This window comes from Arthrobacter melezitosi (genome assembly GCF_054511055.1).
Genome location: NZ_JBTNDJ010000018.1, coordinates 1 through 44,637, shown reverse-complemented (window position 1 = coordinate 44,637; position 44,637 = coordinate 1). Strand labels below are relative to the sequence as shown.

Annotated in this window: 46 protein-coding genes, 1 tRNA gene and 1 pseudogene; 24 read left to right on the top strand and 24 right to left on the bottom strand. The window is 67.1% G+C overall.

Annotated elements, in window-relative coordinates:
- Positions 1–137: 137 nt before the first annotated feature.
- Positions 138–638: an SRPBCC family protein gene (locus ACX80W_RS14830; RefSeq protein WP_459284594.1), complete on the top strand. Its 501-nt coding sequence runs from the start codon at positions 138–140 to the stop codon at positions 636–638.
- A pseudogene (locus ACX80W_RS14825) lies at positions 608–2,031 on the top strand (FAD-binding oxidoreductase). The gene ACX80W_RS14830 and the pseudogene ACX80W_RS14825 overlap by 31 nt, the downstream one beginning before the upstream one ends.
- On the opposite strand, the gene ACX80W_RS14820 reads toward ACX80W_RS14825, so the two are convergent.
- Positions 1,999–3,024 (bottom strand): LacI family DNA-binding transcriptional regulator, encoded by a 1,026-nt coding sequence (locus ACX80W_RS14820; protein WP_459284592.1) that lies wholly within the window; start codon positions 3,022–3,024, stop codon positions 1,999–2,001. The pseudogene ACX80W_RS14825 and the gene ACX80W_RS14820 sit on opposite strands and share 33 nt — an antisense overlap.
- A 40-nt stretch (positions 3,025–3,064) precedes the next feature.
- Positions 3,065–4,807: a glycoside hydrolase family 13 protein gene (locus tag ACX80W_RS14815; protein WP_459284590.1), complete on the bottom strand. Its 1,743-nt coding sequence runs from the start codon at positions 4,805–4,807 to the stop codon at positions 3,065–3,067.
- A 320-nt stretch (positions 4,808–5,127) separates the two neighbouring features.
- Between ACX80W_RS14815 and ACX80W_RS14810 the strand changes: the two genes are divergently transcribed.
- Positions 5,128–5,718, top strand: a complete 591-nt coding sequence (locus tag ACX80W_RS14810; RefSeq protein WP_459284588.1) for a DUF4190 domain-containing protein — start codon at positions 5,128–5,130, stop codon at positions 5,716–5,718.
- Positions 5,719–5,806: 88 nt separating this feature from the next.
- On the opposite strand, the gene ACX80W_RS14805 is transcribed toward ACX80W_RS14810, so the two are convergent.
- The 4 genes from ACX80W_RS14805 to ACX80W_RS14790 form a co-directional block, all read right to left on the bottom strand.
- Complete coding sequence (locus tag ACX80W_RS14805; RefSeq protein ID WP_459284586.1) at positions 5,807–7,168, bottom strand: DUF4032 domain-containing protein; 1,362 nt, start codon at positions 7,166–7,168, stop codon at positions 5,807–5,809.
- A 145-nt stretch (positions 7,169–7,313) separates the two neighbouring features.
- A complete protein-coding gene (locus ACX80W_RS14800; protein ID WP_459284584.1) occupies positions 7,314–8,402 on the bottom strand; it encodes an ABC transporter ATP-binding protein in 1,089 nt (362 codons plus the stop codon).
- 117 nt (positions 8,403–8,519) lie between these two features.
- Complete coding sequence (gene otsB / locus ACX80W_RS14795) at positions 8,520–9,308, bottom strand: trehalose-phosphatase (RefSeq protein WP_459284582.1); 789 nt, start codon at positions 9,306–9,308, stop codon at positions 8,520–8,522.
- On the bottom strand, positions 9,301–10,764 hold the full coding sequence (locus tag ACX80W_RS14790) for an alpha,alpha-trehalose-phosphate synthase (UDP-forming) (protein ID WP_459284580.1): 1,464 nt from the start codon (positions 10,762–10,764) through the stop codon (positions 9,301–9,303). The genes otsB and ACX80W_RS14790 overlap by 8 nt, the downstream gene beginning before the upstream one ends.
- A gap of 121 nt (positions 10,765–10,885) precedes the next feature.
- Between ACX80W_RS14790 and ACX80W_RS14785 the strand changes: the two genes are divergently transcribed.
- Positions 10,886–11,740, top strand: coding sequence for a DsbA family protein (locus ACX80W_RS14785; protein ID WP_459284578.1), 855 nt, complete (start codon positions 10,886–10,888; stop codon positions 11,738–11,740).
- Positions 11,741–11,829: 89 nt separating this feature from the next.
- Positions 11,830–11,906 (top strand) — tRNA-Thr (locus ACX80W_RS14780).
- Positions 11,907–12,012: 106 nt separating this feature from the next.
- On the opposite strand, the gene ACX80W_RS14775 is transcribed toward ACX80W_RS14780, so the two are convergent.
- Positions 12,013–12,309: a hypothetical protein gene (locus ACX80W_RS14775; RefSeq protein WP_459284576.1), complete on the bottom strand. Its 297-nt coding sequence runs from the start codon at positions 12,307–12,309 to the stop codon at positions 12,013–12,015.
- Between the two features lie 337 nt (positions 12,310–12,646).
- Here ACX80W_RS14775 and ACX80W_RS14770 point away from each other — a divergent pair, with 337 nt between their 5' ends.
- Positions 12,647–13,483 carry a hypothetical protein gene (locus ACX80W_RS14770; RefSeq protein ID WP_459284574.1) on the top strand — a complete coding sequence of 279 codons (837 nt, stop codon included), beginning with the start codon at positions 12,647–12,649 and terminating at the stop codon, positions 13,481–13,483.
- Positions 13,484–13,605: 122 nt separating this feature from the next.
- On the opposite strand, the gene ACX80W_RS14765 is transcribed toward ACX80W_RS14770, so the two are convergent.
- Positions 13,606–13,947, bottom strand: coding sequence for a hypothetical protein (locus tag ACX80W_RS14765; RefSeq protein ID WP_459284572.1), 342 nt, complete (start codon positions 13,945–13,947; stop codon positions 13,606–13,608).
- A gap of 104 nt (positions 13,948–14,051) precedes the next feature.
- Here ACX80W_RS14765 and ACX80W_RS14760 point away from each other — a divergent pair, with 104 nt between their 5' ends.
- On the top strand, positions 14,052–14,309 hold the full coding sequence (locus ACX80W_RS14760) for a hypothetical protein (RefSeq protein WP_459284570.1): 258 nt from the start codon (positions 14,052–14,054) through the stop codon (positions 14,307–14,309).
- Positions 14,306–14,761, top strand: coding sequence for a hypothetical protein (locus ACX80W_RS14755; RefSeq protein ID WP_459284568.1), 456 nt, complete (start codon positions 14,306–14,308; stop codon positions 14,759–14,761). Before ACX80W_RS14760 ends, ACX80W_RS14755 begins: the two co-directional genes overlap by 4 nt.
- A gap of 58 nt (positions 14,762–14,819) precedes the next feature.
- Here ACX80W_RS14755 and ACX80W_RS14750 read toward each other — a convergent pair whose 3' ends face one another.
- Positions 14,820–15,311, bottom strand: coding sequence for a hypothetical protein (locus tag ACX80W_RS14750; RefSeq protein WP_459284566.1), 492 nt, complete (start codon positions 15,309–15,311; stop codon positions 14,820–14,822).
- Between the two features lie 305 nt (positions 15,312–15,616).
- On the opposite strand from ACX80W_RS14750, the gene ACX80W_RS14745 reads away from it, so the two are divergent.
- On the top strand, positions 15,617–15,769 hold the full coding sequence (locus tag ACX80W_RS14745; RefSeq protein WP_459284564.1) for a hypothetical protein: 153 nt from the start codon (positions 15,617–15,619) through the stop codon (positions 15,767–15,769).
- Positions 15,770–16,368: 599 nt separating this feature from the next.
- On the opposite strand, the gene ACX80W_RS14740 is transcribed toward ACX80W_RS14745, so the two are convergent.
- Positions 16,369–16,971 (bottom strand): hypothetical protein, encoded by a 603-nt coding sequence (locus ACX80W_RS14740; RefSeq protein WP_459284562.1) that lies wholly within the window; start codon positions 16,969–16,971, stop codon positions 16,369–16,371.
- Positions 16,972–17,096: 125 nt separating this feature from the next.
- Here ACX80W_RS14740 and ACX80W_RS14735 point away from each other — a divergent pair, with 125 nt between their 5' ends.
- Positions 17,097–17,573 carry a hypothetical protein gene (locus tag ACX80W_RS14735; RefSeq protein ID WP_459284560.1) on the top strand — a complete coding sequence of 159 codons (477 nt, stop codon included), beginning with the start codon at positions 17,097–17,099 and terminating at the stop codon, positions 17,571–17,573.
- Positions 17,574–17,603: 30 nt separating this feature from the next.
- On the opposite strand, the gene ACX80W_RS14730 is transcribed toward ACX80W_RS14735, so the two are convergent.
- Both ACX80W_RS14730 and ACX80W_RS14725 read right to left on the bottom strand, forming a co-directional pair.
- Positions 17,604–18,521 carry a hypothetical protein gene (locus tag ACX80W_RS14730; protein ID WP_459284558.1) on the bottom strand — a complete coding sequence of 306 codons (918 nt, stop codon included), beginning with the start codon at positions 18,519–18,521 and terminating at the stop codon, positions 17,604–17,606.
- A gap of 136 nt (positions 18,522–18,657) precedes the next feature.
- A complete protein-coding gene (locus ACX80W_RS14725) occupies positions 18,658–18,906 on the bottom strand; it encodes a hypothetical protein (protein WP_459284556.1) in 249 nt (82 codons plus the stop codon).
- A 418-nt stretch (positions 18,907–19,324) separates the two neighbouring features.
- Between ACX80W_RS14725 and qcrB the strand changes: the two genes are divergently transcribed.
- The 3 genes from qcrB to ACX80W_RS14710 all read left to right on the top strand — a co-directional run bounded on the left by qcrB (position 19,325) and on the right by ACX80W_RS14710 (position 23,073).
- Positions 19,325–20,998: a cytochrome bc1 complex cytochrome b subunit gene (gene qcrB / locus ACX80W_RS14720; RefSeq protein WP_459284554.1), complete on the top strand. Its 1,674-nt coding sequence runs from the start codon at positions 19,325–19,327 to the stop codon at positions 20,996–20,998.
- Between the two features lie 117 nt (positions 20,999–21,115).
- Positions 21,116–21,661 (top strand): hypothetical protein, encoded by a 546-nt coding sequence (locus ACX80W_RS14715; RefSeq protein ID WP_459284552.1) that lies wholly within the window; start codon positions 21,116–21,118, stop codon positions 21,659–21,661.
- A 719-nt stretch (positions 21,662–22,380) separates the two neighbouring features.
- Positions 22,381–23,073, top strand: coding sequence for a hypothetical protein (locus ACX80W_RS14710; RefSeq protein WP_459284550.1), 693 nt, complete (start codon positions 22,381–22,383; stop codon positions 23,071–23,073).
- On the opposite strand, the gene ACX80W_RS14705 is transcribed toward ACX80W_RS14710, so the two are convergent.
- From ACX80W_RS14705 to ACX80W_RS14695, 3 genes are all read right to left on the bottom strand, one after another.
- Positions 23,057–23,257 (bottom strand): hypothetical protein, encoded by a 201-nt coding sequence (locus ACX80W_RS14705; RefSeq protein ID WP_459284548.1) that lies wholly within the window; start codon positions 23,255–23,257, stop codon positions 23,057–23,059. The genes ACX80W_RS14710 and ACX80W_RS14705 overlap by 17 nt on opposite strands.
- 191 nt (positions 23,258–23,448) lie before the next feature.
- On the bottom strand, positions 23,449–24,105 hold the full coding sequence (locus ACX80W_RS14700) for an alpha/beta fold hydrolase (RefSeq protein WP_459284546.1): 657 nt from the start codon (positions 24,103–24,105) through the stop codon (positions 23,449–23,451).
- A gap of 42 nt (positions 24,106–24,147) precedes the next feature.
- Positions 24,148–25,131, bottom strand: coding sequence for a phosphotransferase (locus ACX80W_RS14695; protein ID WP_459284544.1), 984 nt, complete (start codon positions 25,129–25,131; stop codon positions 24,148–24,150).
- Positions 25,132–25,478: 347 nt separating this feature from the next.
- Between ACX80W_RS14695 and ACX80W_RS14690 the strand changes: the two genes are divergently transcribed.
- Entirely contained in the window at positions 25,479–26,186 is a 708-nt protein-coding gene (locus ACX80W_RS14690; RefSeq protein ID WP_459284542.1) for a CPBP family intramembrane glutamic endopeptidase, read from the top strand.
- Here the strand turns inward: ACX80W_RS14690 and ACX80W_RS14685 are convergent.
- Both ACX80W_RS14685 and ACX80W_RS14680 read right to left on the bottom strand, forming a co-directional pair.
- Positions 26,183–26,527: a S1 domain-containing protein gene (locus ACX80W_RS14685; protein WP_459284540.1), complete on the bottom strand. Its 345-nt coding sequence runs from the start codon at positions 26,525–26,527 to the stop codon at positions 26,183–26,185. The two genes, ACX80W_RS14690 and ACX80W_RS14685, sit on opposite strands and share 4 nt — an antisense overlap.
- Positions 26,528–26,710: 183 nt before the next feature.
- Positions 26,711–27,091, bottom strand: coding sequence for a hypothetical protein (locus tag ACX80W_RS14680; RefSeq protein WP_459284538.1), 381 nt, complete (start codon positions 27,089–27,091; stop codon positions 26,711–26,713).
- Positions 27,092–27,468: 377 nt separating this feature from the next.
- Between ACX80W_RS14680 and ACX80W_RS14675 the strand changes: the two genes are divergently transcribed.
- Positions 27,469–27,843, top strand: a complete 375-nt coding sequence (locus ACX80W_RS14675) for a tRNA-dihydrouridine synthase (RefSeq protein WP_120169846.1) — start codon at positions 27,469–27,471, stop codon at positions 27,841–27,843.
- Between the two features lies 1 nt (position 27,844).
- Complete coding sequence (locus tag ACX80W_RS14670) at positions 27,845–29,017, top strand: glutathionylspermidine synthase family protein (protein WP_459284596.1); 1,173 nt, start codon at positions 27,845–27,847, stop codon at positions 29,015–29,017.
- A 44-nt stretch (positions 29,018–29,061) separates the two neighbouring features.
- On the opposite strand, the gene ACX80W_RS14665 is transcribed toward ACX80W_RS14670, so the two are convergent.
- The 5 genes from ACX80W_RS14665 to ACX80W_RS14645 all read right to left on the bottom strand — a co-directional run bounded on the left by ACX80W_RS14665 (position 29,062) and on the right by ACX80W_RS14645 (position 32,286).
- The gene (locus tag ACX80W_RS14665) at positions 29,062–29,802 is read right to left on the bottom strand and encodes a M50 family metallopeptidase (RefSeq protein ID WP_459284535.1); all 741 of its coding nucleotides are present in this window, start codon (positions 29,800–29,802) and stop codon (positions 29,062–29,064) included.
- A 32-nt stretch (positions 29,803–29,834) separates the two neighbouring features.
- Positions 29,835–30,797, bottom strand: coding sequence for a hypothetical protein (locus ACX80W_RS14660; RefSeq protein ID WP_459284533.1), 963 nt, complete (start codon positions 30,795–30,797; stop codon positions 29,835–29,837).
- A 31-nt stretch (positions 30,798–30,828) separates the two neighbouring features.
- Positions 30,829–31,455: a MerR family transcriptional regulator gene (locus tag ACX80W_RS14655; RefSeq protein WP_459284531.1), complete on the bottom strand. Its 627-nt coding sequence runs from the start codon at positions 31,453–31,455 to the stop codon at positions 30,829–30,831.
- A 73-nt stretch (positions 31,456–31,528) separates the two neighbouring features.
- On the bottom strand, positions 31,529–31,903 hold the full coding sequence (locus ACX80W_RS14650) for a hypothetical protein (protein ID WP_459284530.1): 375 nt from the start codon (positions 31,901–31,903) through the stop codon (positions 31,529–31,531).
- Positions 31,903–32,286, bottom strand: coding sequence for a DUF1801 domain-containing protein (locus ACX80W_RS14645; protein WP_459284527.1), 384 nt, complete (start codon positions 32,284–32,286; stop codon positions 31,903–31,905). Before ACX80W_RS14645 ends, ACX80W_RS14650 begins: the two co-directional genes overlap by 1 nt.
- 215 nt (positions 32,287–32,501) lie before the next feature.
- Between ACX80W_RS14645 and ACX80W_RS14640 the strand changes: the two genes are divergently transcribed.
- On the top strand, positions 32,502–33,176 hold the full coding sequence (locus ACX80W_RS14640; RefSeq protein WP_459284526.1) for a hypothetical protein: 675 nt from the start codon (positions 32,502–32,504) through the stop codon (positions 33,174–33,176).
- An 83-nt stretch (positions 33,177–33,259) separates the two neighbouring features.
- On the opposite strand, the gene ACX80W_RS14635 is transcribed toward ACX80W_RS14640, so the two are convergent.
- Positions 33,260–33,967, bottom strand: a complete 708-nt coding sequence (locus tag ACX80W_RS14635) for an SOS response-associated peptidase (protein WP_459284524.1) — start codon at positions 33,965–33,967, stop codon at positions 33,260–33,262.
- Between the two features lie 157 nt (positions 33,968–34,124).
- On the opposite strand from ACX80W_RS14635, the gene ACX80W_RS14630 reads away from it, so the two are divergent.
- The 3 genes from ACX80W_RS14630 to ACX80W_RS14620 all read left to right on the top strand — a co-directional run bounded on the left by ACX80W_RS14630 (position 34,125) and on the right by ACX80W_RS14620 (position 38,516).
- On the top strand, positions 34,125–35,120 hold the full coding sequence (locus tag ACX80W_RS14630; protein WP_459284522.1) for a GmrSD restriction endonuclease domain-containing protein: 996 nt from the start codon (positions 34,125–34,127) through the stop codon (positions 35,118–35,120).
- Positions 35,121–35,499: 379 nt separating this feature from the next.
- The gene (locus tag ACX80W_RS14625) at positions 35,500–35,892 is read left to right on the top strand and encodes a hypothetical protein (protein WP_459284520.1); all 393 of its coding nucleotides are present in this window, start codon (positions 35,500–35,502) and stop codon (positions 35,890–35,892) included.
- Between the two features lie 74 nt (positions 35,893–35,966).
- Entirely contained in the window at positions 35,967–38,516 is a 2,550-nt protein-coding gene (locus tag ACX80W_RS14620; protein WP_459284518.1) for an AMP-binding protein, read from the top strand.
- 30 nt (positions 38,517–38,546) lie between these two features.
- Here ACX80W_RS14620 and ACX80W_RS14615 read toward each other — a convergent pair whose 3' ends face one another.
- Positions 38,547–39,377: a DUF1684 domain-containing protein gene (locus tag ACX80W_RS14615; RefSeq protein ID WP_459284517.1), complete on the bottom strand. Its 831-nt coding sequence runs from the start codon at positions 39,375–39,377 to the stop codon at positions 38,547–38,549.
- A 146-nt stretch (positions 39,378–39,523) separates the two neighbouring features.
- On the opposite strand from ACX80W_RS14615, the gene ACX80W_RS14610 reads away from it, so the two are divergent.
- The 4 genes from ACX80W_RS14610 to ACX80W_RS14595 all read left to right on the top strand — a co-directional run bounded on the left by ACX80W_RS14610 (position 39,524) and on the right by ACX80W_RS14595 (position 44,521).
- On the top strand, positions 39,524–39,988 hold the full coding sequence (locus ACX80W_RS14610) for a nuclear transport factor 2 family protein (protein WP_459284515.1): 465 nt from the start codon (positions 39,524–39,526) through the stop codon (positions 39,986–39,988).
- A gap of 258 nt (positions 39,989–40,246) precedes the next feature.
- Positions 40,247–42,568: a coiled-coil domain-containing protein gene (locus ACX80W_RS14605; protein ID WP_459284513.1), complete on the top strand. Its 2,322-nt coding sequence runs from the start codon at positions 40,247–40,249 to the stop codon at positions 42,566–42,568.
- A 216-nt stretch (positions 42,569–42,784) separates the two neighbouring features.
- A complete protein-coding gene (locus ACX80W_RS14600; RefSeq protein WP_459284511.1) occupies positions 42,785–43,933 on the top strand; it encodes a zinc-dependent alcohol dehydrogenase in 1,149 nt (382 codons plus the stop codon).
- Between the two features lie 12 nt (positions 43,934–43,945).
- Positions 43,946–44,521 (top strand): hypothetical protein, encoded by a 576-nt coding sequence (locus ACX80W_RS14595; protein WP_459284509.1) that lies wholly within the window; start codon positions 43,946–43,948, stop codon positions 44,519–44,521.
- The last annotated feature ends 116 nt before the right edge of the window (positions 44,522–44,637 follow it).

The following is a 44,637-nucleotide window of genomic DNA, read 5'->3' as shown; positions in this document are numbered from 1 at the left end:
GAGAGAGTGTGGGAGAGTAGGACACCGCCGGACCACCCGTACCAGTCGCAGGCCCCACCACCGGTGGGGCCTGCACTGCGTTAACCACCCCAACACGCCCAGCCAAACGCTGCCACCTGCACCGGTAGAGTCGGAGTATGAGCGGACTTTTCTCCCATGCGGCGCCGGAGCCGGCCGCCGGCGGCACTGCTGCAGACGTCTCGGCGTCCGTACGCGTAGCCGCCGATGTCGTCGACGCGTTCTCGGGCTTCACCGAGCACCTCCACCTGTGGTGGCCGGCTGCGGAGCTCAGTGTCTGGGGTGCGGGATCCTTTTTCGACCTCGAGGACGGCGTCTTCGTTGAAACCTCCACCGAGGACGAGGAGGCGGTCTGGGCCGAGGTCCTCGAGCGTGAGGATCAGCGCGAGGGATACCGTGCCTTGAGCCTCCTGTGGAGGCACCGCCCGGGTACCGCTCCGGCGACCTCGGTATCGCTCTCCTTCACCGCGTCCGGTGGAGAGGGCCAGGGCACCCGGGTCGAGGTCGTGCACGGCGGCTGGACCCGGCAGGCAGACCCGGACGGCCTTCGTGAACGCTATGCCTCCTTCTGGCCCCTGGCCCTGGCCAGATACGCACGCTTCATGGGCGGAGCGTTGTGACGCTGCTGGAGGAGCTCGACGCCATCCTTCCCGGCAGGGTGTCCTCCGCGCAGGCCGACCTCGTGGCCCATTCCCGGGACTACGGGCCGGTCGCCGAGCCGGTGCTGCCCCGTGCGGTGGTGTGGGCGGAGAGCGTGGACGAGGTCCAGGTGCTTATGCGTTGGGCCAACGCGCAGCACGTACCCGTCGTGCCCCGCGGGGCCGGCACCGGAATCTCGGGTGGGGCGCACGCGACCGCCGGCTGCATTATCCTCAGCCTTGAGCACATGAACCGAATCCTCGAACTCCGCGTGGAGGATGAGGTGGCCGTCGTGGAACCCGGAGTCATCAATGCCGACCTGAATGCGGCGGCCGCCGCGTATGGCCTGATGTACGCTCCCGACCCTGCCAGCTACCGCAGCTCGACAATCGGCGGCAACGTCGCGACGAATGCAGGGGGACTCCGCTGCGCGAAATACGGAGTGACGCGGGATTCGGTGCTCGCCCTCGACGTCGTACTGGCCGATGGAACCCTCGTCTCAACCGGTCACAGCACCTTCAAAGGCGTGGCCGGCTACGACCTCACCGGTTTGATGGTGGGATCGGAGGGGACGCTCGGGATCGTAGTTGGAATTACGGTGCGGCTGCGCTACCTCCCGGTCAGCGTCTCGACGATCGCCGCGTTCTTCCCGGACGTCCGGGCGGCCGCAGCGGGTGTCCTTGCCGTCGGCCGGGCCAGGGTTCAGCCGGCCATCCTTGAACTGCTCGACGGGCGCACCATGGCGGCGTTGGACGGCGCGCGCGGATCATCCCTGCGCACGCGCGGCGGCGCGCTGCTCCTGCTGCAGACCGACGGTTTCGGTGCCCTGGAAGAGGCCGCCGTGGTGCGGCGGGTACTGGCGGAACTCGGTGGAACCGTCAGCGCGGAGGATCCGGCGGAAGCCGAGCGCCTGATCGAACTCCGGCGCCACAGCCGCGGGGATGACGTCTACTCCGGGTACAGGGTGGGGGAGGACGTGGCCGTGCCGCGGTCCCGGCTCATCTCCTACGTCGATGCCCTGGAACGGATGGCGGTGCGCCACGCGGTCGGACTTAAAGTTGTCGCCCACGCGGGGGACGGCAACCTCCATCCAACGTTCTGGGTGCCGGAAACGACGGCCCCGCGGGAAAGGCGCGGCTGGAGGAGGCACTCGACGAGTCGGTGCGGGCCGCCCTTGACCTGGGCGGGACGATCACCGGCGAGCACGGTGTGGGCCAGTACAAGCTCCGCTGGCTGCCTTGGGAGCAGGCGGAGGAAGTTCTCGAGCTGCAGCGCCGCATCAAGGCGGTCTTCGATCCTGCGGGGATCCTCAACCCCGGCAAGGCCATCCCGCTCCCGCTGTCAGGGCCGGGCAGCCGGCGCCGAGGTACTTGAGCGCACCACGAGTTCCGTCCGGGCCTCTTCGTGGGTCCGCCCCGCGTCGTCCTGATCCGGATCGGCGAGGATCCCCAGCAGCCGCTTGACGGCGTACTCGCCCTGCTGGCTGGGGAACTGGGCGACGGTCGTCAGGCCGAAGGTTTCGCCGAGGTCGTGTCCGTCGATTCCAATCACCGAGAGATCCTCCGGCACCCGGATGCCAAGGTCCCGGGCGGCAAGGATGGTTCCGATCGCCATCTCGTCGGATGCGCAGAACACCGCGGTGGGCCGCTCCCGGGGGTGCCCCAGCATCCGCTTGGCCTCGATGTAGCCACCGGGGATCGTGAAGTCCGCGTCTGCCCGCCAGGAGGGGAACACCTCCTGGCCTTCGGCCGCCATGGCCGCCTCGAAGCCCTGGCGGCGGGTGCCGGAGATCCGAAAGTCATTCTCGAACGCTTCGGTACCGCCCATATACGCTATCCTGCGGTGCCCCAGGCTGAGGAGGTGCTCGGTGGCGAGGGTAGCGATGGCACGGTCGTTCACGCTGATCGTGTGGGCGCCCGGCAGCGCACCGCCGATCCCCACCACGGGCTTGCCGACAGCGAGCAGCTGCCCCAGCTCGGACCGGCTGAGCTCAAGGGAGACGGAGAGGACGCCGTCACACCGCTGGCGCAGCAGGAAGTCCGACAACACCCGGTCCCGGTGTCCGGCCCCCTCGCTGAGGTTGTACAGGGTGAGGTCGTACCCGGCCTCAAGCAGCGCGGCAGCGGCGCTGTCGACGACCTGGGAGAAGTACCAGCGGTTGACCGAGGGCACCACCACTCCGACATTGCGGTTCCTGCCCGAGGCCAGGGACGACGCCGAATAGGAGGGCACGAACCCAAGTTCCCGGGCCGCCTGGAGGACGGCCCGGCGTGACTTTTCGGACACCCGGCCGTTGCCGCTGAGGGTCCGCGAGACCGTGGCCGTCGATACTCCGGCGCGCTTGGCGACGTCCTTGATGCCGGCCACGGTACTCTCCTCCCCGGGTCGGACCGGAAGTCCGGCCCTTCTAGTTAAGCTTCAGCCACACGCAGTGGTTCGGCGCGAGCAGCCCGTTGGCTCCTGCCTCCGGGTGGCTGGCGGCAAGGATCGTGCCGGCGGGCAGCGGTGTGTCGAATTGTCCCATGTTGATCAACACGAGGACCTCGCCGTTGCGGAACGCCACGGTCTCGGTGTTTTCGTACTCGACGCTCCACTCCAGCGATCCGGCACCGAGGCCAAGCTTCCGCCGCAGGCGCAGCGCGGTGCGGTACAGGTTCAGCGTGGAGCCGGGATCGGACTCCTGGCGGTCAACGGCAAGGGCGCTCCAGCCATCGGGCTGCGGCAGCCAGGGCGTGGCCCCCGCGCCGAAGCCGAAGGCCGGCTCCTCCGCGCGCCACGGAAGCGGTACCCGGCAACCGTCACGTCCCAGCCTCTCCCCGCCGGTGCGTGCGAAGGTTGGATCCTGACGGACTTCGGCCGGCATCGTGGTGTGGTCGGGCAGGCCGAGCTCTTCACCCTGGTAGAGGTAAATTCCTCCGGGGAGGGCGAACATGGCAAGGGACGCCGCGCGGGCGCGGTCGAGTCCGGTCACGGCGTCGGGCTGGGGATCAAGACGGCCGATGCCGTCGCCCGGACGCGGGAAGTCCTCGCTGAGCCCGAAGCGCGTTGCATGGCGGACGACGTCGTGGTTGCTCAGCACCCAGGTGGTGGGCGCATCGACGCCGTCGAACGCCTGGAGGGAGCTCGAAATGACGTTGCGCAGCCCATGGGCGTTCCACGGGTGGTGCAGGTAGGCGAAGTTGAAGGCCTGGTGCATCTCGTCCGGGCGGACCCAGTCGGTCAGCCGCGGCAGCGGGTCGATGGTGGCCTCGGCGCAGAGCACCCGGTCGCCGTCGTACTCGTCGAGGATCTTGCGCCAGCTGCGGTAGATCTCATGGACTTCCGCCTGCCCGAACATGGGGGCGGCGTGGCCCGGGAAGCCGTCGCTTGAACTTCCATCGGCCCGCCCGCCCCAGTCCGGGAGCCCCTCGGCCTTGACCAGGGCGTGGGCCACATCGACCCTGAACCCGCCGACGCCGCGGTCGAGCCAGAACCGCAGGATCCGCTCGAACTCGTCCCGCACCGCCTGGTTGTCCCAGTTGAAGTCCGGCTGGGAGGAATCGAAGAGGTGAAGGTACCACTGCCCGCCCGAGCCGTCGCTGTTGACGGTGCGGGTCCAGGCCGGGCCGCCGAAGTGCGACTGCCAGTTGTTGGGCGGAAGTTCCCCGTTCTCGCCTCGACCGTCACGGAAGATGAACATCGCTCGCTCGGGCGATCCCGGTGCGGCGGCGAGTGCCTGCTGGAAAAGTACATGGTCGCTTGACGCGTGGTTCGGGACCAGGTCGACGATGACCTTGATCCCAAGCTCGGTGGCGCGCGCCGTCAGCGCATCGAAGTCGGCCAGCGTTCCGAACAGCGGGTCAACGTCGCAGTAGTCGGCGACGTCGTAGCCCCCGTCGCGCTGCGGCGAGGTGTAGAAGGGGGAGAGCCAGACGGCGTCGACGTTGAGCCGGACGAGGTGTTCAAGCTCCTGCCGCACACCGGCGAGGTCGCCCATGCCATCGCCGTTCCCATCACGGAATGACCGCGGGTACACCTGGTAGATCACCGACGAGCGCCACCAGGAGTCGTCAGGATGCCGCTCGTGGATGGGATCGTAAAAGGTGACCGCTCCATCAGGAGCTTCGAAACTCGCCGTGTCGACGGCCGCTGGGGAAGACATGGAGAACATCGTAGACCCGTTGCGGCTGAAACTGAAAACGTTTTCATAGGCCGGGCTGCCCGTGTCTGCTCGGTTATCCTTGGGTAACGAGGGCCCGCTAGGTGATATACCCGGCGGTTTTGTAAACGCTTACACGACCGGGTTCCGTCGATCTCTCGCGCAGCGAAATCTGCCCGGGCGCCAAGCCTCCGACAGGCCCGCCGCTACGGCGCGCGCGGGCGCGTCCGGCGCTCCGGAAACCCCCGCCCCACGGTGATATTCTCGGGCCAAGGGCCCGCGGGGCCACCGCAGGACCTGGTTCCTGCACCAACAAGTTTGCAGGGGCACAAGTGTCAGAGAACCCAGCAGGACCGCAGGGCGGATCCGGCTCGAACGATCCGTACGGCAAGGCTTCCGGGGAAGGTTCCGGAGCGTCAGGATCGTCAACCCCGGGCTCGACGCCGTACGGGCAGCCATCGCATGGCCAGTCGCCCACACCATACGGTCAGCCGGCCTACGGCCAGTCTTCGGGTCAACCGGCCTACGGACAGTCCTCGGGCCAGCCGGCCTACGGACAGGCGCCGTACGGCCAGTCCTACCCCGGGGGTGGCTACTACCCGGGCCAGCAGGGACCGCGCGAGAACCCGGGACGCACCCTGGGCATCGTGGGACTCATCCTGGCGCTCATCCCGTTCCTGAACCCGGTCGGGCTGATCCTGAGCATCGTGGCGCTGGTGAAGTCGAAGAAGGCGGGGATGAGCAACGGCATCGCGCTGGCCGGCATCATCGTCGGAGCCCTGGCCACCATCCTCCTTGTGCTCCTGATCATCGGAATCATCGCCGCGATCCCGTCGGCCATTCAGATCGCCGAATTCTGCCAGCAGGCCGGCCCGGGCCCCCAGGTCTATGAAGGCCAGGAAATCGAATGCCCGGCCATGTGAGGTCCTGAGGCTTAACCAGAACTGTGCCCGGCCCGTGAGGGCCGGGCACAGTCAGTTCAGCGGTCAGTCGGTTCAGCGGTCAGTCGGTTCAGCGGTCCGGGAAGCTGTTGTCGCCGTCGAGCCCGATGGTCCTGGAGTCGGCGGTCAGCATGATCTCGGCCTCGTCGCGGCGGTGCCGCAGTTCCGAGTCGAGGTAGGACTGGACGGCTTCGGCCATGGGCACGTTGCGGTCCTGCCGCTCGGACATGTACCACCGGTGCTCAAGCACCTCGTGCACCACCTCGGCGGGCTCGAGCTTGCCGCCGAGCTCGCGGGGCACCGAACGCACAATCGGTTCGAACACCTCGCTGACCCACAGGTGGGCGCTGATCTCCTCGTCGACATCGAGGTTGTTGTTGTCCGCCCGGTAGGCGTCCATGTCGTTGAGCAGCCGGCGGGCCTGGTTCTCCTGGGCGTCGATTCCGGTGAGGCGGAGCAACCGGCGGCTGTGATGGCCCGCGTCGACCACTTTCGGTTGGAGCTGGATCCGCGAACCGTCGGCAACCGTGCTGATGACATATTCCTCAACGTCGAAGCCGAGCTGGTTCAGCCGCCGGATACGGGCGTTGACCCGCCAGCGTTCCCCGAGTTCGAACGACTCCCGGGCGGTGAGCTCGGTCCACAGCCTGCGGTAGCTGTCCATGATGAGTTCGCTGGTGGCAAGCGGGTCGACCTTGTCCTCGATCAGTCCGCCCTCGGCGAGGTCCATCAGCTCGCCGGCGATGTTCACGCGGGCGATCTCCAGGTCGTACTCGCGCTGCCCGCTGGAGAGCTCGGGGTAGAGCTCGCCGGTCTCGGCGTCGACCAGGTAGGCGGCGAAGGCGCCGGCGTCGCGCCGGAACAGGGTGTTCGACAGGGACACGTCGCCCCAATAGAAACCGATGAGGTGTAGGCGCACCAGGAGCAGTGCCTGGGCGTCGATCAGGCGCGTGAGGGTATCCCGGCGCAGGGTCTGGGAGAACAGGGCGCGGTACGGCATGGAGAACTTGAGGTGCCGGGTGACCAGCACCGGGTCGAGCTCCGTGCCGTCGGGGGCCCTCCGCCCGGTGATGACGGCGACCGGCTCCACGCAGGGCACATCGAGTCGCTGCAGCTTGCGCAGCATGTGGTATTCGTGGCGGGCGACGTGCTCGCTGGTTTCCTTGATCGCGATGACTGAGCCGCCGAGGTGGGCGAACCTCACGATGTGGCGGGAGATGCCGCGCGGCAGGGCCGCGAGGCTCTGCGTCGGCCACTCCTCGAGGGCGATGTGCCATGGCAGATCGAGCAGCTCGGGGTCGGCGGAGGCTGCCGTGATGTTCAATGAGCCCAGCGTCGACGCCGGCGGCGTTGACCGGAGGCGCGGCAGCTTGCCCGTCTGCGCGTAATCGGTCGGTTCGTCATGCCAGTTGGCGTTGGAGGTTTCGGTCATGATGTTGCCTTCTGTTGGACCGCCGTGGTGCCGGTCACTGGGTTTGCTCCAAGCAGGCTGGCCGCCCACTTAAACCGCAATGCGGTGGTCCCCCGTCCGCGAAGACGCAGTATGGGAACCACCGCATTGCTAAGGAGTGCTGGTGCTAGACCGTCTCGGCCAGGCGGGCGCCGGAGGCGGTGTCGAACAGGTGCACGTGGCCCTGCTCGGGGCGGACGTACACGGTGTCACCCTTCATCGGAGGGCGGCGGCCGTCGACCCGGGCCACCATGTCGTGGTTCTGCCCGTTGAGTGTGGTGTGGCCGTAGATGTAGGCGTCGGCGCCGAGTTCTTCGACGACGTCGACCTCGACCTGCAGGCCCTCACCGGGGCTGGCGAGGACGAGGTCCTCGGGACGGACACCCAGGGTCACGGTGTTACCCGCAGCCGCATCGAGGATGTCGCTGCGGACCGGGTAGACGGTGCCGCCGAACAGCACGCCGCCGTCGGCGACGGGCAGCTCGAGGAGGTTCATGGCAGGGGAGCCGATGAACCCGGCAACGAAGACGTTCTTCGGGCGCTCGTACAGGTTGCGCGGAGTGTCAACCTGCTGGAGGATGCCGTCCTTGAGAACCGCAACGCGGTCGCCCATGGTCATTGCCTCAACCTGGTCGTGCGTCACGTAGACCGTGGTGACCCCGAGGCGGCGCGTCAGCGACGCGATCTGGGTGCGGGTCTGGACGCGCAGCTTGGCGTCGAGGTTCGACAGCGGCTCATCCATGAGGAAGACCTGGGGGTTACGCACGATGGCGCGGCCCATGGCGACGCGCTGGCGCTGACCGCCGGAGAGTGCCTTCGGCTTGCGGTCCAGGTAATCCTCGAGGTCGAGCAGCTTGGCGGCCTCACGGACACGCTCGGCGCGCTCTTCCTTGGAGACGCCGGCGATCTTCAGGGCGAAGCCCATGTTGTCGGCGACCGACATGTGCGGGTACAGGGCGTAGTTCTGGAAGACCATCGCGATGTCGCGGTCTTTCGGCGGAACGTCGGTCACGTCGCGGTCACCGATGAGGATGCGTCCGGAGTTGACGTCTTCGAGTCCTGCGAGCATGCGCAGGGAGGTGGACTTGCCGCAGCCGGACGGGCCCACGAGGACGAGGAATTCGCCGTCGGCGATCTCGATGTTCAGGCGGTCTACAGCGGGCTTTTCGGTCCCTGGGTACACCCGGGTGGCCTGGTCGAACGTTACCGTTGCCATTTTCTTAGTTCCTTTTCACGGGCAGGTACGTGCCCGACGATCCGTAGTGAATGGAGAGTATTCAGTTGTGCCGGGTAGGGCCGGCTCAGTGGCCGGTCGATACCCTCTTGGAGTATGTCATGAATGCCCTGAGGAAGCACATTCGCGCCGCAGGGCCAGGAGGTCCTCGAGGGCGCCGGCGAGGTCCTCGGGGGAGTCAAGGCGGAAGCGGGCGGCGGTGGCTCCCTCGCCGATCTTGATGCCCACGTCGCCGGGCTGCAGGACACCGAAGGCATGCTCGTCGGTGACGTCGTCGCCGGCGAAGAACACCGCGGTGGCCCCGCTGAGGTCCCGAAGCAGCCGCAGTCCCTGGCCCTTGTCGGCGTGGACCACCGAAATTTCAAGGACGCGTTTCCCGTCGGTGACCTTCAGGCCGTCCAGCCCGTCGAGGCCTTCCCTGGCGGCGGCCACCGCGTCGGCGGCGACGTCGTCCGTGGCGGAGCGTGTGTGGAGCACGACGCCGGCGGGCTTGGATTCGAGCCGCGTGCCGGGATGCACGGCGACAACGCTTTCGACGATGTCGGCGGCCGCGTCGAGCAGCGCGGCCTGCCCGGGGCTGAGGGCAAGGGCTGGGGCATCGGGGCCCGTCCACGTTTCGGCGCCGTGGCTGCCGATCAGGAGGGTGTTCGGCTCCGGCGAGGCCACCTCGCGCAGGCTCGCGAGTGCCCGCCCGGAGATCAGCGCCGTCGTCGTCGCCGGCAGCGAGGCCAGGGCCCTGACGGCCGCGGCGGAGCGCGGGAGCGGGCGGGCGTCCTCGGCCCGCTCAACGATCGGCGAGAGGACGCCGTCGAAATCGAGCGCGACCAGCAGCGCCGGCGCTGCGGCGAGCTCCTCGAGTGCCGCGCGGAGTCCGGTGCCCTCAGACATCGCCGTTGCCTGCCGAGCCGTTGCGCAGGGCGGTCAGGAAGGTCTGCGACCAGCGTTCGACGTCGTTCTGCAGCACCTGGCGGCGCATGATGCGCATCCGGCGGATGCCCTCCGCCGGAGGCATGTTCAGGGCGGTCACCACCGCCGCCTTCAGCCCGTCGATGTCGTGGGGGTTGACCAGGACGGCCTGCCGGAGGGTGTCGGCCGCCCCGGCGAACTCGCTGAGCACCAGGGCCCCGCGGTTCTCGGTGCGGGCCGCCACGTACTCCTTGGCGACGAGGTTCATGCCGTCGCGTAGCGCGGTAACGAGCATGACGTCCGCCGCGAGGTACAGCGCGACCATCTCCTCCACCGGGTAGCTGTGGTGGAGGTATCGGATTGCCGTGTTCTTCATGGTGTCGTAGGTGCCGTTGATGCGGCCCACGGCGCCCTCGATCTCTTCGCGCAGGAGGCGGTACTGCTCGACGCGCTCCCGGCTGGGGCTCGCCACCTGGATCAGCGCGGCGTCCTCGACGGTGATGTGCCCGTCCTCAAGGAGTTCCCCGTAGGCCTTGAGCCGGTGCCCGATGCCCTTGGTGTAGTCAAGCCGGTCCACCCCGAGCAGGACGTGCTTGGGGTTGCCGAGCTCCCGCCGGATCTCCCGGGAGCGCTCGATGATGTCCGGGCGCTTGGCCAGTTCGGTGATCGCGTGGACGTCGATCGAGATGGGGAACGCTTCGGCGCGGGAGACATAGGCCGGCGAATCGCCGTCGGCGGGAACGTGCACCTGCTGCTGGCGGATGGTGTGGCCCAGGAAGCGGCGGACACAGCGAAGGAAATTGCTTGCGTCGCTCGGGCGCTGGAAGCCGATGAGGTCGGCCCCGAGCAGCCCTTCGATGACCTGCCGGCGCCAGGGCAGCTGGGCGAAGATCTCCAGCGGCGGGAACGGGATGTGGTTGAAGAAGCCGATGACGAGGTCGGGCCGGGCCTTGCGCAGCAGCTTCGGCACCAGCTGCAGCTGATAGTCCTGCACCCACACCGTGGCGCCGTGCGCCGCCGAGGCGGCCGTGGCCTGCGCGAAGCGCTCGTTGACCCGGCGGTAGGCGTCCCACCAGGTGCGGTGGAATTCCGGGGGCGCGATGACGTCGTGGTAGAGCGGCCAGAGGGTCGCGTTGGAAAAGCCCTCGTAGTAGAGCTCCACTTCGTCCTCGCTCAGCGGCACCGGAACAAGGCGCATGTTCCCCTCGTCGAAGGGTTCAAGGGTTTCATCGGGGGCGCCGTGCCAGCCGACCCAGGCGCCGTCGGTCTTGGCCATGACCGGGGCGAGGGCGGTCACGAGGCCGCCGGGGGAGCGGCGCCACGAACTGTTGCCCTCGTCGTCCGTGACGCGGTCGACGGCGAGCCGGTTCGAGACAACGATGAAGTCGAAGTCGCCGTAGTCAGTGTCGGATTCCGGTGATGTTGAGGCTTCGCTCATTGGTAACTCCCGCATTAGTAGGCCTACTGATGAACTCTATCGGTTAGCGGCATGCGCTCATCTCGATAAACTGGGTGGAACCGGGCAGCGGCCCGGTGACGCAGGCGAGGCAGAAGGATCGATGGCAGCGAGCAATTCCCGTAGGCCCAGCAAGGCCGAACGCACGGCGGAGGCCCGAGAGCGGGCACGGTTGCAGCGCGAGGCACAGGAACGCGCGGCCCGGCGCAACTCGCTGCTGATCCGGTGGGGCGTGGTGGCCGCCGCCGTCGTCGTGACCGTCGTCATCGCGCTGATCGTCGCGGGCAATATCCGCGGGCGGGTGCCCGATGCCGGGCCGGCACCGCAGCACGGCAATGCGCAGGGCGGTTTTACGCTGGTCTCCACTTCCAGGCTGGCCGAGACCGATGTCGAGACGGTCGACGTCGCGTCGCTGCCGGAGGGGGACGCGCCCGGCGGTGACCTGCCTCCGGGGGTGGAGCCCGCGGCCGGCGGGGCCCCGATCCCGGTGGTGGCCTACGTCGATGTGAACTGCGTCCACTGCTCGAATTTCGAGAACGAGTACGCCGATGACCTCCGCCGCTGGCTGGATGCCGGGGACATCACCCTCGAATACCGCAATGTTGCCTACCTCGACCGCAACTCGCGCGACGACTACTCCTCGCGGGGCGCCAACGCGCTCGCCTGCGTCGCGGATACGGCGCCGGACAGCTATTTCGACTTTGCCACGGCATTGTTCGCCAACTTCGAGAGCGGCGAGCTCGACGACGGCGGACTCGCCGACATGGCCGCCGAAGTCGGGGCCGGCGACATTTCCACCTGCCTCGACGAGGGCACGTTCCGGCCCTGGGCGAAGTACACGACGGAGGCGGCGCAGGCCGCCGGCATCGAGGGCACGCCAACGGTTTATGTCGACGGCGAGGAAGTGCCGGACGCCGTGGCGAACTTCGCGGAGGCCGTTGAGGAGAAGCTCGGCTGAGTTTCCCCGAACCGGAGGGCTGGGCTAACCTTAGGAGGCGCCCGTTGTGTCCTTTGGACGGCGGCGGCGCACGCTGGCGGGGCCAGCACGCCTCCTTAGCTCAGTTGGCCAGAGCACCTGTCTTGTAAACAGGGGGTCGCCGGTTCGAATCCGGCAGGGGGCTCCAGGAACCCTTCCTTACTAGGCCAGGCATTGGTTCGAGGGTAGGAAACTCCGGCTGTGACGCTGTCTTTGCCGTCTTGGTCCGGCGTTCTGTCGGGCATAGACATCGGCTAGTAAGCGACCGGAGCGGCAGCCTCGCTGTTGTATTTGGTGCCGTCGGCGGAAATTGTCGTTCGAGGTGGAGCGGGTCCAGCGACAGCCAGTACGGCGCGGGTGTAGTCGTCGTTGAAGCTGATCCGCGTGATGTCCTTGAACTTGAGCTTGTCCGTAAAGCCCTCCCACCGGCATTTCGGGTCGATGGTCAGCAACCGCAGGCTTTTCTTCCGCCACTGGGTTACCGCTCCGATTAGGATTTGGCGCGGGTAAAGCGCCTCACGCGCGATGACCCCAATCGTGAAGCTGTCCATTGCGGCTGTGAGGATGGGGCGGATGCTGGACAGGTCAAGGCCTACGGGCGCAGTGGGCGGCCACGGGTTGTTCTCGCGGAGGAATCGGGCGAACCTCAGGCCATTCTCGGGCATCCCGTGCAGGTGTTGCGCGGATGCCCAGGCAATGGTGGTGGGCTGTAACCGAACCGGGAGTTTTTTCGAGGTTGCCGTACCTCCGGCAACGCCTTGGACGCGCAACCCCGCCGAATCCTTACAGCTGGCGGATCCGCGTCGATAGTTCACAGGAGGAACCACCACCGAACTTTCGCCCAATGGTTATCGAGCACCAAGGGCCTGGCTAAGGACACCCACCATCATGAGCGACAGCCCGCTAACCACTCCGAGCAGGAAAAAGAAGCTGCTCATCCCACTTCTCGGCGCAGTTGCGGCATGCGTTCTGACCGCCGGCACCATCGTCGGCGTCAGTGTCAGCCACGCCACGACTGAACGCGTCTGCGCGGAAGCCACGACGTCCGCTGAAGAGGCAGCTGCTGCTGTAAAGGGCTCCGTCGACAAGGCTGCCAAGGCCCGGGCGCTGGCCGACGGCGCCAAGGCGTACGACAAGCACGAAGGCGCTGCCGTCCTGCTGGAGGACCTGAAAAGCCAAAGCGCCAGCCTCACTCAAATCGAACTGTCCGGCGACTGCGACAGCCGCGACGCGGCCAATACGCTCCAGGGTAGAAGCGAAGCCGCCACCGCCCAGGTCGCCGTTCTTGACGACGCCTCCACGAAGCTGAGCACTGATGTCGAAGCCTTCCAGGCTGAGGCAAAGCGCGTCACCGGCGAGAAGGCCAAGGCCGCTGCCGCAAAGGAGGCGGCCGAGAAGGCTGCGGCGGCGAAGAAGGAAGCCGCATCCCAGCCTCAGGGCGACACCGGAGGTGGCGCTGGTCCTGTTCCGGCCCCGCCGGCACCGGGCGGCGCTCCGGAGCCTGCGCCGTACCTCCCTGCTCCGGCTCCGTATGTTCCTGCGCCTGCGCCGTTCGTGCCCGCTCCGGCTCCTTATGTGCCTGCGCCTGCACCGTATGTGCCCGCGCCCGCGCCTGCCCCTGCGCCCGCTCCCGGTGGCGGCTGGACACCTCCGCCGCCCGGCGCCGGTGGTGGTGGAGGGTGCACGGAAACAGGAGCGGGTGTCTTCTGTGGCGGCAATTACTAGCAACACCCAGTAGTGAACCCGAGAAACATCGGCGCCACGACCCAACAGGCACGCCTGGATCGACTTCTACAGCGTGGGGCTGACCCGTCGGGGCACGGCCCTTGGCATCCCCGAGTGGTCGTTCAGCGCGGGCCCTCCGGCACCCAGCGGTGCGTTCCGGCCGGGAACTCGAAGAGCGCAACCTTGAAGCCGGGCACCGCAGGCGGCAGCGCGGGTCCGTCCACGTAGGGATTCAAATCCACCGACCGGCATCTGATGCCCAACTGCCGGAGGGCGGCGGCGAGGCCGTCCGGGGGAAGCAGTTGCGGGTAGCGGCTCATCGTTTCGTCGAGCATGTCGTCGACTGCAGAGGGGGCAAGGGCGTCCAGGGCGGCGACGCTGTCCTCACGGATGGCCGCGTACACGGCGAGCCGGACGCCGCCGGCGGTGCCAAAATCCTCCGGGGCAGGTTCATCGGCGGTCACGGCTCTCCTTCGGGTCGGATTCGACCGATCCTACCAACGGCGGGCATGCCGGACGCTGGGCTGGTACACCGGTGGGCGACAATGAGAGAGGTAGGCTCGGGCCCATGTTGATCCGTGAAGACCCCGGCAGCGCCGCCGGCCTCCTGCGCACCGTCCCCGGGCTGGCCTTGCACCGCCTCGCGGAACGCTTTATGCCCTTGCTGCGCGCGGCCGCGGCCGCCGTCGGCGCGTCGCTGCTTCCGTTGGTCCTGCTCATCGGATCCCCACCGACCTGGCGCGGCACCTGGCCCATCCTTGCGGTGGCCGCCGCCTCCACGGCCCTCGCCGTCTGGATCACCCGGCCCCTGCGAATCGTCCGGTGAGCATCATGCCGACCCAAGAAAATCTAGCTGGCACACCTGAAGGCACGGCATTCCGGGTCCTGATGAAAGGCGTCGGAGCCGGAAGTGCCCTGGGTATGACCTATGGCAGCGTCGTCAACCTCACGTCCGGTTCGATGCCGCTGGTAGTTCATGGTGCCATTTCCGGGATGGTCTCGGGATTCATGATGAGTCTTATGTGTATGATCGCCGCCATGGTGATGCACGCCCTGACCGCACGCTTCGCCCCGGTCATCCGGGCCGCCGCGGCCGCAACCGGAGCCGTCCTCCTCGCCTATGCCCCGTTCCGTGATGGAGAACCATCCGTTCAGTTCCTCTGGCCCGCACTGGTCCTCTGCACTATCGCGGCCGTCCTGGCCGTCTGGTTCACCCGGCCCTTGCGACGAAGCCCACCGGCCGTGCTCCCTGGCACGCAGCGGACCACTTCGCATTAGTCGATATGGAGCGGCCCAGGCTGTCCAAAGTCAGCCTGAGTCGCTCCGTTTGGGGTTGCTAGCTCAGTGCGGCGCAGACATCCACCGCCTGTCCCGAAGTGCTGATCAACGTGAACACCCCGGCGGCGTCAACTGTGTAGACGACAGTCCCGATGTACTGAGTGGTAGTCGGGCCTGCGGGCACGTCGGAGGGAAAGAAAATCAGTCCATTATGGCCGCTTACCCTGACAGTGGAGGTGCCGTCCGGGTTGTAGGTCGTCTTCGAAACCGAACCGCTCGTATCGAAGGAGATGGACTTGCCGGTGTCCAAATTTGTGTACGTCAAGAAAACGCCCTTGCCGGCTTGGATGGTCCGGACCTTATCTCCATCCTTGTCGTAGAAGTCCTTAACGTGCAGGTTGCCCCCAGTGCCATCAATCTGCAGAGCGAAAGGACAGCCCTGGCCCTCTGGCAGCTTGATTGAATAGTCGGCCTGGGCTGGCTGAGCCGTTGTAAACAGTGTGGCCACAAACATCGCGGCAGACACAAGGGGCAGGGCTTTGCTTCTCATGATTAGCTCTTTTCAAGATGGGTGCTGACTGAGAGGTGACTTCCAAAAGGAAGTGCACCTGCGCTGACGCGAAGGCTGCGCAGGTGCGGACCAGGAGCGCGGCCTCCCCGGGGAGAAGCAGGGTCGTGGTCAGCAAATACAAGGACCGTGAGTGACCTTCACTGGTTTCACTGCTTGATATGACCAGAATATGGAAATGGGACAGGCGTTTCTGTAAGCAGTTTTACGTATTGCCCTAGGAGTGCAGCGGAAGGAGCAGGGCGCCGGGTAGCAGGAATGCCACTGCCTGCCGCAGCGGAGGGACCTTGCCAGCTGGGCTGAATCGGCAGGCCCCGATCGGCGTATGCGTCGACCGCGATGAGTTCCTCTCGATCTTCCACCGGATCGATGACGACCCGGAAGCTGCAGCCGCGGCGTTCGAGGCACTGTGGCACGACGTCGTGCTCGAAGTTCGGTGAGGGGAACCGCCGTGGCCGTCGCTAGGTGGCTGGACCGCTCGACGGCGGCCCGGCGGTTTCGGCCCGCACCAAGGTGAAGCTCAGGCTGGGATTGCTGACGGATGGACGACAAAAGGGGGTTGATCGGCTCCTTCAAAAGGAGTACTCGCCCGGACCAGAGCAGTTGACGACCCCCGATCGTCTTCGGGACACGGGCAGAGCGGCATATGACAGTCTCAAGGAATGGTATGGCGACGATTGGCCAACAATTCGAGGGGAGATTGCCGAGACCACTTTTAGCTCACACAACGGGGATACCGATCGAAGCAATCCCGGCCATTATGACGCTGAATTGATTGACACAGTTGAAGCAATTGTAGGCGGCAGGCTTAGGGATAATTCTGCCCGGGCGGCCGCGCGAATTGGATTCTGGTCCCACCTGGATGAGGACGTGGCTGGGGGCGGGTGACAGCACAGGCGCCGCAATCCCCTGCAGGGCAACCCGGCCGTCGGGCCATCACCGCAGCGCACCAGGCATCCCCTCACTGGACCGTGGTAATCCCGTCCATTAGCCGGTCATGCCCATTGCGGCCCGACGAAATAAGGAGAACGTACAAGGATTACGCTTTGGAATGCTGCGGCTTCGACTCCCAGAAACGTTGGCTGCGTTGCGCGGCCTCGCGGATCTCCCCGGCGTCCAGGACCATCGTCGACTCCGGAATCCCCAGCAGGGCGCCCTCCACAGCCAGCAGCAATTCCCCGGCCACCGGCAGCGGGTAGAGCCAAAGCTCCACCGACCCGGTGATGGCATCCGCAGACGCGCCCGACTCCGCCTGCCTCATCAGAACAGGTCCCTTGACCGGCTCCATGCCGGCCCAGGGAACCTTCTCGGTGGAGGCCTTATGTCCGTCCGGCAGGCCTACACCGAACCGTAGGATCTCTCCGCTGCGCCGGTCCTGGCTCATCCACCGATCCAGCAGGGCGTTCCATTCGTCGCCGGTTCTAAAGCCGCGCCGGAGCATCCAACGGACCCGGATCGAGCACCCGGAGGAGTAGGCCTCCACATGTGAGACCCCCACCGCGGCAGCATCGCCGCGCCACAGGAACCGGCCCACCGGAAGGATCGTGGGCAGCTCATCGGAGGGAGCCCGGACCCAGCCGAGGTCCGGCTCCGGGAGCGACGGCGGAGGAGGCGGCGCCGGGATGTCGTCGAAGAAGCTCATCGCCCCAGTGTCCCAGCGGTGTCAATAGGGCAGTAGGGGCCGCGCCGAAAACGGGATGTCCAACCCAGCGACAGGAGGACTTCTCCGTGCAAGGATGGCGGCAGTCAATATGGGGGTATATGGCAATGAACGTACGAAGGTCCAAGACCGCCGCGTCCGCGCTGCTCGCCGGGGGAATCCTGCTCACCGGGTGTACGTCGAATATCGCGGCAGCGGACACCGGTGACCTGCCCAGCTTCGCTTCCGTGGAGGAGGCGCGGACCGCCGTCGATGAAGTGCTCGACTGCGAGGACAATCTCACGGCGGATCCGGTGCAGAACCGGATCGTGGACTCCACGGTCGAATCCGTGCTGTGCACCGAGCATGTCCAGCTCGAGCTCTACGCCAATGACGAGGACCGTAAGACCACCGTCGAAGCGTTCTCCCATTCGGGCAGTAACGGGTATGAGCGGATGCCGATCATCATGGTCGATGGCAGCAACTGGGCCGTGTACGACTTTTCCGAAGCCCGTGGCTTGCCTTCCCGGGTCAAAGACATGGAACGACTGGCGCAGGAACTGAACGCCGGCTTCACCCGGGTTGAAGGCGTCAAGGCCCAGTAACCAAGGCCAAGTAGGGCCGAAGATGGAGGCCTAGCTGCACCTTGGTGCGATTTTGCAGGCGGCGGCGCCGAAGTGCAGGAATTTCAGCATGTCCAGCCCGGTATCCGCCTCCGACGACAGCTTGCTGACGCGCGCATCCCAGCTGGGTTTCGCTTGGACCTGCCGATATCCGGCAGCATCTGCCTCCGAGTCCGCCTGCTTCATCGCCGACAGGCAGATGCCTGCTTTCGCCGTCTTCAATCCGGCCTGGAGGTGATCGATGAGGTCGCTTGTCTCATCCATTTCCGACTTTTTCGCGGCGGCCTGCGCGGCGGTGAACATGCACTCCGTTATCGCTTTCGAATGCCCGGTCTTCTTCTCGATGGTCATGGCCAGGTACTCCTCACCGCGGCCTTGCACGTATCCAAGGCCCAACTCCTGAGTGGCCCAGACTGAAGTCATCATTTCGCTGGGATACCAGCTGATGGTGGTGACGTCCTCGATGATCACCGAGTCCCCGGGGACCATGTAGTAAAGGTTCGACCGGGGAACCCCCGAGAGGCGGAAGAACCTTGAGTGTTGTCCGTATTCCTTGAATTCCATGGTGGGGACGGTCATGTCGAAAACCCATACGCCATCGCTGTCGTTGACCAGGAAGGAGGACGTTCCATTCGAGCAGACGAGGATCTCCGAGTACAGCGTGGCCGCCTCCCCCGTGAGGCCGTTGTACCCGACGTTCTCGTATCCAGCATCCTCGTCGGGGCACGCACCAAGGGGATCGGCCTCAATTTGTGCGATCAGCTCGTCAGTTGAGTCGGGCGCCGGCGGAGCTGTAGGGCTCTGAGGCAGGTTGTTGCCACTCCCTGCACCTCCACCGGCCTCGCTGCCTTCGGAGCCACAACCCGATAGGGTGACCGCCAGTAGAAGCGCCACCAGGAAAGCAATCAGTCGAAGGATTCTGGGTTTCACGGATTTCCCCGTCCACCTTGCCGATGATGCGGCAGATCCTACTCCTTTCCGGGACCGGCTGAAAGTTCTTTCAACGGTGCATCCAAGCCTGACTTCCGGTGGCGGTTCCCGCCGGCTGCCGGGTGCGAAGGGTTATTCAAACGTGCTTAACGGCAGTGGGAGTCTCCGCCGCGGGGGTCTTCCGGATGAGCATTTTCAACCGGGCCAGATCGGCCCTGCTGAAGCCGCGCGAGCGCATATCTTCAAGGATCGTGTCCGGGCCGATCAAACCGCTCTGCCGTAGGGAACCAAGTATTTCGAGGACCCGGGCTGCGGCGCCGTTATCACGCCAGCCGCGCTCGCCGAGGTTGGCAATCTGATCGAGTTCGCGCTGCGGTGAAGCCATTCTTCAAATGTAGCGGGCCCGAGGCGGCCGGCCGGCAGCGGCATCCGGCTCGGCCGCACCGGTTTCGGTGGACCTATTCGTTTGTGGCTGATCCTGGCCGCGGCGACAGCCGCGCGCCGAGCCCTCCCGGCCGTCGGTAGGAACGCCTGGCGTTTGACCGTGCTGGGTGACGGGGAGCCTCGCACGGACCGATGCGCAGCCCCTGGGGTTGCCGCCTCGTGGCGTTTCGAAACTATCCGTGCCATTTCGTCTTATTCCTTCATCCGGTGGCCAGCCGCGGCGGCAAAGTGGAACCAGCGCTGAGATACCAGCACGGAGGCACGGCCACCATGACGATGAACAAAAAGGACCCTACCGCGACCCCGCACCAGCCGGTGCAGGGGCCTGCCCTCGCACTAAGCACGGAGCACGGAAAGCGATGAAACACCCAACTTCCTTCCCGAACGCCCTCACCAGCCGGCTTGGTGCGTTCGCACAATCCCAAACGCACTACCGGACACTGGTGAAGCGGGCCTCGACCGCGGTGGTGCCGAGGCACTGGTCATTCATGTTCGCCGAGGTCGCCGCCTACTCCTTCGTCGTGCTGGCGGTCACCGGGGCGTTCCTAACCTTCTTTTACAACCCCTCGGCGGAAAGCGTCCGATACTCCGGTCCCTACGCGCCTCTGGCCGGGGTGGAAATATCCAAAGCCCTCGAATCCACCCTCAGGCTGTCCTTCGAGGTCCGCGGCGGACTCCTCATCCGCCAGATGCATCACTGGTCCGCGTTGCTGTTCATGGCCGCATTGACCCTGCATATCCTGCGCATCTTCTTCACCGGCGCATTCCGCACGCCGCGGGAAACAGCGTGGGTGGTCCTGATCGGGATCTTCTTGGCCGGTTTGGGCACCGGCCTTACCGGATACATACTGCCCGACGATCTGCTTTCCGGTTCCAGCCTGCTCATCCTCGATGGGACCCTCAAAGCCGTTCCCGTCATTGGTTCCTCGCTGTCCTACCTGGTTTTTGGGGGACCGTATCCAGGAGACGTGATCCTTGCCCGGCTGAACACCCTCCACGTGGTCATCCTGCCGCTGCTCGTGATCGGCCTCGCAGTCCTGCGGGCCGTCCTGGGACTGATCCACAAGCCCATGCAGTTCCCGGCACCGGGGCGCAGCAACGACAACATCGTCGGTGAGCCCCTGCCCACCCGCGCCGTCAAGAGCGCAGGGCTCCTGTTCGCCATCGCCGGTTTCACAGCGCTGATCGGAGCGACAGTTACGATCAACCCCATCTGGAACTACGGCCCGGCCGATCCCGGCAATGCCGGCGCGGGCTCCCAGCCCGACTGGTACCTGGGATTCGTCGACGGGGCGCTGCGCCTTGTCCCACCGGGATGGGACCTCGAAATCTTCGGCGGTACCCTGGTCCTCCCGGTGCTAATCCCCATGGCCGGGATTGGTGGATTCTTCGCAGCCGTCGTCACCTATCCGTTCCTCGAGCGCTGGATTCGATCCGACACCAGTGAGCGGCACCTGCTTGAGCGCCCGCGCAACAATCCGACCCGCACCGGGATCGGTGTAGCGGGCATGACATTCGGCGGAGTGCTGTGGGCGGCCGGCAGCGCCGACGTCACCGCACTTTACCTGTCCCTGTCCTTCGAGGACATCATCTACGCCTACCGGGTCCTGGTCCTGGCCGGCCCGTTCATCGCGTTCAGCCTCACCCGGCGGATATGCCTTGCCCTGCAGCGCAAAGACCGGGAGCTCCTGCTCCACGGACGGGAAACAGGCCGGATCGTCCGCCTGCCGCACGGCGAGTACATCGAGGTCCACCAACCCCTTAACCGCTACGAGCAGTGGGCCCTCGCCGACTTCGAGCCGTCATCGCCTGTGACCGACGACGCCGCGGCAGGGAAGGGGGCACGGTTAGTGCTTTCAAAGGTGCGGCACAGGATTTCGGACTGGTTTTTTGAGAACCGTCTTGAACCCAGCCCACCCCAGGGCCTCGACCATCCAGCCGCCGGGCAGCCGCGGATCCAGCCCCCAACCGGGCCGAAAGGCATTACCGCGCACAACCTGTCCGAGCCCTGGGAGCCACCCCGTGCCGCCTGACGCCGTCCGATCCACCCAGGAGCCACACCAGCCGAGCCGACGGAGCGGCTGGGCGGAAAAGCCGCCCCATCTCCCGAGGAAGTACGGCCCTGACCGGACACCGAAAGGACCAGCACCATGGAAGCCTTCGCTAACGTGCGTGTGAAGCAACCCCGGGAGGGCCGGAGATTCAAGCACAGGCTTCCCGCCCTCAGCCTTGCCGCTGCCGCCGCACAAGCATTCCTCACCGCGTGCGCCTGCTACCTGGTGATCCGCGCTGTGCCGGAGGCCGGATGGAATCCGGAACACGCCATCCTCTCGCTGACCACGTTCGGATGGCTGATCAGCGCTGTCCTCAACACGGCAGTTGCATACCAGCTGTCACGGCCACACCGGCTCATGACCGCCCTGACACTTCGCTCCAGCGGGCCGCTCACCGCACTGCATGTGGCCGGCATCCTCTTGGCAGCCGGCGCAGCAACGGGCGCAGACTGGGTCTCATTGGGAGCGACGATTCTGGGCTTCCTCCATGCGACGGAGGCGATCAGCATCCTGCGGCAGAACCGGCTTGGTACCCGCCTCTGGCCCTCCTGGGCTATAAGACTCCTCCATCTTGGTCCGGTGGCCGCGGCAACCATGGCGGCCATCACCACTGCAACCACGCTCCAGCGGCTCGTGACCTGATTGGACGTTCACGGCGTAGGCCGGGCTCCGGTGACCCTGTTCGAATCTCCGCGACTCCTCCTCGTGCGGTTGGCCAGATGCGGGTGTCAAAGGGGAAGTCGGCGCCTACCGACGACAGGAGCCTGTCGATCGGCGCCGAAGAATCATGGGTCCCCGGGAGTTCCACCCCGAGCCCGCCGGCCGCCGGCCAGGAGGTTCCGGGAGTGACCCTGAGGCAGGCCGGCTGGGCACTGCTCTTCTGATCCCTCTCGCTGCTGCAGCGTCCTCGGCCCTGCACTTCCTTTAGAGAGCCGCGGAGGTTGCGAGCATGCCCCGAACGAGGATGGCGGCCGTGAGCCGAACGTGCGCGATGACTTCCTCGGCCTGATCGCCGGCGGAGCCGCAGCGGCCACGGCCAGTGGCAAAGAGCGACCTCGCGGCGGATCAGCACGAGGTCTACGCCGAGGGGTCACCGGGTCGCAGCTGCTGGAAAGTTTCCCGAACCTATCCGATCCGACTGATGGAGAAAGCGTTGCGGGACCGTGATGCAAATGGGCCGTGCGGCGCAATCCGCGCCTGTAGAGTCCGTCTCATTATCCGGCTTGTGGGCAGCCGGATGCGGTGAAGCATCACCGTGCGAAGTCCCAGCTGTCCCGATCCCCGCTTCGATGAGCCCGGCCTTCCGCACAGGCGTGCATGGCTGTTTCAACGGTGCCACCCTTCCAGATGAGAGAACGACCATGTCCAAGCCGTCCATCCTCGCCCTTTCCCTCGCCGCCGTGCTGCTCGCGGGCTGCTCCACTCCGGCCGCTTCCGGCTCGGCTGATCGCCCCTCCCAGCGCCCGTCGGCCAGCCCGTCTGATTCCCCCTCGGCCACCCAGAAGCCCACCGTGGCGCCCAAGCCAACATCGAAGCCAACCCCGGCTGCAGCGCCCACACCCGAGGTGGCACCGCCCGCCCCCGCCCCGGTGGCTCCGCAGCCTGCCCCCTTCATCCCCGAGTCGCCGCAGCCCGTTGTTCCGGTGGTGCCCGCAGACCCGGCCGTCACCGCGCCCCCGGTCAATGTTCCACCGGCCCTGACGCACACCTCCTGGGTCTACCCGGACGTGGTGCCTGCACCTTGGCCGAACTTCCCGAGCGCCGAGCGCGTCGCGGGAACCTCCTGGTACATCGCCGGCGCCGGGTACCCGCCAGGAGCGGAGATCCGGATCCTGTTCGGCGAATGGGGCAGCGACGAAGATCTACTCCACGCCCCGGTCGTCAAGGCGGACGCGAACGGCCACTATCGGCTGCAGGTCCACCTTTCAGCAGACTTTGCCCCGGGCACCTACGGCTTCATGGTCTGGTACAAACCCTTCGCCGAGGAGGGCAAGCGGTACGCCATGGTCGAGGTGCTCCCCGCCGGCACCCCAATCCCTACTCCTCCGCGCTGACGCCGTAGCTGACAACCCTCCTCCTCCGGGCACCGGAGGAGGAGGTGTCTGCGGCCTCCTCGACGTGGACGGAGAACAGCCGAAGCTGGCCCTCCAGGGATGAGGGGTCGGCCGGATCGGAGAGTACGCCGCCGTCTCCACGGGAGACGGCGGCGTGTACCTCCGCATGGGTCCGGACGAGCACGAACCTCCTCCCGTCCGAGGTCACCGGGGCGGGGTATGAATCGGCCCCTCCGTCTGTCTCGGGCGAGCCGACTCCAATCAGGACATCCCGCAGCTGGACGCTACAGGGAGGGTGGAACCACGGACTGGGTCAGCACCCAAGCCCGCAGGAACGAGTCCACCGAGTCAGGCTCCCAGGCGACGGCATGACGATCAGCCAGCCAACCGCCCAGCGAAGTGGACCAATGCCTCGGCAACTGCACCCGGATGGCTCAGGGCGGCATAGTGTCCGCCGTCGATCTCAACCGGCTCGATCCCCAGCCGCTCCCGCACCTGGCGCCTCATGAAGGAGGCCGGGAAGAGGTTGTCCTCCCGGCACAGGATGGCCAGCGTGGGCACTGCGGGGTGCCGGTCCGCCGGCCACGGCCCGGACATCCAGCCGCCCTGCTGATCCCGTTCCCGGGCCCGTGCTTCGCGGGCGAGAGCATCGGGAACACCATTGAAATAAAGAACCTCAGGGTCGTCACTGACGCTCTCAAGGTGGTGACCCGTCGTCGTCCACCAGCCGGCGAAGCTCTCCCCGGGCAACGGAATCATGCCGGCGAGATAGACGAGGCCTTCGGCGTTGAGATGTTCACAGGCCAAGGGCGCGATAAAGCCGCCGAGGGAATGCCCGACGACGATGACGTGCCGTGCGGCCGGAACAGCGGCGCCGATGGCGGCGAGATACTGTTCGAGCCCCGCGTTGGCGTCCTCGATCGGCAGGTCGACGGCGACGGCGTCGTGGCCCGCACCCTCGACGAGTGGAGCGACCAGATGCCAGTCCCACGCCGTGGAGCCGCCGCCGTGGAGGAGTACAAAAGTCGCCATCGGTTTCCCCGTTCCGCCAATAGGTAGGTTCAGCGTGGACGATCACGTAATCGCGGACGCGGCCAGTTCCGCGATGAGGAACCGCGCCATATCGGCCCGTGCGGCAATGACCCGGTGCAGGTGCTCGGAGTCCGGCCCGTCAAGCTCAGGGGGGAACAGTGCCGAAAGCCCGCTGACGATCGCGGTGGTGATGGCGAATCCCCTCCGCACCAGTTCCCGCGGAAGGGGCGACCCTTCGTCCTGCAGCCCCCACAGATAGGCATCGAGACAACGCGGTGCGAGCTCGGGCAAGGCTGATCCGGGAAGCAGCCCCTCATTGACGAGTCCGGTCAGCAGCTGGCCGAGGTCGAAGCCCACTGCGGCAGTGCCGAAACTGCCCCAATCGATGGCCACGACGCCGTCGCGGCACTGCAGGAGGTTCTGGGGGCAGGCATCGCCGTGTGCGCGGGTACGGGGGAGATCGGACAGTTCCGCCAGGAGCGCGGGAAGCTGCCCGGTCAACGCGATCAGGTCCTCCTCGAGGCGGTCATCCACGCTGCCTTCGAAAGCGGGATGGGAACGCAACGTCCCTGAGCGAAGCCGCGGAATGAACATGTGTTCGCCGGGTCCGAAGACGTAGTCCGCGAGGTCCCGCGGGTTTCCGCGGGGTGCCTCCGGTGTGCCGGCGAGACGGCCGAGCAGGTATGCCATCCGGGCGAAACGGTCGGGATCCCACTCCGCGTGCGGGTCCTGCCGAACGTCCTCCATCCAGATCGCCGTACTTTCCCCGTCAAGCTCCTCGATGTGGTGCACCTCGGGCAACCGCAGCCCCTCGGGCAGGTACTGCCCGAGGTCGCCGGCATAGACTTCGGCCTCGGTGCGCCAGGGATAGTGTTCGACGACGAACCCCCGCAGCTCTTCCGGGACCTGCTCGATCCCGGCCCAGCGCAGCGGAGTATGGATCACCTTGAGGACTGCTGAGAAGGCGTGCCGGTCCTCTCCGTCGCCCGCCGTGCCCTGCAACCGCCAGAGCCCCGCCGTGGTCATATTCGACAGCGGAACGCCGACGGGGACCAACACATGGTCGCTGACAGGAAGCGGGCGGCCCGCGCCAACTGCCGACCCAGCCACCTTCGCCAAAGTTTCAGGGGACGGCTGCACGTTCTGCACAGGGACATTGTCCCGCCGGGCCCGACGGCGGACAAGGCCGTTGATCGCACTGCGGCTCACGCACCGAGCGGAACCGTGGCCGAAACCTGGGGTAATCGGGAGTATCCTCAGGCGCATGCTGATCAGCGCAGCCGAGGCCCCTGAGGCATGAGGGTGTGGTGCGGAAAATGATGGACCGCAATGGAGGTCAACCTCCGGATGCCGGCGGCGGTCCGCCGGTTGGAATGCAGGAGGCTCCGGCAGTAACCCTGAGGCAGGCCGGCTGGGCACTGCTGTTCGTGGTGATCTATGGCGCTGCCTTCTTCGGCGCGGTGCTGGCGGCCGGGCTGCTCGGCCTTTTCGATTCCATCGCAGCGGTTGTGGTGATAAGCCTCTGCGGCGTAACCGCCGTCATCATCCTTGCCTTGTACCTCCATCTTTTCCGGAGGAACCGCCTGAGTCTCGGTGATCTGGGATTTCGGCGGCCGACGCGCCGAATGTTCCACCTGCTCTGGCAGATCCCCGCCTCGATGCTGGCCGCTGGGGTGCTGCAGGGACTCTTCCTTGCTGCGTTGGCGCCGTTCGGCGTCGATACGTCGTCGGCCGAGTCGTCCCAGGACCCCCTGTCCGACGTCATCACCGGGGTGCCGGCCCCGGTGTTTGTCCTCGCCTTCATCGTCATCGCCGTCCTCACTCCGCTGTGGGAGGAGGTGCTGTTCCGGGGCGCCTTCCTCAGCGGATTCCTAAGGCGCTTCCAACCTTTCACGGCTATCGTGCTGTCGGCGGCTCTCTTTGCCGCCGTCCACCTCGTGCTGCTGACCTTTGTCTATCTCTTCGCGCTCGGCGTGGCGCTGGCCCTCCTTCAACGGTTCCACCGGAACCTTTGGGCGCCCGTCCTGCTCCACGCGGCCAACAACGCGGTGGTCACCCTGGTGGCATTCTCGGTTGCCTAGGGTGAAGCGGGGCCTTCGTCGAAGGTGATGTGCAGGTAGCTTTCGTAGGGGCGGTTCGTTGAAATCCCGCGGGTGTGCGTTCGCAGGGGATCGTCGTCGCCGGTCGTAAACAGCAGTTCGTCCTCAACGGGCCGCCTCAGTGAGGCTTGGCCCTCCGGTGAGCGGTCGGGCCTGGCGCCGGGGGACCACACCCGGGTGGCGCGGTAGTGGTACCCGTCCACCTCGACCGTCTCGTACTCCATCTCAAGGACCTGGCCCTCCGCCAAATCCCGGAAACCACCTTCGGCGGCCGCGCTGAAGTGCACCCAGCACCCGCCGGGAGTCGCCGGGGATGAAATCACTCCCCACCCCTCCTCGGCGGACCAAGACTGAACCTTCCCTGTTGTTGCCATGGGGACGATCCTAGGGGCCACAGGCCCGTTGCCGATGGCCCCTGCGGAAACCCCTGAAGAGGGCGCGTGCGGCTAGGTACCAGCCACGAACGTGCCGATTCGCTCTAGGGGACGGTCCGGGCGGTACTCCCGCTACTCCTCGAAGTACGGCTCGCAGAATTGCGTCATTTCAAGCGCTGCTGCCTCAAGGCCTTCTTTGCGCTCGACGTCGGACTGCTCACCTGGGTCAATCAGGAATTGCGCGAACTGAGCCACGGGAGGAACCGCGTTGTCGGCGAGGGACTGAAGACGCGCCTCGGCGTCTGCCAGACCCTGACCCTCGGTAGGCACCTCGGCGCCGATGAGAGAGGCGACGGATACGCAGTCGGCCCGGGCCCGGCCGTCGTCATGATTTTCGACGCCGTCGGCTTTGACCTCGCCCGTCGGCGGTGATCCACCATCGGTTGAAGCGGGGCCGCAGCCGGTCAGAATGAGCATTGCACCACACAGCAGAGCGCCGGCATAGGCCTTCATGGTTTCCCCCAGTCGAATCAACGATCAGATCATACATTCGTCCTCCAGCCGCCCCGTCGCCGCGGAAGGAAAGAACGACCACTGCGGCGACGGCACACCACCGGCACGTTCTCCCTGCGTGGAGTGGTTTCCCTGCTGGTGGGTTACTGTTTTCTTCAAACGTGATCGAGAGCATCCCGACCCAGGGGTGAGCATGGACCACTACCGGCCATTCCAGTAAGCGGGCCGGACCTGCCCCGGCCGGACACCCTCCATGCGCGCCAGCAACCAGACCGGATCCAACCTCCCGCGACCGAAAGCCGACCATGACCGGTAGCCCAAACCCTTCTGCAGGTGATCGGAATCGAAGCCGCCGGAGTACCTCCCTATCAATCGGGGTGACGGCGCTTCTTGCAAGCGCCGTGCTCACCGGATGCTCGCCCTCGGGCGAGGTGATCGACGCCGACTACGCCCAGGTCTGCCAGGACCGCACCACCCAGGAGCGGGTCGAGGACAGCAAGTGCAGCGAGGAGGGCCGGTCCTCCGGCGTCTACGGGTGGTACTTCTTCGCCATGGGGGCGCGCAGCGCGGCCATCAGCAGGTCCATTCCTCCCGTCGGGTCGCAGCTTTCAGGCGGCGTCACCACGGTTCCGGCGGGCGCTTCGACTCGAAGCGGCCTGCCCGCCTCGGGGTCTTCGGCGGTCAGCCGGGGCGGTTTCGGGGACAGCGCCAAGTCGGGCAGCGGCGGCCGCTCCGGAAGCATGGGTGGCTGAGGTGAAACGCATCCCCTCCGTCCCACGCCCCGACTGGAAGCAGAAGATCGAAAGCCAGGGACTCGTCTTCTCCACCACGGTCCTGCCCGATGGTTCCTCGATCGAGTACTGGAACGAGAGCGCCTACTACCAGTTCGACCTTGCCGAAGTCGAAATGCTCGAAAAGGTCACCGAGGAACTCCACGGCATGTGCATCGAGGCCGCCCGGTACCTCGCAACCGGGGCGATGGGCACCATCGGCATCGGGCCCGATGCCCTGAAGCTGGCAGCTAGCTCCCTTTCGCGCAGCGAACCCGCCGTCTACGGGCGCTTCGACTTCGCCTACGACGGCGTGAACCCGCCCAAGATGCTCGAATACAACGGCGATACCCCCACCGGACTGATCGAAGCGTCGATTGCACAGTGGTACTGGCTGCAGGATGTAATGCCCCGCAACGACCAGTGGAACGGCATCCACGAAGCCCTTGTCCGGGCGTGGGAGAAGCAGCGCGGGGGCCTCGACGGGGCACGGCTGCATGTGGCGCACACGGAAGTCGAAGAGTCGGGCGAGGACTGGATGACCGCGGCCTACATGCTCGACGTCGCCAACCAGGCCGGCTGGGAGACCGTCGGCATCAACATGAGCGACATCGGCTGGAACGCCCGCACCAAGCGGTTCGTCGACCTTGACGAGAACGTCATCAGCAGCATCTTCAAGCTGTATCCGTGGGAACACATGATGAAGGAGGACTTCGGCAAGAACATCCGCGAATGGCCGGTGATGACCCGGTGGTATGAACCGGCGTGGAAAATGTTCCTCTCGAACAAGGCGCTCCTTGCCGCACTCTGGCATCTCTACCCCGGGCACCCCAACCTCCTGCCGTCCTATCTGGACAGCCCCCACGGGATGGAGGAATGGGTCGCCAAACCCCTTCACGGACGCGAGGGGGACAACATCCGCATCCATGCCAAGGGGATTGAGCTCGAACAGCCAGGAGACTACGGCGCCGAAGGTTGGTGCTACCAGGCCTGGAGCCCCCTGCCCGACTTCGACGGCAACCACCCGGTGCTCGGATCCTGGATCGTGGACGGTGAGTCGGTTGGCGTCGGCATCCGCGAATCCGACGGGTACGTCACGGACTACTTCTGCCGCTTCGTCCCCAATATCATCGACGCCGCAGCCCCGGGAGCTTGACGACGGGGACGTCGATGACTGTGAAGTCGAGCCCGAGACGGCTTCTAGAGGGCCGCCACCACCGCCCCGGCGGCCCGCCAGGCCAGGAACCAGGATCCGCCGATCACCACTGTGAAGAGGAACAACCACACGGCGGAGGGGACCGAGGTGCGGCGGGAGAGCAGGTACGCGTCCGAGCTTTCCAGCCGGTGCCGGTGCCGGAGGTGGACCATCGTGACGTTGAGCAGGTCCCGGACCGAACCGACCAGAAGGGCCAGTCCGAGGCCGACGACGAGGTGCCCGGTGAACTCCGGTGGGACGAGGAGGATCAACCCCGCCGCTGCGGCGATCGTGCCCAGGAGGATGAGCAGGCCAGCGGCGTTCCGGATGAACAGGACAGTCAGCACCATAACGGCGGTCCCGGCCGACATCGCCGCCGGGCCCCAGCCGGTGAGCCCCGCCCAAACCAGCCCCGCCCCGATCACCGCCGGTACCGGGTAGCCCCAGAATCCGGCCCAGACGCTCCGGAAGCCGCCGCGGCCGAAGGAGGTGGTCGTTCCGGAGGAGTCGAGTTTCAGGGTGATGCCGGTGACCCTGCGTCCAACCATCAGGGCGGAACACGCGTGCCCGAGCTCGTGCACGACCGTTGAGACGAGACCGAAGTACCGCCACGTGGCCTGCGGAATGGACAGCGCCGCCGCCCCGGCAAGGATGAGTCCGAGTTCGACCGACGTCACGACAGGGGCCTGCCCCCGCGCGAAGGTGCCCAGGAACCAGGCACCGAAGGCGCTCAACTGTCCGCTCATATCCTCATCAGGGCCAGCCTAACCCCTGCGGCCTAGGGAGCCCTGCCCACTGACGGGCGCCCGGCGCGCAGGATTCGGGCAGTCACCGCCGCCGCGGCGAGGAACAGGCCCGCACTGACGGCAGCGGTGACGGGGCCCGGGCGGACGACCGATTCACCGGCAAGTGCCTGCAGGGTGAGCACCACGAGCATCCCGGCGTACAGCACCGAGAGCACGACGACGATGCCCAGCCGGACGCCGTCGGGCCGCAGCGCAGGGAGCCTCCGTGCGGCCCACGCCAGCGCGAGCGCGGCGATCGGCAGCAGCTGCAGGGCGTGCATCCCCAAGAAGTGCGGGACCCGCAGGTCACCTCCCACGGTGCTCCACCCGAGCAGGAACAGTCCGGGACCGCCGTCGGGCACGCCAACGGTGTGCGCTCCGGCGATGCCGCGGAAGTCCTCGAGTTGCTCGCTCGTGGGCGAGGTCATGAAGTAGGCCACGCCCATGCCCGCAAGGCCGAGGACGACGCCGGACCGGATCGCCCACGAGACCGCGCGGTCGCCGAGCCGGCTGAGGGCCAGGAGGACTCCGATCACCAACGTGGCGAGCCACACCACGACGATCGAAAGGGCCATCACACCCCACAGGGTGGCGTTGAGGGGAGTCGAGACGTTGAAGTGGCTGGTCGTGCCGGCCACGACGGCGCCGACGATGACCACCATTTCGATGCCGAGTGCGGCGGCGGCCACCGTGGCGGTCCACCAGGCGAACTTCCGCCCGCGGGTGAGGAGACCGGTGAGCCAGGCGAGGGTGAGCGAGTAGAGAAAGATTGAAAGGGCGAACTTGAGCGGCTTGGCCCAGGCGGGTGCGCCGACCAGCTCGCGGGGATCGAGGATGAGCCCCAGCAGGCTGGCGACGGCGAGCAGGGCCATCGTTCCCGCGAGGACAAGAAGGGGGCGGTGCCAGGTGAGCGAGGCGCGGGTGGGGTGCTGCGTGTGCGGAACTGTCAGTTCCATGGCGTTCTCCAAAGGGGGAGGGGAGATGCATTCAGCCGGGTTCGGTGCTCCCGGAGGAGTAGCGCTGGCTGGAGAAGTGCTCCTGCGCGGCGCGGCGGAGGGCGGCGAGGAGGGCGTCGCCGAGCACTGTGCCGATCACCACGGTTTCGGCTTTGGCGACCCGGCCTTCCCGCCGGTCAATCAGGTCGATGTCGGCTTCACCGATGATCGCGGCGGCCTTGCGGTAACTTTCCCGCCAGGCACCGTCAAGCTCGAGTCCGGCGTCGTCCATGGCCCGGAGGGCTTTCGCGACGCCGAAGCGGCCGGGGCCGTCGTGGTAGCTCCAGCCGGCGAGCAGTTCGTCGGCCCGGGCCAGGTCGGTGTCGCTGAGGTCGGCTCCGTCGATCCCGGGTGAGGCTGCCCGCTGGGCGAGCCCGAAGGTGGAGTTCAGGGGCAGATCCGAATCGATCGCCTCAAGGACCGTCTTGGCCGAGGCGACCGAGAGCCCGCCCACCTGCGTCAGCGTGCGGATGATCCCCAGGCGCCGCACATGGTCGTCCGAGTAGGTCGCCTGGTTGGCGTGTGTTTTGGCCCCCGGTGGGAGGAGGCCGGTGCGCAGGTAGAGCTTGATCGTTGGCTGGGGAACACCGCTGACTGCGCTCAACTGCGAGATTTTCACAATAGATAGTCTAGATATCCGATATCGGCGGTGTCTATACTTTTCCGGTTCTTTCCCATCCGCTGACCGGGCGTCACCGGCCGGAGCCACCGCGACGGGCTTCTCCGAGAAACAATGCCTGGTCGAGGAACTCCACAATCCTGTCCCGGGTGTCCTCATCCTGGCCGCGGATGGGCAGGGACCGCACCTGCCGCCCCACGCCGATGAGGAGGCTCTCGGGGTCGGGCAGCTTCGCGCCGTGCTCGAAGGTCAGCAGAAGGCCCTCCGGCCGGGGAAACAGTCCGCACACATAGCCGGCCAGGGAATCGACGAACCCAATGGCCTGCCACCCGCGGTACACGCGCTCTTCAAGCCCCGGGGCCGCCTCAAGCAACACCCCGCGGACCCAGAGTGCCAACTCGGCCGCATCGGGGTGGTGCTCCTGGAGGTACGCGGCGCTGGTGTCCATCACACCCTCATCCACCGGTCGATGAGCCGCAGGAAGTCCTCCCGTTTCTGCTGGGCGTCGGCGGCGCTGAGAAAGGATACGGTTCCCCGGTCGGGCGCGAGCCACTGCACGAGCCCCGAGGCGTCCTCGAAGTCGAAGCTCCCGGCGTCCTCGCGGATCTTGGCGCCCCGGTGCAGGACGACCTGGAGGCGGTCCCTCGGACGGAGGTTCAAGGTCACTCGATCGGTTCCCGCGTAACCAAAGCTTGGTGCCTTCCACTTGATCTGCTCGGTGATGCCGGGATCGAGGGTGAGGACATCCAACCGCAGGGCCTCGACCACCTCCTTGAAGGGATGATCGAGGTCGCGCAGGAAAGCCGTGACGGCGGGCGATCGGTTCTCCATGGTGGTCCCCTCTCCGGGCGGCCCGTCGTTCCAGCACAGGGCCCGTTGTTGCTGGTGCAGAACAGGCGAGCAATCATTCTCGCCCTGCAAGCCGCCGGGCGGTAGGCCCGATGCGATCCCGACATCGCACCGCCGGTTGATGCCACGGCGGTCCGCAGTTCCTACCCTTATAGAGGAAACGACGCCGCGGATTCCCGATCTGAAAGGAACGCCCGATGAATTCGCCGTACCTCGCCCGATGGGTCGGCGCCGGGCTGATCGCCCTGCCCGTCTCCGGCCTGCTGACCGCTCTGGCCACACTCAAGCCGCAGCCTGACCAGACCACCGACCCCCGGGCCTGGGCGGAGTTCGTCAGCACGCCGATGTACCTCACCAGCCACCTGATCGGCAGCACGGGCGGGACGATCCTCGGGATCTTCGGAGTCCTTGCTTTGGGCGTGTACCTGGCCGGCGGCAGGGCCGCCCGGATCGCCGTCCCCGCAATGGTCCTCACGATCTTCGCCCAGACCCTGCTGCTGGTGCCTTCGGTCATTTCGACGTTCGTCACCCCGGCCGTGGGCCGCGCCTACCTGGCTGGGATTCCGGAGGTCATGGAACTTGAATTCCCCGCCTCAATGATGGCCACGTTCCTGCTCGGGCTCCTGCTGGCCTTCGCCGGACAGGTGCTCCTCGGTGCGGCCATTTGGCGTTCGTCCTCCCTCCCCAGAGGAGCCGGAGCCCTGTGGATTGCCGCCGCGGTGATTTTCTACCCGATGGGCGTGGTGCTTGGAATGGTGACAACGGGCGCCAGCCTGCCCACCCAGCCGGTCGGCGCCGTCATCGCGGCTGCCGCCGGTGTCTGGATCGCCTGGAGCGCACTTCACCGCACCCCCGCGGGAGCCCCGGGCTGAACCTCCGGGACCGGATCGGTGCGGCTGGTCCCCGGGCAAACGCTTGACGGCGGCACCGCAACGGCCGTGGAACCCGCGTGGCGTTACGCGGCGGGTTCGATGAGGTGTGGCCCGTCATTGCGGACCGAGCCCACTTCCTTGCCCACGACGCGGGGGACGAGGACGGGTTCCGGCATCGCATCGATGAGCTGCTGCACGTCCTTTTTTGCCGTCACCGCAGGGTCGAGCCAGTCGGCGTAGAGGTCCTGCGGGACGATCAGCGGGGAGCGGTCATGGATGTGTCCGAGGGTGTCGGTGGCGTCGGTGGTCATAATGGTGGCCGTCGTCAGCCACTTCTCCGGGTCGCCGTCGGACTTTTCGGGATCCGGCCAGAACTCGTACAGCGCGGCGAACGCGATCAGGTCCTCCTCCCGCTCCGGATGGAGGTAGGTGGGGGTCTTCGTTCCGTCGGGGTTCTTCTGCCACTCGTAATAGCCGTTCGCCGGGACCAGGGCGCGGCGTTTGGTGGCGGCAGTGCGGAAGGACGGCTTGTCGAGGACCGATTCGGCCCGCGCGTTGATCATTCGGGCACCGATCTTCGGGTCCTTCGCCCAGACGGGGACGAGGCCCCAGCGGGCGATGTCCAGCCGGCGGGTCAGGGTGCCGTCGGTGAGCCGTTCCGAGACGAAGGGAATGCCGGTCATGGGCGCGACATTCCAGGACGGGCGCATCTCGTCGTCGAACGACTCGTCCACACTGAACGCATCGAGCATTGCAGCCTTGTTTCCCGCGATCACAAAACGCCCGCACATGCTGCTATTGTGCCGCACTCCCGGCTGGGAGTCCGCTCCTTCCGGCGCGCGCCGCTGAAGCGGAACGGACCCGCGCGGCGGGCCGCGGCCGGGGCGGCGTCCACGGGGGGATAGGCTCGAGACTCAGCACCTCTGCACCACCGCACCCCTAGGAACCATGCCCCTCCGCACGAGAATCACCGCCTTCCTGCTGGGTTCAGTCCTGGCGGCCGGTGCCGCTGGGTGCTCCCCGGCCCTGCAGCGCGCCCCGGCCGCGGAGTCTCCGGCGGCCACCGCACCGGCAGCCACCACACCGCCGGCCAGTCCTTCGGGGGAGCAACAGGTGCCGCCCGGCACGCCGGACCCGGATGCCCCCGCCCCGCCTGCCGGCACGGCGCTCGCCGGGCTCCAACTGGTCCCCATCAAGGGCCGGGCCCCGAGAACCGGGTACGACCGGGACCGGTTCGGTCCGGCCTGGGCCGACACCGACCGCAACGGCTGCGATACCCGGAATGACGTCCTCGCCGACGATCTCTCGGGGGAATCCTTCACGCCCGGCACCCGGGATTGCGTGGTGCAGGCCGGTGTGCTGAACGACCCGTACACCGCGGCGAGAATTTCCTTCGTCAAGGGCGGGGACGCACTCGTGGACATCGACCACGTCGTGGCGCTGGGCAACGCCTGGGAGACCGGCGCCCAGCGATTATCTGCGGAGGACCGGCGGCTTTTCGCCAATGACCCGCTGAACCTCCTCGCTGTCGACGGGCCGGCCAACCGGCAGAAGGGCGACGCCGACGCCGCGACCTGGCTGCCGCCGAACAAAGCCTTCCGGTGTGCGTACGTGGCCCGGCAAACGGCGGTGAAGCTCCGGTACCGCCTTTGGATGACACCCCCGGAACACGCGGCCATTGGAAAGGTCCTCTCCAGCTGTCCGGATGAGCCGCTTCCCGCAGCCGGAACCGCTCCACCCGGCGGTCCCGCGGCAGGCGCGGGGGAGGAAGTCCCCGGTGCAGGCCGCCCTCCCGCGGGGACGGCGGGGGAACCGCCTGCCGGAGGGGTCCCGTACGGGAGCTGCGCCGACGTCGAGGCGGCCGGCGCTGCGCCGATCACGGCGGCCGATCCGGGCTGGGACCCCTCGTTCGACCGGGACGGCGACGGCATCGGGTGCCAGTGATCCGCAACTCCGGGCGGCCCGCCGCGTCCTTCTCCTGGAAAGACTCGCCCGGAGCCTTCCTGAAATTAGCAGGCAATCGAAAACTCAATGTTACGATCCGGTAATGTCGCCGACCTTACCGGTGGACTAATGCGCCACCGGCGCATTCAGGGGACGTGGAGCCGGGGCCTGCGAGGGCCGGCCGGCCGAAGAACAGCAAGGGTCTCACTATGCCAGTTGCACGATACGGGTCCGCCCAGGACGTTGCGGACTTTGTCCGGATCGACCGTCCGGCCTTCCGGCGCGTCCGCCCGGGACACCGGGCGTGAGCGCGGCCGCAGGTTACGATCCGGGGCCGGCTGACAATGCGTCCGGGCCGCTTCCGGACTGGAGCGCACCGATGCAGCGGAGCGGGGCTGAACGACTCGCCGAACAGTGGGCGGGTAACCCCGCGGATCGGCATCCGGACGCAGCGGGCGACCGCCCCGCTCCGGGATCCAGGGCCGGTTCCTCCTTCATCGACGCGGTGCTGGGTCCGGCCGACCCCGGCCCGGATGAGCTGCTCAAGAACATCAAGGGGCTCGCCGCGGAACTCGACTACTGCATCGTGCGGCTGGCCCAGGCCTCCTCGGCGGGGATCGCCGACCGGGACCTGCGCGCCGCCAATGGCTCTGCGGCCGAATGGGTGCGGCGGACCCTTGAGGATATTGTCGCGACCTCCGCTGGGATCCGGTTCGCCGGGCAGCACCAGCCTGCGGCCCCGGCGAGGGAAGACCTTCCCGCAGCCGGTTGAGGCTGCGGGCAGGGCCGGAGGCCTCCGGGAGGAACCCGTTTTACTTAGGTAAGCCTTGCCAATAAAGTAACGCAGTGACCTCGCACCTGTTCCTGACGCGCGCCTCCTTCGCTGCCGATCTCGCCTCCCACGGTGACCGCCCCGCGGTCCTCACCGACGGGCGGACGATCAGCTACCGGGAGCTCGCCGGCCGCGTGCAGGACGCCGCCGCCCGGCTGGGCAGCCAACGGCGGCTTGTGGCACTGGCCGCCGCGAACGACCTTGAGTCCCTCGTCGCCTACCTCGCGGCGCTGAGCGCAGGCCACCCCCTGATCCTTGTTCCCGCCGACAAGCCGGCCGCGCTCGAGTCCATCGTGGCGGCGTACGACCCCGACGTCGTCCTGCGCGCCGGCGGCGTTCCCACCTTCGAGGAGCGGCGGGCCGGAACCCGGCACGAACTGCACCCGGACCTTGCCCTCCTTGTCAGTACCTCCGGCTCCACCGGTTCGCCCAAGCTCGTGCGGCTCTCTTCCGCGAATCTGCAGTCGAACGCCGAAGCCATCGCCAGCTACCTCAGGATCGGACCGGACGACCGCGCCGCGACGACCCTTCCCCTCTCCTACTGCTACGGCCTGTCAGTGATCAACAGCCACCTGCTGCAGGGCGCGGGCCTGGTGCTGACCGACCTCTCAGTGGTCGACCCGTGCTTCTGGGAGCTTTTCCGTGCCCGCGGAGCGACCTCCTTCGCCGCCGTTCCCTACACCTTCGAACTCCTCGACCGGGTGGGCTTTTCCGGCCTTGAGCTTCCCGGCCTGCGGTACGTGACCCAGGCCGGTGGCCGGCTCGCACCCGACCTGGTGCGCCGGTACGCGGAGCTCGGGGCGGAGCGGGGCTGGGACCTGTTCGTCATGTACGGCGCGACGGAGGCCACCGCCCGGATGGCCTACCTTCCACCCGACCTGGCCGCATCGCACCCGGAAACCATCGGGATAGCGGTGCCGGGCGGCTCCTTCCGCATCGACCCGGTGCCGGGCCTCGACGACGGCGAACTCGTGTACACCGGTCCGAACGTCATGCTCGGCTACGCCGAGGCGCCGGCCGACCTGGCGCTGGGGCGGACCGTCGCGGAACTGCGCACCGGCGACCTCGCGCGGCGGCACCCGAACGGCCTGTTCGAGGTGGTGGGACGGCGGAGCCGGTTCCTGAAGATCGTCGGGCTGCGCGTCGACCTGGGTCAGGTCGAGCGGATCCTCGACGGCCTCGGCGTGCGTGCACTCAGCGCCGGATCCGATGAACGGCTCGTGGTCGCGGCCGAGGGTGAGCACGACGTGCGCCTGCTCGGCAAGGCCCTCGCCCAGCAGCTGGGCCTGCCCCGCGCCGCCGTGGAGGTCCACGCCGTGGACCGGCTTCCGCGCCTTGCCAGCGGCAAACCCGACTATCCGGCCGTCCTGGCCCTGGCAAACGCCCCCGCAGCGGCGGCGGCACAGCCGGAGAGCACCGGGCACGGACTGGCGGACCTGCGGAGAATCTATGCCGAGCACCTCGAATGCGACGTCGTCAGGGACGAGGACACCTTCGTTTCCCTGGGCGGGGATTCCCTGTCCTATGTGGCGCTGTCCGTCCGGCTCGAAAAGGTGCTCGGCGCCCTCCCGGCCGACTGGCACCTGCTGCAGGTCCGCGAGCTGGCCGGGCCGGTGGGGAAACCCCGGCGGACCCGGCGGTTCCTCGCTCCGGTGGAGACGAGCATTGCGCTGCGGGCCGTGGCCATCGTCTTCATCATCAGCACCCACGTGGGCCTGTTCACCTGGCAGGGAACCGCGCACGTGCTGATGGCCGTCGCCGGGTACAACTTCGCCCGGTTCCAGACCGCAGGGGAGCGGCTTCCCCGCCTGCGGCGCCAGTTGAGGAGCCTTGGGCGGATCGTCGTGCCCAGCGTCGCCTTCATCGCCTTCGCCTATCTGGTGACCGACCGGTACTCCCTGGCGAACATCGCGCTCCTGAACTCGCTGATCGGCCCCCGGCACGTGACCGCGGAGTGGCAGTTCTGGTTCGTCGAAGTGCTCGTCTATGTCCTGGTGTGCATGCTCGCGCTGCTGGCCATTCCGTGGGCCGACCGTGCCGAGCGGCGCGCCCCGTTCGCCTTCCCGCTCGCCCTGACCGCCGTCGGCATGCTGGGCCGATACGACAGTCCGCACATCAGCGTGCCGCACACAGCACCCGTGCTGTGGCTCTTCGGCCTGGGCTGGCTGACCGCCAGGTCGCGGACACCGCTTCAGCGGGTGGCGGTATCGGCCATCGCGGTCCTGACCGTACCGGGATTCTTCGACCAGCCCGGCCGGGAAGCGACCCTGCTCGCGGGCCTCCTGCTGCTCACGTGGCTCCCTGCCATCCTCCTGCCGGTCCGGCTCCACCGGTTCGTGGGGCTCCTTGCCAGTTCCTCCCTGTACGCCTACCTCACGCACTGGCTTGTCTTTCCCCTGCTGGCGCCGTTCAGCCCGGCGCTCGCGGTGGCGGCATCCCTGGCCTCCGGTGTGGCGTACTGGGCGCTGACGCAGCGGCTCTTCGGCCTCGCCGGCCGGGTAAGGGCGCACCGGTCGCGGCGGCCTCTCAACGCGTCCCCGACCGAAACGGCGCCCACCCGGTAGTGGGTGGACGCCGTTGGCTGGGGGTGAGCCTCAGCCGGCAGACTGGATGTCGAAGGCCATTTCTCCGGCCTCGATCTTCACGTCGAGGCTGTTGTTCCTCACCGGCATGGCGCAGGTGCCGTACGGGGTGAAGGCACTTGGATAGTTGATGGCGCGGTTGAAGTCGAGGACCACTGTGCCGTCGGGGCGGGGCCGGCCGGTCTCCACCTTCCGCCAGTCGTCCGTCGTTTCGCCGTTGGTCTTGTCGTGGAAGGTCACGGTCAGGGCGCCGAGTTTCCCTTCCTCGGCCTGCAGCCGGTACTCGTGGTCGATGCCGGGAAGCCGGAATACCAACTCACCGGCGCTGCGGTGGACCCCGTCCACGAGGGGGTTGGCGGTTGCGATCGGGATGTCGACCGGTTCCGGGTAGCGCTCGAAGCGGGCGACGACGGCGAGCTCGGGCCGGTAATCGAAGGTGGGAACCCCCTCGAACCCGGTGAACACCGGAGACTGCGAATCGCGGGTGCGGATGGCGTACTTGTTCCCCCGCACGGCCAGTTCGACGACGACGCGCCGCCCGTCCTCGCCTCCGAAGGCGACCCACATCAGTGATTCCTCATTGGCCAGGCTCGCGGTGATTGTTCCATCGACGGGTGCGCCCGTCTCCACGAGGGTCAGCCCGTCGGTGGCGGCGGCCGTGAGGACAGCCTTCGTACCGTCGGTCGACCACAACCCCGGAACCAGCTCCACCGGGGAAGGGTCGGTTTCCAGCCATTGCAGCGAGGTGAGCGTCAGCCAGCCGTGCTCCGTGGCCAGGGCCGTATTGCGGCTGTTTCGAAAGCGGAGCCAGCGTTCAAGCTGGGCATCGGCGGGGGTGCTCATTCGTCCTCCAAGGGTAGGGAATTCCCCCAAGTTAACTGTATGCCGGGGTCCGACATTCCCGCCCTAGGCAGAGCGCCGGCCTCCCCGCCCTCCCCGGCGCGGTTCCGCCATGGCCCTGCATCGCGGCGGGGAGTACCATGGCCGCCATGGCTGGGCCGGAAATCGGGATTCTCATCCGCCAGGCGATGGACATGGGCAACGCGTCGATGATGCGCGAGGCGTTCGTGCGCCTCATCGGCGGCGGCCACGACGCGCTCTCACCCGAGGCCGAGTACGAACTGAGGCACCCGGACTATGTCATGGAGATGCCACAGTCGGGAGAGCGGATCCGGGGGCGGGACGCAATGCGCGCTATGCAGGAGCAGTATCCCGCTCCGCCCGACATCACCATCCGCCGCGTGACCGGTGCAGGGGCGGTCTGGGTAGTCGAAGGAGTCAACGACTACGGCGGTGGAGATCTCTGGAACGTCGTCGTGATCCTCGAGTTCGACGGGGAGGGACGGATTCTGCGCGACACCCGCTACTACGCGAAGCCCTTCGACCCGCCGGCCTGGCGCGCAGACCTCGTCGACAAAACCCTTGTCGATGAAACGGGAGATCGGGAGGCCTGACTCCCGGACACCACCGATCGGGCCGAGGCGTCATCCCTCCGACCGGCGATGCATCGGTCGTAAGCCGGTCCCGAACCCGGGAGCCGCCTAGGGGCAGGGAAGCCCCGTGATCCGGATCCCCGCGGGAGCGGGTAGTGACAGGAGTGAAATGCGAGTAGTCGGCGCAAAAGCGAGTAGTAGCTACTGTGTCCTCACGCAACCAACCTCCGTAGGTTACTCAAGGCATGCATATTCATCGTTAAGCTTTGGGGAGTTATTTTGCGCGAGACCACCGCCACATCCGTCCTTACCCGCCGCATCGCAAGCGCAGTGGTCCTTCCCGGCATCCTGACAAGCGTCCTGGTGTTCGCGCCGCAGGCCTCGGCAACGACCGGCCCGACGTCGGGAATCTGCAACGGGGTGACCAATGTGCAGGCGCACCGCGGAGGCGTGCAGGAAAACCTCCTCCGGGCCGCCGCCCGGAAGAACGCCGAGCAGATCACGAAGCTGCAGGCCGAGCGGAGCGTCCTCCAGGCGACAGCCTCCACCCTTCAGTCGCAGATCGACGAAGCGAACAAGGCGATCGCCGCGCTCGACGCCGAGGCCGCGCAGCTGGACCTCGACATGGCGGATGCCGAAGCGGAACTCGCGGCGCTGACGGCCGACCAGGCGAGCACCAGCAAGTCGATCCAGGAAGCCGAGGCGGCCCTGGCCGACCTCAAGCTGCAGCAGGCTGACACGGCGGCCGCCCTGGCGCCGCTCCAGGAACAGCTGGCCGCAGCACGGGCCGACTCCGAGAGCCTGAAGAAGCAGGCCGCGGACCTGGACGCCGACCTGGCCGCCGGCCAGAAAGTAGTCGACGCCGCCAACGGGGAGCTGGCCCTGCTCGAAGCCAAGGCCGCCCACGCTGCCGGTGAGCTCGATGCGCAGAACGACGCGATCGCCGCCGCCGAAACGGTGCTCGCCTCACTGACCACGACCGCTGAGGATGCCGCCGCCACGGTGACGGCCGCCGCGCAGGCCGTCACCGACGCCGAGGCGGAGCTTCAGCGCCTTCTCGACGCCGGCACCGCAGCCCAGGCAGACCTCGACGCCCAGAAGGTCCGGATCGAGGAGGCACGGGCCACCCTCGTCACCCTCCAGGGCGATGCCGAGAAGGCCGCCGGAGCGGTCACCGCGAAGAATGCCGAGATCAACGCCGCGAAGGGCGAACTCGCAATGCTTCAGGCCGATGCCCAGAGCGCGGCGGACGCCCTCGCCGCGAAGAACACGGAGATCGCAGCGGCTCAGGAGCAGCTCCCGGCCCTGAAGGCCGCCGCAACGGATGCCGCAAATGCGGTCGCCGCCAACACCGCGGCGATCACCTCGCTCGGCGGGCAGATCACGAAGCTCCAGCAGGACATCGATGCGGCCAACGCTGCACTCGAAACCAAGCGAGCCGAAGAGGCGAAGGCGAAGGGCGAGCTGTTGACGTACGAGGAGCGGAAGTCCGCCCTCGAGGGCGAGATCTCCTCCCTGATAAAGCGGATCGAGAACGGCAACGGCAAGAAGGATCTTGAGGGGAAGCTCGCCGAGGCTCGGGCTTTGTTCACCACGGTGACGACCCAGATTGCCGACAAGAACACCCAGATTGCAGGCCTTTCCGGCGACATAGCCATCCTGCAGAACCAGGTCACCGCCCTCAACGCCCAACTGCTCGCCAAGCAGGGCGAGAGCAGTGCCCTCCAGGTTCAGGCGGCTCCGCTGCAGGCCGCGCTCACCGCGGCCCAGGGAGCGGTTGCCACCAAGGAAGCGGACATCAAGGCCCTCCAGGGCCAGCTGCCCGCCCTTGGAACCGCGCTGACGGAGGCCAACGCCGCAGTGGTCGCCAAGCAGGGCGAGCTGACTGCGCTGCAGGGGAAGCTGCCGGCCCTTGAGGACGCGGCGTCCGCCACCGCGTCCGCCGTGACCGCGCAGGAGAAGGTTGTGGCCGACCTCGAAGCCGGTCTTCCAGGCCTCACTGAGGGCGTCAAGGAGGCCGAGGCGGCCGTCTCCGCCCAGCGGGTGGTGCTCGAGGGACTGCAGGGGGACCTTGCGGACGCCGAGGACGCGCTCGCAGCTGCGGCCGCGGCCGTCGACGCCAAGAAGACGGAGCTGGCGGGCCTGAAGGACCGGCTGCCGGCCCTGCAGGCTGCCGCCGACAGCGCGGCGGGGGCCGTCACCGCAAAGCAGGCCGAGATCGCGAAGCTGAATGCCGACCTGGACAAGTTCGTGGCGGACCTCGCGGGACTGAACGGGCAGATCACCGCCAAGGAGGCCGAAATCCTCGGGCTCCAGAACCGGGTGGCTCCGCTGCTGACCCAGCTCAACACCCTCAACGGGGAGATCAGCGCTGCCGAAGCCCAGATCAAGACCCTCCAGGGCCAGCTGACCACCCTCGACAAGCAGGTCACCGACGCCCAGGCGGTCCTTCGGAACCTCCAGGCGCAGAAGACCACGAACAAGGCGGCCATCACCGCGCAGACGGCCACGGTCAACTCGCTGAAAGGCCAGCTCAGCACGGTCCAGGTCAAGCTCAAGGCCATCGACGGGCAGATCGCACTCGGCGGCTGCGTCGCCTGATTAACAGCGGCAGAACCCCTCGGAAGGCCGCGGTCGGACCCATTGGTCCGGCCGCGGCCTTTTGTGTGTCCGGGGGTCGACCCGGCCGTTCACTGCCTAGCACCAACGGCAGCATCGTGCCCGGCGGGGTGCGTCCAACAAAAATCTTGACCCTCTTTCTGCGGCCGTGGAACGCTACCAACCAGCCACTCACCACCTACCTCGAAGGAGGCGCTGATGCGAGCAATGGTTTACCGCGGACCGTACAAGATCCGGGTCGAGGAAAAGGACATCCCGCCGATCGAGCACCCCAACGACGCGATCGTCCGGGTGACGACGGCGGCGATCTGCGGGTCCGACCTCCACCTGTACCACGGCATGATGCCCGACACCCGGGTGGGAATGACCTTCGGCCATGAGTTCATCGGCGTCGTCGAGGAGGTCGGCTCCTCGGTGCAGAACCTCAAGCGCGGCGACCGGGTGATGGTCCCGTTCAACGTCTACTGCGGGACCTGCTATTTCTGCGCCCGCGGGCTGTACTCCAACTGCCACAACGTGAACGCGAATGCCACCGCGGTCGGGGGAATTTACGGGTACTCGCACACCTGCGGCGGGTACGACGGCGGCCAGGCAGAATACGTCCGCGTGCCCTTCGCGGATATCGGGCCGAGCATCATTCCCGAGTGGATGGATGAGGAGGACGCCGTGCTCCTCACCGATGCCCTGGCCACCGGATACTTCGGCGCCCAGCTCGGGGACATCGTCGAAGGGGACACCGTCGTGGTCTTCGGGGCCGGGCCCGTGGGCCTGTTCGCCGCGAAGTCCTCCTGGCTCATGGGCGCCGGGCGGGTCATCGTCATCGACCACCTTGAGTACCGCCTGGAGAAGGCCCGCACCTTCGCCCACGCCGAGACCTACAACTTCGCCGAGTACGACGACATTGTCGTGGAGATGAAGAAGGCAACGGACTACCTGGGCGCCGACGTCGTCATCGACGCCGTCGGAGCCGAAGCGGACGGCAATTTCCTCCAGCACGTCACCACCGCCAAGCTCAAGCTCCAGGGCGGCTCGCCGATTGCGCTGAACTGGGCCATCGACGCCGTGCGCAAGGGCGGCACAGTCTCGGTGGTGGGGGCGTACGGCCCGATGTTCAGTGCCGTGAAGTTCGGCGACGCGATGAACAAGGGGCTCACGCTCCGCATGAATCAGGCCCCCGTGAAGCGCCAGTGGCCGAGGTTGTTCGAACACATCCGCAACGGCTACCTCAAGCCCAGCGACATCGTGACGCACCGGATCCCGCTTGAGCACATCGCCGAGGGGTACCACATCTTCTCGGCCAAGCTCGATAACTGCATCAAGCCGCTGATCATCCCCGGCACCAACTGAGAGGAGAGCACAGTGCCATACACAGCCAATAAGCCGAGCAGGGCGAGGTCGAGCGATGAACTGCGCGCCGCGATTCCCGGCTGGGGGGCGGACCTCGACCCGAAGGACCGCCCATCGGTGCCCAAGGAGAAATTCGACCCGGGACTCAACGGCGCCCGCTGGGACTTCCCGGAGCGCCAGGTCGAGAAATGGCCACGAGAGCGCTCGATCGAGCACAAGTTCCTCACCCCCGTCTTTGGAACCTCGGCGCCGCCCAGGGCACTATCGGGGGCAATCCGGAAATACTCGTACAGGAAATACAGCGAAGGGCGTGCGGCGCACTGGCTGTTGCTGCTCGCTGCGGACCGGGTTGACGCGTGGGAGCAGCATCTGGCGTCGTTCGGAAGCCTCCGCCCGGACAATCCGATCACGGAAACCGGTGTATTGAGCGAGTTCTCACGCCATGGCATCACGTCGCGGTTCGGAAAGAAGCGCGTGGACCTGGCCCACCAGTGGATCGACCCCATCCTCGTGGGCGGTCCATGGCTGGTGGCCGGCGGACTGGGGTTCGCCGCCGTCCGCCGCCTCGCAAGGCTCCGCCGCACCTGACCGGTTCTTTCCCGGCAGGCCCGGGGGGGGGGGGGGGGGGGGGGGGGGGGGGGGGGGGGGGGGGGGGGGGGGGGGGGGGGGGGGGGGTTGAAGTTGCTAGGGGGGATGGCAAGGAA

Bases quoted from the DNA above. Each gene is read 5' to 3' on its own strand.
- ACX80W_RS14830 (WP_459284594.1), top strand. From the start codon at position 138: ATGAGCGGACTTTTCTCCCATGCGGCGCCGGAGCCGGCCGCCGGCGGC.
- ACX80W_RS14815 (WP_459284590.1), bottom strand. From the start codon at position 4,807: ATGTTCTCCATGTCTTCCCCAGCGGCCGTCGACACGGCGAGTTTCGAA.
- ACX80W_RS14805 (WP_459284586.1), bottom strand. From the start codon at position 7,168: ATGACCGAAACCTCCAACGCCAACTGGCATGACGAACCGACCGATTAC.
- ACX80W_RS14800 (WP_459284584.1), bottom strand. From the start codon at position 8,402: ATGGCAACGGTAACGTTCGACCAGGCCACCCGGGTGTACCCAGGGACC.
- otsB (WP_459284582.1), bottom strand. From the start codon at position 9,308: ATGTCTGAGGGCACCGGACTCCGCGCGGCACTCGAGGAGCTCGCCGCA.
- ACX80W_RS14790 (WP_459284580.1), bottom strand. From the start codon at position 10,764: ATGAGCGAAGCCTCAACATCACCGGAATCCGACACTGACTACGGCGAC.
- ACX80W_RS14785 (WP_459284578.1), top strand. From the start codon at position 10,886: ATGGCAGCGAGCAATTCCCGTAGGCCCAGCAAGGCCGAACGCACGGCG.
- ACX80W_RS14775 (WP_459284576.1), bottom strand. From the start codon at position 12,309: ATGGACAGCTTCACGATTGGGGTCATCGCGCGTGAGGCGCTTTACCCG.
- ACX80W_RS14770 (WP_459284574.1), top strand. From the start codon at position 12,647: ATGAGCGACAGCCCGCTAACCACTCCGAGCAGGAAAAAGAAGCTGCTC.
- ACX80W_RS14760 (WP_459284570.1), top strand. From the start codon at position 14,052: ATGTTGATCCGTGAAGACCCCGGCAGCGCCGCCGGCCTCCTGCGCACC.
- ACX80W_RS14750 (WP_459284566.1), bottom strand. From the start codon at position 15,311: ATGAGAAGCAAAGCCCTGCCCCTTGTGTCTGCCGCGATGTTTGTGGCC.
- ACX80W_RS14740 (WP_459284562.1), bottom strand. From the start codon at position 16,971: ATGAGCTTCTTCGACGACATCCCGGCGCCGCCTCCTCCGCCGTCGCTC.
- ACX80W_RS14735 (WP_459284560.1), top strand. From the start codon at position 17,097: ATGAACGTACGAAGGTCCAAGACCGCCGCGTCCGCGCTGCTCGCCGGG.
- ACX80W_RS14725 (WP_459284556.1), bottom strand. From the start codon at position 18,906: ATGGCTTCACCGCAGCGCGAACTCGATCAGATTGCCAACCTCGGCGAG.
- qcrB (WP_459284554.1), top strand. From the start codon at position 19,325: ATGAAACACCCAACTTCCTTCCCGAACGCCCTCACCAGCCGGCTTGGT.
- ACX80W_RS14715 (WP_459284552.1), top strand. From the start codon at position 21,116: ATGGAAGCCTTCGCTAACGTGCGTGTGAAGCAACCCCGGGAGGGCCGG.
- ACX80W_RS14710 (WP_459284550.1), top strand. From the start codon at position 22,381: ATGTCCAAGCCGTCCATCCTCGCCCTTTCCCTCGCCGCCGTGCTGCTC.
- ACX80W_RS14700 (WP_459284546.1), bottom strand. From the start codon at position 24,105: ATGGCGACTTTTGTACTCCTCCACGGCGGCGGCTCCACGGCGTGGGAC.
- ACX80W_RS14695 (WP_459284544.1), bottom strand. From the start codon at position 25,131: ATGACCACGGCGGGGCTCTGGCGGTTGCAGGGCACGGCGGGCGACGGA.
- ACX80W_RS14690 (WP_459284542.1), top strand. From the start codon at position 25,479: ATGCAGGAGGCTCCGGCAGTAACCCTGAGGCAGGCCGGCTGGGCACTG.
- ACX80W_RS14680 (WP_459284538.1), bottom strand. From the start codon at position 27,091: ATGAAGGCCTATGCCGGCGCTCTGCTGTGTGGTGCAATGCTCATTCTG.
- ACX80W_RS14665 (WP_459284535.1), bottom strand. From the start codon at position 29,802: ATGAGCGGACAGTTGAGCGCCTTCGGTGCCTGGTTCCTGGGCACCTTC.
- ACX80W_RS14660 (WP_459284533.1), bottom strand. From the start codon at position 30,797: ATGGAACTGACAGTTCCGCACACGCAGCACCCCACCCGCGCCTCGCTC.
- ACX80W_RS14650 (WP_459284530.1), bottom strand. From the start codon at position 31,903: ATGGACACCAGCGCCGCGTACCTCCAGGAGCACCACCCCGATGCGGCC.
- ACX80W_RS14645 (WP_459284527.1), bottom strand. From the start codon at position 32,286: ATGGAGAACCGATCGCCCGCCGTCACGGCTTTCCTGCGCGACCTCGAT.
- ACX80W_RS14640 (WP_459284526.1), top strand. From the start codon at position 32,502: ATGAATTCGCCGTACCTCGCCCGATGGGTCGGCGCCGGGCTGATCGCC.
- ACX80W_RS14635 (WP_459284524.1), bottom strand. From the start codon at position 33,967: ATGTGCGGGCGTTTTGTGATCGCGGGAAACAAGGCTGCAATGCTCGAT.
- ACX80W_RS14630 (WP_459284522.1), top strand. From the start codon at position 34,125: ATGCCCCTCCGCACGAGAATCACCGCCTTCCTGCTGGGTTCAGTCCTG.
- ACX80W_RS14625 (WP_459284520.1), top strand. From the start codon at position 35,500: ATGCAGCGGAGCGGGGCTGAACGACTCGCCGAACAGTGGGCGGGTAAC.
- ACX80W_RS14615 (WP_459284517.1), bottom strand. From the start codon at position 39,377: ATGAGCACCCCCGCCGATGCCCAGCTTGAACGCTGGCTCCGCTTTCGA.
- ACX80W_RS14610 (WP_459284515.1), top strand. From the start codon at position 39,524: ATGGCTGGGCCGGAAATCGGGATTCTCATCCGCCAGGCGATGGACATG.
- ACX80W_RS14600 (WP_459284511.1), top strand. From the start codon at position 42,785: ATGCGAGCAATGGTTTACCGCGGACCGTACAAGATCCGGGTCGAGGAA.